Origin of the sequence: Komagataeibacter rhaeticus, assembly GCF_003207855.1 — a bacterium.
Taxonomy (GTDB): Bacteria; Pseudomonadota; Alphaproteobacteria; order Acetobacterales; family Acetobacteraceae; genus Komagataeibacter; species Komagataeibacter rhaeticus.
Genome location: NZ_NKTZ01000003.1, coordinates 229,081 through 286,751 on the forward strand (window position 1 = coordinate 229,081; position 57,671 = coordinate 286,751).

General features: G+C 63.5%; 47 protein-coding genes and 2 pseudogenes (2 of these 49 only partly in view). 24 read left to right on the forward strand and 25 right to left on the reverse strand.

Annotated elements, in window-relative coordinates; all coding sequences use genetic code 11:
* Positions 1 to 56, reverse strand: a pseudogene (pstC, locus tag CFR78_RS05235) (phosphate ABC transporter permease subunit PstC); it reaches 909 nt to the left of the window's first position.
* 261 nt (positions 57 to 317) lie between these two features.
* Here pstC and CFR78_RS05240 point away from each other — a divergent pair.
* Together CFR78_RS05240 and CFR78_RS05245 are read left to right on the forward strand one after the other, a co-directional pair.
* Positions 318 to 545, forward strand: a complete 228-nt coding sequence (locus CFR78_RS05240; RefSeq protein ID WP_110581009.1) for a hypothetical protein — start codon at positions 318 to 320, stop codon at positions 543 to 545.
* A 289-nt stretch (positions 546 to 834) separates the two neighbouring features.
* Positions 835 to 2,190, forward strand: coding sequence for an inorganic phosphate transporter (locus CFR78_RS05245; RefSeq protein WP_034926375.1), 1,356 nt, complete (start codon positions 835 to 837; stop codon positions 2,188 to 2,190).
* A gap of 326 nt (positions 2,191 to 2,516) precedes the next feature.
* Here the strand turns inward: CFR78_RS05245 and ppk2 are convergent, their stop codons facing one another.
* The 3 genes from ppk2 to CFR78_RS05255 form a co-directional block, all read right to left on the reverse strand.
* Positions 2,517 to 3,428, reverse strand: a complete 912-nt coding sequence (gene ppk2, locus CFR78_RS05250) for a polyphosphate kinase 2 (protein WP_110581031.1) — start codon at positions 3,426 to 3,428, stop codon at positions 2,517 to 2,519.
* A gap of 32 nt (positions 3,429 to 3,460) precedes the next feature.
* A complete protein-coding gene (locus CFR78_RS16215; RefSeq protein ID WP_007398141.1) occupies positions 3,461 to 3,625 on the reverse strand; it encodes a hypothetical protein in 165 nt (54 codons plus the stop codon).
* A 170-nt stretch (positions 3,626 to 3,795) separates the two neighbouring features.
* Positions 3,796 to 4,734 carry an AEC family transporter gene (locus CFR78_RS05255; RefSeq protein ID WP_034932616.1) on the reverse strand — a complete coding sequence of 313 codons (939 nt, stop codon included), beginning with the start codon at positions 4,732 to 4,734 and terminating at the stop codon, positions 3,796 to 3,798.
* 388 nt (positions 4,735 to 5,122) lie between these two features.
* Between CFR78_RS05255 and bfr the strand changes: the two genes are divergently transcribed.
* The 3 genes from bfr (at position 5,123) to CFR78_RS05270 (ending at position 7,229) form a co-directional block, all read left to right on the forward strand.
* Complete coding sequence (gene bfr, locus CFR78_RS05260; RefSeq protein WP_007398136.1) at positions 5,123 to 5,611, forward strand: bacterioferritin; 489 nt, start codon at positions 5,123 to 5,125, stop codon at positions 5,609 to 5,611.
* Between the two features lie 179 nt (positions 5,612 to 5,790).
* Complete coding sequence (locus CFR78_RS05265; RefSeq protein WP_034932618.1) at positions 5,791 to 6,216, forward strand: Fur family transcriptional regulator; 426 nt, start codon at positions 5,791 to 5,793, stop codon at positions 6,214 to 6,216.
* A 365-nt stretch (positions 6,217 to 6,581) separates the two neighbouring features.
* Positions 6,582 to 7,229, forward strand: a complete 648-nt coding sequence (locus CFR78_RS05270) for a TetR/AcrR family transcriptional regulator (RefSeq protein ID WP_034932619.1) — start codon at positions 6,582 to 6,584, stop codon at positions 7,227 to 7,229.
* 375 nt (positions 7,230 to 7,604) lie between these two features.
* On the opposite strand, the pseudogene CFR78_RS05275 reads toward CFR78_RS05270, so the two are convergent.
* Positions 7,605 to 9,379, reverse strand: a pseudogene (locus CFR78_RS05275) (alginate export family protein).
* A 450-nt stretch (positions 9,380 to 9,829) separates the two neighbouring features.
* Here CFR78_RS05275 and CFR78_RS05280 point away from each other — a divergent pair.
* The 5 genes from CFR78_RS05280 to CFR78_RS05300 are packed head-to-tail and all read left to right on the forward strand — an operon-like array spanning position 9,830 to position 14,048.
* Positions 9,830 to 10,819: a sulfate ABC transporter substrate-binding protein gene (locus CFR78_RS05280; RefSeq protein ID WP_034932666.1), complete on the forward strand. Its 990-nt coding sequence runs from the start codon at positions 9,830 to 9,832 to the stop codon at positions 10,817 to 10,819.
* Positions 10,816 to 11,682 carry a sulfate ABC transporter permease subunit CysT gene (gene cysT / locus CFR78_RS05285; RefSeq protein WP_034932622.1) on the forward strand — a complete coding sequence of 289 codons (867 nt, stop codon included), beginning with the start codon at positions 10,816 to 10,818 and terminating at the stop codon, positions 11,680 to 11,682. The genes CFR78_RS05280 and cysT overlap by 4 nt, the downstream gene beginning before the upstream one ends.
* 14 nt (positions 11,683 to 11,696) lie before the next feature.
* Positions 11,697 to 12,500 (forward strand): sulfate ABC transporter permease, encoded by an 804-nt coding sequence (locus CFR78_RS05290; RefSeq protein ID WP_034932624.1) that lies wholly within the window; start codon positions 11,697 to 11,699, stop codon positions 12,498 to 12,500.
* Positions 12,497 to 13,615 (forward strand): sulfate/molybdate ABC transporter ATP-binding protein, encoded by a 1,119-nt coding sequence (locus tag CFR78_RS05295; RefSeq protein ID WP_034932626.1) that lies wholly within the window; start codon positions 12,497 to 12,499, stop codon positions 13,613 to 13,615. The genes CFR78_RS05290 and CFR78_RS05295 overlap by 4 nt, the downstream gene beginning before the upstream one ends.
* Complete coding sequence (locus CFR78_RS05300; RefSeq protein ID WP_034932628.1) at positions 13,599 to 14,048, forward strand: RrF2 family transcriptional regulator; 450 nt, start codon at positions 13,599 to 13,601, stop codon at positions 14,046 to 14,048. Before CFR78_RS05295 ends, CFR78_RS05300 begins: the two co-directional genes overlap by 17 nt.
* A 138-nt stretch (positions 14,049 to 14,186) precedes the next feature.
* Here the strand turns inward: CFR78_RS05300 and CFR78_RS05305 are convergent, their stop codons facing one another.
* Positions 14,187 to 15,473, reverse strand: a complete 1,287-nt coding sequence (locus CFR78_RS05305) for an NAD(P)/FAD-dependent oxidoreductase (protein ID WP_034932630.1) — start codon at positions 15,471 to 15,473, stop codon at positions 14,187 to 14,189.
* 387 nt (positions 15,474 to 15,860) lie between these two features.
* Here CFR78_RS05305 and CFR78_RS05310 point away from each other — a divergent pair, with 387 nt between their 5' ends.
* Entirely contained in the window at positions 15,861 to 16,622 is a 762-nt protein-coding gene (locus CFR78_RS05310) for an SDR family NAD(P)-dependent oxidoreductase (RefSeq protein ID WP_007398121.1), read from the forward strand.
* Between the two features lie 24 nt (positions 16,623 to 16,646).
* Here the strand turns inward: CFR78_RS05310 and CFR78_RS05315 are convergent, their stop codons facing one another.
* From CFR78_RS05315 to glpD, 5 genes are all read right to left on the reverse strand, one after another.
* Positions 16,647 to 17,405 (reverse strand): DeoR/GlpR family DNA-binding transcription regulator, encoded by a 759-nt coding sequence (locus CFR78_RS05315; protein WP_007398120.1) that lies wholly within the window; start codon positions 17,403 to 17,405, stop codon positions 16,647 to 16,649.
* 32 nt (positions 17,406 to 17,437) lie between these two features.
* On the reverse strand, positions 17,438 to 18,544 hold the full coding sequence (gene fbaA / locus CFR78_RS05320) for a class II fructose-bisphosphate aldolase (RefSeq protein ID WP_034932632.1): 1,107 nt from the start codon (positions 18,542 to 18,544) through the stop codon (positions 17,438 to 17,440).
* Between the two features lie 48 nt (positions 18,545 to 18,592).
* The gene (gene glpX / locus CFR78_RS05325; RefSeq protein WP_007398118.1) at positions 18,593 to 19,579 is read right to left on the reverse strand and encodes a class II fructose-bisphosphatase; all 987 of its coding nucleotides are present in this window, start codon (positions 19,577 to 19,579) and stop codon (positions 18,593 to 18,595) included.
* A gap of 35 nt (positions 19,580 to 19,614) precedes the next feature.
* Positions 19,615 to 21,114, reverse strand: coding sequence for a glycerol kinase GlpK (glpK, locus tag CFR78_RS05330; protein WP_007398117.1), 1,500 nt, complete (start codon positions 21,112 to 21,114; stop codon positions 19,615 to 19,617).
* 90 nt (positions 21,115 to 21,204) lie between these two features.
* Positions 21,205 to 22,767: a glycerol-3-phosphate dehydrogenase gene (gene glpD, locus CFR78_RS05335; protein WP_007398116.1), complete on the reverse strand. Its 1,563-nt coding sequence runs from the start codon at positions 22,765 to 22,767 to the stop codon at positions 21,205 to 21,207.
* Positions 22,768 to 23,212: 445 nt separating this feature from the next.
* Between glpD and CFR78_RS05340 the strand changes: the two genes are divergently transcribed.
* Entirely contained in the window at positions 23,213 to 24,025 is an 813-nt protein-coding gene (locus tag CFR78_RS05340; RefSeq protein ID WP_034932633.1) for an MIP/aquaporin family protein, read from the forward strand.
* Positions 24,026 to 24,164: 139 nt separating this feature from the next.
* On the opposite strand, the gene CFR78_RS05345 is transcribed toward CFR78_RS05340, so the two are convergent.
* Positions 24,165 to 24,608: an Lrp/AsnC family transcriptional regulator gene (locus CFR78_RS05345; RefSeq protein WP_039998741.1), complete on the reverse strand. Its 444-nt coding sequence runs from the start codon at positions 24,606 to 24,608 to the stop codon at positions 24,165 to 24,167.
* 142 nt (positions 24,609 to 24,750) lie between these two features.
* On the opposite strand from CFR78_RS05345, the gene alr reads away from it, so the two are divergent.
* Together alr and CFR78_RS05355 are read left to right on the forward strand one after the other, a co-directional pair.
* A complete protein-coding gene (gene alr, locus CFR78_RS05350; protein ID WP_007398111.1) occupies positions 24,751 to 25,899 on the forward strand; it encodes an alanine racemase in 1,149 nt (382 codons plus the stop codon).
* 34 nt (positions 25,900 to 25,933) lie between these two features.
* Positions 25,934 to 27,190: a D-amino acid dehydrogenase gene (locus CFR78_RS05355; RefSeq protein ID WP_007398110.1), complete on the forward strand. Its 1,257-nt coding sequence runs from the start codon at positions 25,934 to 25,936 to the stop codon at positions 27,188 to 27,190.
* A 114-nt stretch (positions 27,191 to 27,304) separates the two neighbouring features.
* On the opposite strand, the gene CFR78_RS05360 is transcribed toward CFR78_RS05355, so the two are convergent.
* The 3 genes from CFR78_RS05360 to CFR78_RS05370 all read right to left on the reverse strand — a co-directional run bounded on the left by CFR78_RS05360 (position 27,305) and on the right by CFR78_RS05370 (position 32,325).
* On the reverse strand, positions 27,305 to 28,267 hold the full coding sequence (locus tag CFR78_RS05360; RefSeq protein WP_034932639.1) for a LysR family transcriptional regulator: 963 nt from the start codon (positions 28,265 to 28,267) through the stop codon (positions 27,305 to 27,307).
* A 171-nt stretch (positions 28,268 to 28,438) separates the two neighbouring features.
* Positions 28,439 to 30,517 carry an FUSC family protein gene (locus CFR78_RS05365; RefSeq protein WP_034932641.1) on the reverse strand — a complete coding sequence of 693 codons (2,079 nt, stop codon included), beginning with the start codon at positions 30,515 to 30,517 and terminating at the stop codon, positions 28,439 to 28,441.
* A gap of 83 nt (positions 30,518 to 30,600) precedes the next feature.
* Complete coding sequence (locus CFR78_RS05370) at positions 30,601 to 32,325, reverse strand: NAD-dependent malic enzyme (RefSeq protein WP_034932667.1); 1,725 nt, start codon at positions 32,323 to 32,325, stop codon at positions 30,601 to 30,603.
* Positions 32,326 to 32,446: 121 nt separating this feature from the next.
* On the opposite strand from CFR78_RS05370, the gene CFR78_RS05375 reads away from it, so the two are divergent.
* The gene (locus CFR78_RS05375) at positions 32,447 to 33,352 is read left to right on the forward strand and encodes a LysR family transcriptional regulator (RefSeq protein ID WP_007398106.1); all 906 of its coding nucleotides are present in this window, start codon (positions 32,447 to 32,449) and stop codon (positions 33,350 to 33,352) included.
* Positions 33,353 to 33,367: 15 nt separating this feature from the next.
* Here CFR78_RS05375 and CFR78_RS05380 read toward each other — a convergent pair whose 3' ends face one another.
* The gene (locus CFR78_RS05380) at positions 33,368 to 34,363 is read right to left on the reverse strand and encodes an isopenicillin N synthase family dioxygenase (RefSeq protein WP_034932642.1); all 996 of its coding nucleotides are present in this window, start codon (positions 34,361 to 34,363) and stop codon (positions 33,368 to 33,370) included.
* 430 nt (positions 34,364 to 34,793) lie between these two features.
* The gene (locus CFR78_RS05385; protein ID WP_034932669.1) at positions 34,794 to 35,954 is read right to left on the reverse strand and encodes a sensor histidine kinase; all 1,161 of its coding nucleotides are present in this window, start codon (positions 35,952 to 35,954) and stop codon (positions 34,794 to 34,796) included.
* A gap of 367 nt (positions 35,955 to 36,321) precedes the next feature.
* On the opposite strand from CFR78_RS05385, the gene CFR78_RS05390 reads away from it, so the two are divergent.
* The 4 genes from CFR78_RS05390 to CFR78_RS05405 all read left to right on the forward strand — a co-directional run bounded on the left by CFR78_RS05390 (position 36,322) and on the right by CFR78_RS05405 (position 41,893).
* Entirely contained in the window at positions 36,322 to 38,043 is a 1,722-nt protein-coding gene (locus tag CFR78_RS05390; RefSeq protein WP_007398102.1) for a carbohydrate porin, read from the forward strand.
* 202 nt (positions 38,044 to 38,245) lie between these two features.
* On the forward strand, positions 38,246 to 40,672 hold the full coding sequence (locus tag CFR78_RS05395; RefSeq protein WP_034932644.1) for a TonB-dependent receptor: 2,427 nt from the start codon (positions 38,246 to 38,248) through the stop codon (positions 40,670 to 40,672).
* A gap of 30 nt (positions 40,673 to 40,702) precedes the next feature.
* Positions 40,703 to 41,392 (forward strand): Fe2+-dependent dioxygenase, encoded by a 690-nt coding sequence (locus CFR78_RS05400; protein WP_007398100.1) that lies wholly within the window; start codon positions 40,703 to 40,705, stop codon positions 41,390 to 41,392.
* 294 nt (positions 41,393 to 41,686) lie between these two features.
* Complete coding sequence (locus CFR78_RS05405; protein ID WP_007398099.1) at positions 41,687 to 41,893, forward strand: cold-shock protein; 207 nt, start codon at positions 41,687 to 41,689, stop codon at positions 41,891 to 41,893.
* 82 nt (positions 41,894 to 41,975) lie between these two features.
* Here CFR78_RS05405 and CFR78_RS05410 read toward each other — a convergent pair whose 3' ends face one another.
* Positions 41,976 to 42,878 carry a LysR family transcriptional regulator gene (locus tag CFR78_RS05410; protein ID WP_034932646.1) on the reverse strand — a complete coding sequence of 301 codons (903 nt, stop codon included), beginning with the start codon at positions 42,876 to 42,878 and terminating at the stop codon, positions 41,976 to 41,978.
* A gap of 352 nt (positions 42,879 to 43,230) precedes the next feature.
* Between CFR78_RS05410 and CFR78_RS05415 the strand changes: the two genes are divergently transcribed.
* The 3 genes from CFR78_RS05415 to CFR78_RS05425 all read left to right on the forward strand — a co-directional run bounded on the left by CFR78_RS05415 (position 43,231) and on the right by CFR78_RS05425 (position 49,508).
* The gene (locus CFR78_RS05415; protein WP_034932648.1) at positions 43,231 to 44,700 is read left to right on the forward strand and encodes an NAD-dependent succinate-semialdehyde dehydrogenase; all 1,470 of its coding nucleotides are present in this window, start codon (positions 43,231 to 43,233) and stop codon (positions 44,698 to 44,700) included.
* A 64-nt stretch (positions 44,701 to 44,764) separates the two neighbouring features.
* A complete protein-coding gene (locus CFR78_RS05420) occupies positions 44,765 to 46,033 on the forward strand; it encodes a metallophosphoesterase family protein (protein ID WP_110581010.1) in 1,269 nt (422 codons plus the stop codon).
* Positions 46,017 to 49,508 (forward strand): AAA family ATPase, encoded by a 3,492-nt coding sequence (locus tag CFR78_RS05425; RefSeq protein ID WP_240471478.1) that lies wholly within the window; start codon positions 46,017 to 46,019, stop codon positions 49,506 to 49,508. Before CFR78_RS05420 ends, CFR78_RS05425 begins: the two co-directional genes overlap by 17 nt.
* Before the next feature lie 72 nt (positions 49,509 to 49,580).
* Here the strand turns inward: CFR78_RS05425 and CFR78_RS16220 are convergent, their stop codons facing one another.
* From CFR78_RS16220 to arsC, 7 genes are all read right to left on the reverse strand, one after another.
* Positions 49,581 to 50,063 carry a hypothetical protein gene (locus CFR78_RS16220; protein ID WP_034932649.1) on the reverse strand — a complete coding sequence of 161 codons (483 nt, stop codon included), beginning with the start codon at positions 50,061 to 50,063 and terminating at the stop codon, positions 49,581 to 49,583.
* Between the two features lie 39 nt (positions 50,064 to 50,102).
* Positions 50,103 to 50,957 (reverse strand): carboxylating nicotinate-nucleotide diphosphorylase, encoded by an 855-nt coding sequence (gene nadC / locus CFR78_RS05435; protein WP_034932651.1) that lies wholly within the window; start codon positions 50,955 to 50,957, stop codon positions 50,103 to 50,105.
* Complete coding sequence (locus CFR78_RS05440; protein ID WP_034932652.1) at positions 50,954 to 52,522, reverse strand: L-aspartate oxidase; 1,569 nt, start codon at positions 52,520 to 52,522, stop codon at positions 50,954 to 50,956. The genes nadC and CFR78_RS05440 overlap by 4 nt, the downstream gene beginning before the upstream one ends.
* Positions 52,519 to 53,499: a quinolinate synthase NadA gene (gene nadA, locus CFR78_RS05445; protein ID WP_034932654.1), complete on the reverse strand. Its 981-nt coding sequence runs from the start codon at positions 53,497 to 53,499 to the stop codon at positions 52,519 to 52,521. Before nadA ends, CFR78_RS05440 begins: the two co-directional genes overlap by 4 nt.
* A 143-nt stretch (positions 53,500 to 53,642) precedes the next feature.
* Positions 53,643 to 54,533, reverse strand: coding sequence for an NUDIX hydrolase (locus CFR78_RS05450; protein WP_034932656.1), 891 nt, complete (start codon positions 54,531 to 54,533; stop codon positions 53,643 to 53,645).
* Between the two features lie 39 nt (positions 54,534 to 54,572).
* On the reverse strand, positions 54,573 to 55,520 hold the full coding sequence (locus CFR78_RS05455; protein WP_034932658.1) for a diacylglycerol/lipid kinase family protein: 948 nt from the start codon (positions 55,518 to 55,520) through the stop codon (positions 54,573 to 54,575).
* Positions 55,517 to 55,888 carry an arsenate reductase (glutaredoxin) gene (gene arsC / locus CFR78_RS05460; protein WP_050800650.1) on the reverse strand — a complete coding sequence of 124 codons (372 nt, stop codon included), beginning with the start codon at positions 55,886 to 55,888 and terminating at the stop codon, positions 55,517 to 55,519. Before arsC ends, CFR78_RS05455 begins: the two co-directional genes overlap by 4 nt.
* Before the next feature lie 219 nt (positions 55,889 to 56,107).
* Here arsC and trhO point away from each other — a divergent pair, with 219 nt between their 5' ends.
* Both trhO and CFR78_RS05470 read left to right on the forward strand, forming a co-directional pair.
* Positions 56,108 to 57,121, forward strand: coding sequence for an oxygen-dependent tRNA uridine(34) hydroxylase TrhO (trhO, locus tag CFR78_RS05465; RefSeq protein ID WP_034932659.1), 1,014 nt, complete (start codon positions 56,108 to 56,110; stop codon positions 57,119 to 57,121).
* 73 nt (positions 57,122 to 57,194) lie between these two features.
* Positions 57,195 to 57,671, forward strand: partial view of an autoinducer binding domain-containing protein gene (locus CFR78_RS05470; RefSeq protein WP_240471479.1) — the 5' portion only. It continues 240 nt past the right edge of the window; 477 of the gene's 717 nt are visible here — the first part of the coding sequence; it begins with the start codon at positions 57,195 to 57,197; its stop codon lies off the right edge, out of view.

Genomic DNA, 57,671 nt, shown 5'->3' on the forward strand with positions numbered 1-57,671 from the left:
TTCTTGTCCGATACGGCCCCGTCATGGGCCGCAAGGGAAGATGGAAGTTCCATCATGCAATTCCTGACATGTATGACACAGCCGCAGGATTAGGCCGCACGGCTGAGACATGGCAATAATTACTTCCAGTATTTTATATGAAGTTTTTATGAAGCACCTGTGTTCTGCCGTGCATGACACGAATCTGTTCTTGTCATGTCATATAAACTTCATCTATTTTCTATTGCATGACTGCTGGTCCCTGCTGCATAGCACCCGCATCGGGAGTGGCCCGGACGGTGTCCGCCCTTCATGGTAACATGGCAGGAAGCAGCCTTATGTTTGAATCCAGTGTAATCGAAGTGGATGGCGTCTTTGTTGGCGTCGTTTTACACGATGGTCCGCTTGAACCCTACAGGTTCCGCGCCATGCATGAACGTGTAACCCAGATGGATGGCGATACACTGCCAACATTTGAAGCCGCCGTATCCAGGGCACGCGCCCGCTTCCGCATGGGGCATTACAGGGCACCGCGCGCGCTGGATATCACCCGATGCCGTGCCTGAACGGATTGCCTTACATGACCGGATATTTGAAATTTCCTGTTGATATGAAATAAAACCATCTGAATACTCTTCCCCTTTCCTAAAAGGGGCGGCATTCCCTGTATCGTCCCGTACGGTGCTTGACCGCAGGCATTCTGACCGCAGGCCGTTTCAGTCCATGCCATTAAAAGCAGGATACAGGTATTTTCAGAATTTATGAATATTATATTAAACAAAAATCCGGTAACTTATATTAATAATAAAAATCATTTAAAGTGAGCATAACAATAACTCATCGGTGTATTGTTTCATGCTCCATTTTGCACCCTATTCCACCTTCTCCATAATCGCGCTGGTCATATGCTTTGCGCTTGTGTGTATATTTGAATTTGTAAACGGTTTTCATGATACCGCCAATGCGGTGGCAACCGTCATCTATACCAATTCACTCAAACCACGCACGGCCGTCATCTGGTCGGGGTTCATGAATTTCGTGGGCGTCATCCTCGGCGGCATCAGCGTGGCCTACGGGCTGGTCGAACTGCTGCCTGCCGATGTGCTCTCTCCCCCCAATGGCGACCCCGCCGTGCCCATGCTGATTTCCCTGTTCGGCACAGCGCTGGCGTGGAACCTGTTCACATGGTGGTTCGGCATTCCCAATTCCAGTTCGCACTGCGTGATTGGTGCCCTGATCGGAATTGCCATTGGTGATGCGCTTCTGCACACCCGCAGCCTGGGCAACAGCGTTGACTGGTCACAGATCTGGAAGATCCTGCGCGCGCTGGCCATCTCCCCCCTTCTGGGCCTGATCGGGGCGGGCGGGCTGTATTTCGTGGTCAGACACCTGGTAAAGGACCCGGAACTCTACCAGCCGCCACAGGGTGACAAGCCGACCCATGGCTGGATACGCGGCCTGCTGATCCTGACCTGCACCGGCGTCAGTTTTTCGCACGGCAGCAATGACGGGCAGAAAAGCATCGGCCTGATCATGCTGACCATTATCGGCATCCTGCCCGCCACCTTTGCACTAGCGCCCGACAGCGCGACCCAGATTACCCATATCGCACAGAACGCCACCATCGCCGCCCCGCTGATCACACAGTACGACCATGATGGCCTGCGTGATGAAGCCATTGCCTCGGTCACCCGCCTGACCCAGACCAGCCCGGACACGGTTGTCGCATCGGCCCTGCGTGCCGACATCTATGAAGTCGTGGCGGGACTGAAGGCGGTTGCCGCCAATACGGGGGCCTCCGCCCATGACCGGGCAACCGCCAGGAACCTGAGCAACCAGATCCGTCCCGTGGTGGAATATGCGCCGTGGTGGGTACGCCTGCTCAGCGCGCTGTGCCTGGGCATTGGCACCATGATTGGCTACAGGCGGATTGTCCATACGCTGGGCGAGAAGATTGGCAATACCCACCTGACCCCCGCGCAGGGCGCATCGGCCGAACTGGTTGGCGCGGGCCTGATTGCCACGGCGGGCTATACCGGGCTGCCGGTCAGCACGACGCACATCATTACCGCCGGTATTGCGGGCACCATGCTGGGATCGGGTTCGGGTATCAACCGTGGCATGCTGGTCAGGATTGCGCTGGCATGGATCTGCACCCTGCCGGTTACCATTACACTTGCCGCCGCCCTGTTCTATATCCTGAACAGCTGAGGCCCATGACACCAAAGGGTCGGGCAGGTACCATGTACCTGCCTGGCTTTTTTGATATCCATATTCCTGCAGGATAAACCTGATCAGATCAATAATTCACAAAAAACTGACAAAAATTACTTTCGTTATTATGAAATAAAATTTTTCAAAAGAAGTCATTGTTACTTTAATATTTTTGAAAAATCTTCACCTGAAGCTTTTTTAAATACCCCCCCTGAAAATTCAGATATCCCGATATCTTACAAAAAAACCGGAAAGGCTTTGCCCTTCCGGTCGGTAATAGGGGTGCTCAGCGCCGTATCTGATAAAAACGGCCTAGTACTGGCCTAGTATTGCTGGGGCACGATCATGCTGTCTGGCACCGGCTGGCGCAGATAATCGGGGCTGAAGACCCGCTCGGGCAGCCTGACTTCCGGCTTCTGGATTTCCTGATAAGGCACCTGCGAAAGCAGATGGCTTATACAGTTCAGCCGCGCCTTTTTCTTGTCGTCCGCCGGCACGATCCACCAGGGTGCTTCCCTGATATTGGAACGTTCCAGCATGATTTCCTTGGCCAGCGTATAGGATTCCCAACGCCTGCGGCTTTCCAGATCCATGGGGCTGAGCTTCCACTGCTTCAGCGGGTCTTCCATCCGGGCACGGAAACGCATTTCCTGCTCATCATCGGAAATGGAAAACCAGTATTTGATGATCTGTATGCCACTGCGCACAAGCATGCGCTCGAATTCGGGAACGGAGCGGAAGAATTCCTCGTATTCCGCATCCGTACAGAAATTCATGACCCGTTCCACCCCGGCACGGTTATACCAGCTGCGGTCAAACAGCACGATTTCCCCCGCTGCGGGCAGATGACTGACATAACGCTGGAAATACCACTGCGTGCGCTCCCGGTCATTGGGGGCCGGCAGGGCCGCCACGCGGCATATGCGCGGATTGAGGCGCTGGGTAATGCGCTTGATCACGCCCCCCTTGCCCGCGGCATCCCGCCCTTCACAGATCACGACCAGCCGGTGCCCGGTATCCTTGATCCAGTCCTGCAGCTTGACCAGTTCACCCTGCAGCCGCAACAGTTCACGAAAGTAGGTACGGCGGGAATCAGGGGTGCCACGGTCCTTGTCCGCCCCCAGGCGGCTGTCATCCAGTTCCAGTTCGATTTCTTCGTCAATATCATCCAGCACGTCTTCGCGCAGGCGGTTTCTTTCCCACATCTCTCTGGTACTGCCAGGGACTTCGGTCATGGCGGGGTACGTCTCCATCAATGTTCAGGCGATCAGAATTCATCCTGGATGTACACGTCATCATCGGCGGACGGATCAACTTCCGGCAGGGCGGGCCTGCATCCCGTCCGCCCCCGTGTATCCTTCCAGACCAGGACAACGGCAGGCCGCCATTCTTCCTCAATGGCGGGCGGCGTGTGTTTGCAATCCTTTTTCATGGCAGCATTCCCAATCCAGATACCTATCCGATCATAGGTCCCGAAAGATATACTGGCGCATTCCCCTTAATAATATGAATATTTGATGAATTTAACAAATAAAGATCAAGTTTTATAAATAACTATGGTATTTCCATTAATACTTTAAATCATGAATCCATTCCATGCACTCAGCCTGTAATGGCAATAAAGAACGCCATGGTCAGCACCGATACAACGGCACTCAGGAACAGGGTGGAGGCGGCTTCCTGCTCATCCGTCCCGAACCGGACCGCAAGGATGACAACAACCGTCCCGACCGGAATGGACAGCGCCAGCACCGCCGCGCGCACGACCTCATGCGGGAGACCTGTCATGCCTAGTCCAAGCCACGACAGTCCAGGCACCACGACATTGCGGACCGCAACCGTAACCAGAACCGGCAGGGTAATGGAAACCCGCTGCAGGAACAGTACGATACCCGAAGCAAACAGGGCAACCCCCGCGGCCGTACCGCCCAGCAGGGCAAACGCATCCAGCACGGCCACGGGAAAGCGGATATCGCAGGCAACCAGAAGCGTGGCCAGGATCGGGGCCCAGACAATCGGTTCCCGCAGCGAGACAAGGATCTGGTGCCCCAGATGCAGGCGGGGGTCCGCCCTGTCCATGGTAGCATGCCTGGCCAGCATGACCATGCAGACCGGGGTCTGCACAAGCACCATGGCGAAGACGGAGGCGGAAATGACAACGGCCGTCGTACTCGGCCCGATCAGCACCGGCAGCATGGCAGACCCGATGAACGGCACGGACGGTGCGCCCATGGCCAGTCCCTGCAGGGTGGCCACGCCCGCATCACGATGGAAAACATGGCGCGACAGGATATAGGACACCCCGAAGCTTACGCACATGATTCCAAACACCGATGCCGCCAGCGGCAACTGGCCCGCCAGGATGGTGCGCGGCATGCGGGCAATTCCCACAAACAGGCTGAGCGGAAAAGCATACAGCATGACCATCCGGTTAAGGATGCCGACCTGCTCACCATTGAAATCCCGCCGCCATCCCGCCGCGTAGCCCAGAACAAAAACCACAACAAGCGGCAGCATCGCGGCAATGATGGTGGAAAGCATGGGCCTTTAGTCCTGTGGCTTGCGTGTAAGGGCACGCGGGGCACGCATGGCCTGATGGGTCAGCAGGCCGCTACCATGCCGCGTATGAATGACGGGGGGCAACCACCCCCGGGCGGATCGGGAACGTTGCACAGGCATGGACCGGATGCAAAACGAAAGCAGCCCCGGCAGTGCGGCCACCAGTCTGGACGACCGGCGGGACAGGGCGCCTGGCCGATGAAAACCGTTTGATAACAAGGGGTGGCCAATTAATAGCTCCCTCTATTTGCGAATGATAATTATCATTATTAATGCGTTGATATATAATGTTTTTTTGTTTGATAATGAAGGCCGTTTGCGATATATGACATGAACGATTCTCATTTACCGAAATGAAAAGAACAGCACCATGCCAGTCAAGGACCCCAAGGTCATCGAGTTCCTGAACACTCAGCTGACCAATGAACTGACAGCCATCAACCAGTATTACCTGCATGCCCGCACCCTGCGCCACTGGGGCGTGACCCTGCTGGGCAAGAAGGAATACGAGGAATCCATCGAGGAAATGCGCCACGCCGACTGGCTGATCGAGCGTATCCTGTACCTGGGTGGCCTGCCCAACGTGCAGCGCTACAACCAGATCCTGGTGGGACAGGACGTGGAGGAAATCCTTAAATGCGACCTGAAGCTGGAAGAAAAGGCCATCGGTGACCTGCGTGAAGGCATCGCCTATTGCGAAAGCGTGCGCGATTTCGTATCGCGTGACCTGCTGCTCAAGATCCTGGTGAACGAGGAAGAGCACGAGGACTTCCTTGACCGCCAGTTCGACCTGATCCGCCAGGTCGGTATCGAGCGTTACATCCAGCTCAACTCCGCCCCTGCCCCCGATCAGGAATAAGGCAGTTGCGCCCGGCAGGTACATAGTACCTGCCACCTGGCAGCCGGAGACCGGACCGGCTGCGGAACATTCCCGTATTTTACCAATACAGATATAAGCAATTGTAATTGATGCGGCTGCATGGTTGCTTACATGCAGAATCATATCCAGTCCTGCCCCGGTTCCAGTCAGAGCATACCATGCCACAAGATGATATTCCCCCATCACCCATTGCAGATCTATGCCGTGACAAGGGGCTGAAACTGACTGACCAGCGTCGCGTTATTGCCCATGTCCTGTCGGAATCCGATGATCACCCGGATGTGGAAGAACTCTACCGTCGCGCCTTGGCCATTGATCCGCGCATCTCCATCGCCACCGTCTACCGTACCGTCCGCCTGTTTGAAGAAAAGGGCATCCTGTTGCGGCGCGATTTTGGTGGCAACCGGGCACGATATGAAAAAACGGACCACGGCAATCACTATCACCTGATTGACGCCAAGACGGGGTCCGTCATTGAATTCGAGGATGAAGTGCTGGAGGTCATGCTGCGGCAGATCGCCAGCCGCATGGGGTTCGACCTTGTCACGACACGCCTTGAACTGTTTGGCAAAAAGTTGAAATAGCCCGGGCCTGCCCGGCAGGAATACCGGCATCCACAAAACTGTAACCCAAAAATAAATATAAATATATTCCTGCAGGCATAACCAGCGAACTGTACCCTGTCGCCCTGCCGTAAAACCCCGCGCCGGCGGGCCTGTTGCTTCGACCTGCATGAAACATGCGGCATGTGCTGCCGCCCTGTATAATACAGTCCTGTCCCGGTGGCCGGTCTCGACATCCTGCCTGGCATGTGACAAACCGCTTTATGTTTTAATAATATCGGTTTTATGTATAAAAAGGCTGTCTGTTGGCGTGAGCCCCCGTTTTCTCGCGTCCTGAAGGCCCGTCCTGCCCCGCTACAGGATGGACCTGCACGAGAGGATACTGAATGAAGCCCATCGCCACGCCCGATACCCCTTCCCGCCCCGGACTGCGTGAACGCAAGCAGGCCCGCGTGCGCGATACCCTGATTGCAGAGGCGATGCGCCTGTTTTCCGCCCAGGGGTATGACCAGACCACGGTGGATGAAATCGCGGACGCAGCCGAGGTTTCACGCCGCACGCTATTCCGCATGTTCGCAACCAAGGCCGATATCGTGCTGGCTTGGACACGCGGCATGACACAGGCCCTGACCGAGGCCCTGGCCGACTGCCCGGCCGACATGCCCCCCGCCGATGCGATGATGCATGCCTTTACGGCCCTTGTACCCCATATTGCCGCCAACCGGCATGATACCTATGCCTTTGTCTACCTGATCGAAAAGACCCCTTCCCTGCAGAGCGTCAGCCTGCAGAAATACGGCAAGTGGGAAGACTGCCTGGCCGAAGGGCTGGCAAAGCGGATAACCGAACGCAAGAGCCGCAGGACCGCAGCGCGCCTTATGGCACGCGGTGGCATTGCGATTTTCCGCACGGCGCTGGATGAATGGATCAGGCTGCGCGGGCGGCCCGCGCTGGTGCCGCTGTTGCAGAAAACCTACGCGCTGCAGTCAACACTCTGGCCCCGGCCGGAACCGGTTGATGACATGGCGGATTGATTCAGCCCCTGACCGCGCAGACCGGCCATGCCGGGAATGGCCCGGCTACGCGGACAGTCCGCAGGGGCCGCGCCGTGTTCAGTAACGGAAGATGGACGCTGTTGCCTCTGACAGATCCGCCCATGACATGCCACAGCCATAGGCCGTGCAGGCACAGCCGGACATGACAGTCAGGCCAAGCACTGCCAGCCCTATTTCATATCCCCTTGACCGAGCGTAAGTCCTGCCTGTCCAGAGCATAATTTTCCCCTGCTGGAACCGGTTAAAAGATTTTCTGGAACGGGCGCCGCCAAGAACGCCGTACAGGCTGAAGAACACCGTAATTGCAGAAAGGACGCTGTCCCCGGGTCCGTGTTTTCAGCCCGCCGGCTTCTGTCAGAAGCGGAACACGAAATTGGACTGGTAATAGGTCCCGCCTGATCCACCCGCCTCATTCAGGGCGCGCGAGGTCATGAAGCGTGAGACGTACTGTGTCCACGAGACATGGGTATTGATCTGCCACGCCACGGAAGCCTGTGGTGCCATACCAATGAATTTACCCCGGAAATTGCCTGCGAATTTGTAGAACCCGGAGGATTTGTAAACCGGATCATTCACACTGTCGCGCCAGAACAGCGGATACTTGATCTGTATGCTCACGGATTTGAACGGCGTAATACGGACCAGCGGCGCAAAGCTGATCAGGTTCGAGCCCGTCATGTAGGTCGTGGTATCAAGATAGTTGGTCTGCGGATTGAAGGGCGAGACATAGGTACCGATTGTCCCGCTCCGGTCCGACGCATTACCACCGGAATAGACATCTGTCTGGATACCGGCAAAGGCATTGAGCGCATTTTTGGGCAGGCGTGCCCCGACTACGGAGTTGATGGCATAGGCACTGACATTGCGCGCCGCATTGTTGCTGGCCTGGCGGAAGACCCCGCCCTGCCAGATTCCGCCCACCGAGAACTCGATCGGACCCGCAACACCATGCCAGCGCATGCCGAAGTTGTTACGTGTGTTCGACCCCTTGACGGACGTGCCATTCGGACCCGCAATGGCCCCGGCGGAGCCATTGAGCTTATAGCCGATATAGAACGCATCAAGAAACGAGTACCCCTTCTGCCCCATGAAGGTGAAGTCCGGCGGCGCCCAGGTGGTATTGAAGCCATACAGGCGCGTGGCGTAGTTTTCGGTATCGTGAAACATCTTGTTTTCACTGTCGTATGTCTGCACGAAATCCCAGCCATCCACGCGGATGCGCTTCCAGACCATATAGGCCCGGAAACCGTCCCATGAGAGTGGCACGTTGGGGGTCTCACGATTGTACAGCATGTATGATGGCGCATCGAGAAACTGCTGCCGGCCGAAGATGAAGCCGCTTTTGGCACCCAGCATGGTCCACCGCGTCTCGACGAAGGCCTGCTGCGCATCCAGCCGCTTGCGGTAGGTCGAACCATAGCCATACCCCCCCCAGCCTGCGGCATCGGCATTGATCAGCTGCCCGAAAAAACGCAGGTGCGAGCCGATATGCAGGTCCGCCCCATACAGGTTGCGCACACCGAAGCGACCGGAATCATTAGGCTTCTGCGTGCCCAGCTGTGGCCTGCTTTCAAACCAGTTCCGCAGCCGCGTCTCACCAGAGAAACTGATCCATACATTGCCGCTTCGGGTCAGGGGAATGTATTTCAGCACGTCAAACGGGTCATCGGACTTCTTCGTGTGCCGTAGCCGGCTCCAGTCCTCTGCCCAGGGGCCACGCCATAGGTCCCGACCGGGCCAAAGCCCGCTGCCTCGCCATTGCCCCGGTTGAACACGCCCCAGTCATACTGATGGCCATTCTTGCGGTTTTCCGCGCCACTCATGCGCAGCGGCTGGCCGATCGGGTTGGCATGCGGATAGATCTGGATAGGGGGCTGGATATGGACAACCATGCTTTCCGGCTGTGATGTCGCCTGGATTCCCACCTGACCGGACTGACGCGCGGGTGTCAGCTCAGCCGCATGCGCGCCCTGCCCCAGCATGGCCGCCCCCGATGGCAGGCTGAGCAACATGGCCAGAACGGGAAAGTCGGCGGCCTTCCTGCCCGTCCGCACGACGTGGGCGCACAGGGCAAGCCTGCGGGAATTCCGGATGTTCGCGGTCGTGGCCGGGGTCAGGGAAGGCACCATAGTTACGCACCAGTTCGTCATATACGGATTTTATCCGCCGTTAAGCACTAAACATTTTCGTATTATACAGATAAGTTCGCGTCAATCGTGTATTATCATCGGCTTTCGGAAAGTTATCAAAAAAACTTCCCCCGCGGGTCGTTATTTTACTAACGTGCTGTTATTTAATGTTTTTGTTCAGATTCACCGAAAAGACAATGTGTCATAAAAATTACAGGACCATTTTTTTGACGATTTAAAACGTGTTATTGACAGATCCACAAAGCCATCATACAGAATATATAGCGTATTTTTACAGTGATTTTTTAATAGGACGAATCACTGGCATTAAATATCGTCTCCTCCCTTCGGCACACCCGATGCAAACCGCTTCATATTCTCCATACTTCCTTATATAAAAAAGGAATATAAAAAGTGGCCAAACCATCATTCCCGACCCGGCGCAGCCTGATGCAGGCCACCTTCGCAGCCGCCGCCACCCTTGCCTTCCGCCCCCCGCAGGCCCGGGCGGCGACAGGGCTGCTGAATGTATCATACGACCCGACGCGTGAATTATATCAGGACATTGATACCGGGTTCACCCGCCTGTGGGCCAGCCAGCATGGCGGCGCGACCGTGCAGGTCCGTACGTCCCATGGCGGGTCCGGGGCACAGGCGCGCTCTGTGCTGGAAGGGGCGCCTGCGGATATCGTCACGCTGGCCCTGGCCTATGACATCGATGCCCTGGCCCATGCCGGCCTGCTGGCCACCGACTGGCAGAGCCGCCTGCCCCATAACGCCACACCCTATACCAGCACCATCGTGTTCCTGGTACGCAAGGGAAATCCCAAGAACATCCATGACTGGCCGGACCTGATCCGTGAGGGGGTGCAGGTCATCACCCCCAACCCCAAGACATCGGGCGGCGCGCGGTGGAACTACCTTGCCGCATGGGGCTGGGCACTGCGCCAGCCGGGCGGTACGCCAGAGACTGCGCGCGCCTATCTCAAATCCCTGTTTGCCCATGTGCCGGTACTGGACACCGGGGCACGCGGCGCCACCAACAGCTTTGTCCAGCGCGGCCTGGGTGACGTGCTGGTGGCATGGGAAGCCGAGGCCCTGCTGGCCACGCGCGAGATCGGGCCGGACCAGTTCGACATGATCGTCCCCCCCCTGACCATCCTGGCCGAACCGCCAGTGGCCGTGGTGGACCGCAACGCGCAGGCCCATGGCACGACGGAACTGGCGCGGGCCTATGTGGACTACCTGTTCAGCGATGCAGGGCAGAAAACGGGAGCGAAACATTATTTCCGTCCCGTCAACGCCGCCATCCTGGCGGAAAATCAGGACCGTTTTACCCCCACGACCACCTTTGACATCGCAAGCCTTGGCGGCTGGGCCAAAGTGCAGGCCACGCATTTCGCCGATGGCGGCCTTTTTGATGGCGTCTACACGAAATGAATCCGTCCCGTCCGTCCTCTTTCCCCGGCCTGCGGTGGCAGCGCGACCCGCTGCCCGGCTTCGGGCTGGGGCTGGGCATGACGCTGTTCTGGCTGGGCACGATCGTGATCCTGCCCATGGTGGCGCTGGTTGTCCGGCCATGGGGCGAAGGGCTGCTCAGCGGTCTGCGCGCCTTCGCCCACGCGGCGCATGACGGGCGCATGCTCGCGGCAATACGGGTCAGTTTTACATCGGCACTGCTCGCGGCGGTGGCCGACCTTGTACCCGGCCTGCTGATTGCATGGGCGCTGGTACGCAGTGACATTCCGGCGCGGCGGCTTATCGACATGCTGGTGGAACTGCCCTTTGCCCTGCCCACGGCTGTGGTGGGCATTACCATGGCAACGCTCTATGGCCCCAATGGCTGGATTGGCGGCCCGCTGGCGCGGTGGGGGGGGCATGTCGCCTTTACACAGGCCGGTATCGTGCTGGCGCTGATGTTCATCGGCCTGCCCTTCGTGGTGCGCACCATCGCCCCCGTCCTGCGCCACCTGCCGCGTGATGTGGAGGAAGCCGCTGGAATACTGGGGGCCAGCCGCCTGCAGGTGATCACGCGCGTCATCCTGCCCGCCCTGTACCCCGCACTGGTCACGGCGGCGGGCATGGCCTTCGCACGTGGCATTGGTGAATACGGATCGGTCATCTTCATTGCCGGCAACCAGCCCTACCATACCGAAATCGCGCCGCTGCTGATCGTCATCCGCCTGCAGGAATACGACACCCAGGGGGCGACACTGATCGGGTTCGTGCTGGTGGGGATATCGCTCCTGTCGCTTGCGGGCATCGGCCTGCTGCGCCGCCACCTGTCATACGGCACGGACTGAGGGACTGGAACACGATGTCACGCCTGCTGTTTGCCCTCGTGGTCTACCTGCTGGTGGCCGTAATGGTGGTGCTGCCACCCGTAATGGTGTTCGCGGCCGCGCTTTCACACGGGTTACGGGTTGCCATGGCCACGCTGGCCGAACCCGATGCCCTGTCCGCCATCCGCCTGACCATGATCGTGACGGGTATCAGTGTGGCCATCAATACCGTGTTCGGCACCATGGCGGCGTGGACACTGGCGCATTTCCGCTTTCCCGGCCGCAACCTGCTGGTCGTGCTGATCGAACTGCCGCTCAGTGTCTCGCCCGTGGTGGGGGGGCTGGTCTGGCTGCTGGTCTTTGGCACACAGGGATGGTGGGGGGCGGCGCTGGAACGCTGGGGCCATCCCGTTCTGTTCGCACCACCGGGCATTGTGCTGGCCACCGTGTTCGTCACCTTCCCCTATGTCACGCGCACGCTCATGCCCATGCTCGCGCATAACGGGCGCGAGGCGGAAGAAGCCGCCGTGATGCTGGGTGCGAACCTGTGGCAGGTATTGTGGCATGTCACGCTGCCGGGCGCGCGGCTGGCGCTGCTTTCGGGCGTGCTGCTGACCACGGCGCGCGCCATGGGGGAATTTGGCGCGGTATCGGTCGTATCGGGCCATATTCCGGGCCTGACCGAAACCATGCCGCTGCATATCGAGACCCTGTACAACGGCTACCAGACGGTGGCCGCCTTTACCATGGCAGCCCTGCTTGCCCTTATGGCGATGGGTGTGGTCATGGCCCGCAACCTGACCGAACGCCGCCACGGGCGGACGGAGAATACGGCATGAGCGTTCAGCTGGAGCAGATCACCCGCCGCAACCCGCGCAACGGGCGACCCATTGTCGATAATGTCTCGCTTGCGGTGGCCAGTGGCAGTTTTACCGCCCTTGTCGGCCCATCGGGTGCCGGCAAGACCTCGCTGCTGCGGATCATTGCCGGGCTTGACCCGCATCAGGCAGGCCATGTCTCGATTGACGGAACACGGGTGGATACGCTGGATGCCCGGGCGCGCAATATCGGTTTTGTGTTCCAGCACTATGCGCTGTTCGCGCATATGAGTGTGGCGGCCAATATCGGTTTTGGCCTGTCCGTCCGCCCCCGTGGCCAGCGCCCGCGGCGTGACGTGATTGCCCGGCGGGTGGAGGACCTGCTCGATCTCATGCAGCTTTCCGGGCTGGGGGGGCGCTATCCACATGAACTCTCCGGCGGGCAGCGCCAGCGCGTGGCCCTGGCCCGCACGCTGGCCACCGGCCCGCGCGTGCTGCTGCTGGACGAGCCGTTTGGCGCGCTGGACCCGCTGGTGCGCAGGCAGATCCGCGGCTGGCTGCGCAGCCTGCATGAACGGCTGGGGCTGACCACCATCCTTGTCACCCATGACCGGCAGGAAGCGGCCGAACTGGCCGATACGGTGGTGCTGATGCGCCATGGCCGCATCGTGCAGGCCGGCACACCCCAGGCACTGGAAGACACACCGGCCGATCCCTTCACCATGGCCTTCACCGGCGATCTGGTCCGCCTGGGTGGCCGGGTGGAAAACCATGTCTTCACGCCCGACCTGCCTGACATCCTGCCCGTTACCGCCCCGATTGCCGCCGGCCCGGCCGAACTGCTGGTCCGGCCTGTCGATATCGCCCTGCGCCCCGGGCAGGGACAGGCCACCGCCGTACTGCGTCAGGCACGTGGCCCGCTGGGACTGTATGACGTGCGTCTGGGCACGGACACGCTGCAGGTGGAAACGCTCATGCCCCCTGACCGTCCCCGCATCCTGCCGCACTGCGCGCTGGATGTTACGGCCGGGCGGCTGGCGCGCGACAATGCGTGGGCCAGCGTCGAGACCCCGCCATTCCCCGGCCCGCCGTCCATCCACCCGACAGGAGAGCGTATCCATGCACAGCATTCGTGAGCGCACCGCCATCGCCCTTGTCATCATGCTGGACGTGGCGTTCTACGGAACGGCGGAGCGGCCCGTCAGCACCATCGAAATCGCGGAACGCTCCAGTCTGGCGCGCCGGGGACTGGAGCCCATATTGCAAGGCCTGGCCCGCGCCGGGCTGCTGAAGGGCGTGCGCGGCCCGCATGGCGGCTACCGGCTGGCCCTGCCCGCGCGCGAAATCCTGCTGTCCGATATCTGCCGGATTGCACTGCATGATGGTGCCCATGCGGCGGACAGGCGCCAGGGCGCGCTGTTCAATACCGTGATCCGGCCCTTCCTGGACCAGATGGACGGATTGCTGGCACATGAATACAGCAAGCTGACATTGCAGGATTTTGTGCGGCAGGCCGAAATGCGTGGCCTGACCCGCCCTGCGGCAGGCACCTCCGCCTTCCATATCTGATGGCGGCGGCGCGGCGGTTTGTAGAAAATTGTCGGGTGCCGCCTTTTTTCCGGAAGGCGGCATTCCCTGAAGCTTTTTGAAAAAAGCTTCACCAAAAACTTTTGTTTTTCATCAATGCCCTGCTGGTGAAAAAACCGCTCAGTCCAGCCGGACAGAGGGGCGTACGAATACATCCAGCCAGTCCACCAGACACGAAATCGTGCCCCGCACCGGCCCGTACAGTTCAAACTGGTGCTGACGATACAGCATGAGATGGACCAGCCGCGCCGACAGGCCATGCAGCCAGCCACCACCAAAAACCGTGCCACCAGGGAAGGTGCCCCAGCCATTATAGTCACCCAGTGCGACAACCGCGCCCTTGTTATGGAAGGTAAAGGGGGGCAGCGGATTGCCGCTTTTCATCCATCCCGGCAGCACACGGGCCAGATGATGGGCCTGCTGGCGGGCGGCCTGCGCCGTGGGGGCCACGGGTTTCTCGGCAATGAAGGCACAGTCACCCATGGCGAAGATGTTGTCGTCCTCCATCACCTGCAGGCTTGGCCGGACCTCCAGCTGACCTGAGCGCGAGAGTTTGAGGCCGCCGAATTTACTGGTCACGTCCGGTGCCTTCACACCCGCAGCCCACACCCGCAGCGTGGCGGGCACGCGGCTGCCATCTTTCAGGATAAAGCCGTTCCCATCCGCCCCGCTTACCATGGCCCCCGCGCGCACGCTGACGCCAATCGCCTCAAGCTGCCTGACCGCCGCCGCCGAGACCGCCTCGGGGAAAGCGGGCAGGATACGGGGACCGGCTTCAAGCAGGGTGATGCGCAGCCTGGGCGGCTTGCGGCCAAAACTGTAGAGCGAGGCGAGATCAAGCGCCTTGTGCAGTTCCGCCGCAAGCTGGGTGCCGGTGGCCCCGCCCCCCACAATGGCGATATCCAGTTCCTGCCCGTTGGCGAACGCCCGCAGCAGTTCCATGCGGAAGCGGTCGTTAAAGCCGTTTGCATCGACCAGGTTGTCAATGAACAGGCAGTGCTCGGCCACACCCGGGGTCCCGAAATCATTGGCCCGGCTGCCGATGGACAGTACCACCGCGTCATAATCCAGCGTGCGGGCCTCGACCACCACTTCCCCACTCAGCCGGTCCCGGATCGGGGCAAGGGAAATGGTCCGGGCCGTGCGGTCCAGCGCCGTGATCTCACCAGGCCAGAATTCAAAATGGTGGCGGCTGGCCTGTGACATGAAGCTTATGCGGTCATTCTCGTTGGCGGCCGTGCCGGCGGCAAAGCAGTGCAGCATCGGCTTCCACACATGGGCGAAGCTTTTATCCACCAGCGTGATTTCGGCCTGCCCCGACCGCCCGACCGAATTGCCCAGCCGCGTGGCAAGGGCCAGCCCCGCCACACCGCCGCCCACAATCACGATCCGAAACTTCTGTGCCATCTCGATAATGCTCCAAACCCGCTGGCCGGTGTTGCCGCACGCTGGCAGAACCCCCGGCCCGCTCCAGCCATGTAAACCACTCTGGGCGTGAGCATAGGCCATCGCCCCCCGGCCTGAAACACGCGGCCGGGCAATTTCATGCACGAATATGTAATGACACGGTGCAATGGCATGTCCCGTCCCGCGCCGGAATGCGGAAAACCCACGCATGCGGCGGGCTGATCAAAAGAACCCGATCAGCCCTTGCCGCCCATGCCCACACCTGCCATGCCAGGCCCCGGACGGGCAACGCCCCTGCCCCCACCGCGTTAACCGGCCTGATGCGCCGTAACAGCCAACCGCGCGCAAGGGACCTTTACCCCGCTGTCACCTGCAACAGGAGAAACCATGACTGCCACCCCGAACGGACGTATCCAGGGCAAGGTTGCCGTCATTACCGGTGCCGCCAGCGGCATCGGCCGGGCCACGGCCGAGCGTTTTGCCGCCGAGGGCGCGAAACTGACCCTGACCGATCTCAATACCGACGCGCTTGATGAGCTGGTCAGCCAGTTTGAAAAAAGTGGCGTATCCGTCATCGCGGTACCCGCCGATGTCACGAGCGAAGCGGACATCCAGCGCGTCATGCACGAAACCATGAAGCAGTTTGGCCGGATTGACATCCTGGTTGCCAATGCGGGCGTGATCCCCGAAGCCGACCTGGCATCCGCCACGGCGGAACTGTGGGATCATACCATGGCGGTTGACGCACGCGGCATGTTCCTGTCGTGCAAATATGCCGCGGCCGAGATGGTCCATGCCGGACAGGGGGCGATTGTCTGCCTGTCCTCCATTTCCGCCTTTGCGGGGCAGAAGGGCCAGGCGGTCTATGGCCCGGCCAAATTCGTGGCCTCCGGCCTGACCAAGCACCTTGCCATCGACCTGGCGGACAAGGGGGTGCGCGTCAATGCCGTGGCCCCCGGCACCATCGATACGCCAGCCGTGGCCGGAATGGATGCGGAGGGAATCCGCAAGGTGGTGGAGATGCACCCGATGGGCCGCATGGGCAGGCCGGCCGAAGTGGCCAGCGCCATCCTGTTCCTGGCATCGGACGATGCCTCCTTCATCACCGGCGCGGTCCTGCCGGTCGATGGCGGCTATCTGGCCCAGTAGGGCCAGCCCCGGCCGGGCCGCCCTTCAGGCGATATGCACTTCCACATCATGCTCACGCAGCATTTCGGATATCCGTTCGGAGGGCTGGCGGTCGGTAAAGAAACCATGGACGTGGGACAGGTGGCCCAGCCGGCCCATCGGCCTGCGGCCGAACTTGGTCTGGTCCGCCAGCAGGTAGACACGCCGGGCATTGCGCATCATTGCCTGCGCCACGCTGATCTCATCGGCATCGAAGTCGAGCAGCGTGCCGTCCTCCTCTATCCCGCTTATGCCGATCACGGCAAAATCTGTGCGGTACTGTTCAATGAAGGTACTGGCGGTGGAGCCGGTAATGCCCCCATCGTAAAAGCGTACCTGCCCGCCCGTCACGATGACCTGAAAATCAGTCTGGGCCGAAAGCGGGGTGGCCACATGCAGGTTGTTGGTAATGATCCGCAGTGCCTTGTGCCGCCGCAGCGCCTTGGCAAAGGCCTCGGTTGTGGTGCCGATGCTGACGAACAGCGATGAATTGTCGGGGATATGCCGGGCGGCAAGGTGGCCGATGGCCTCCTTGGCCCGACGGTTGAGCACCTGCCGCTCGGAATAGGCGATGTTCTCGACCGACGAGGCCAGCCCCGCCCCGCCATGATGCCGCGCCACCAGCCCGCGACGGGCCAGGTGGTTGACGTCACGCCGTATGGTCTGGACGGCAACGTTCAGCCTCTGGGCCAGTTCCTCATTCGAGACATAACCCTGCGTACGCACCAGTGCGGTAATTTCGTGGTGACGTTCTTCTGCCGACACGTTGCCTTTTTCCCCTTACGCCGGTTACTTGCTCAGACCACGCGCGCAACGGTGCGCCCGGTGGCACCCAGATCGGCAAAGGAGCGTTCCAGCCGCTCCACGATGCCCATCTCCCCCACGCGCAGCCACTTGCGCGGGTCATACAGCTTCTTGGTCGGCTTGCCGGTGCTGGGCGCGATCTGGTGGCTGAAGGCCTCGGCATGTTCATGCACGTAGCGGCCGACGCTGCTGGCGAACGCGAACTGGATGTCGGTATCGATGTTCATCTTGAACACGCCATACGACACGGCCTCGGTAATCTTGGCCTGTTCGGACCCCGAACCACCGTGGAAGACCAGCGCCAGCGGCTTGTCGCCCCGCCCCGTGGCCGCGGCCACCGCCGCCTGCGAGTTGCGCAGGATCTCGGGCCGCAGCCTGACATTGCCCGGCGCGTACACGCCATGCACATTGCCAAAGGAGGCGGCAATGGTCACGAACCCCAGCGGGGACAGGGCCTCATAAGCCTTCAGCACATCCTCGGGCTGGGTGTAGAGATGCGCGTTGTCGGCCCCGTCATCCAGATCGTGGCCAATACCGTCTTCCTCGCCGCCGGTCACACCCAGCTCGATTTCCAGACCGATGCCAAGCGGGGCCATGCGGCGCAGGAAGGCCGCGCATTCTGCGATATTGTCTTCCAGCGGTTCAGCCGAAAGGTCGATCATGTGCGAGGAGAACAGCGGCTGGCCGGTTTCCTTCACCGCCTCCTCGCTGGCGTCGATCAGGCCGGATATCCACGGCAGCAGCTTGCGGTCGGCATGATCGGTATGCAGGATCACACACACGCCGTAAGCCGCCGCCACGGTATGGACATGACGGGCCGCGGCCACCGCCCCCAGCACGCGGGCCCGTGCCGCATCCTCCATGCCTTCGCCCGCATAGAACCGCGCGCCACCGTTGGAAAGCTGGATGATCACATCCGCCCGGTTGCGCGCCGCCGCTTCCAGCACGGCGTTGATGCTGTCCGTGCCCACCACGTTCACCGCCGGCAGGGCATAGCCCTCGTCACGGCAGGTTTCCACCAGACGGCGGTAGTCGGCACCGGTCACCACGCCGGGCCTCAGGCCCAGGCGGGCGGAGGCAGTGGTCGCTGTGTCAGTCATGTCGTTCCTCTATTGCGTGTTATTGTTGTTATGCAACGGATGAAATGTTCACCAGGTCTTGGTCTGGTAATCGTGATGGCCCTCGACAAAGCGGATGGTGCCGGACTTCGAGCGCATGACCAGCGAATGCGTGACCGTGCGCACGCCCGAACGGCGGATGCCGTGCAGCAGCGCCCCACCCGTAACACCCGTGGCGGAGAACAGGACATCACCACGGGCCATGTCCTCCAGCGCCAGCTTGCGCGAGGGATCGGCGCCGGGATTCATCCTGCGCGCACGTTCGATCTGGCCATCGTCCTCGAACATGAGGCGGCCCTGCATCTGCCCGTGCACACAGCGCACGGCGGCGGCGGCCAGTACGCCTTCCGGCGCGCCGCCGGAGCCGACATACAGATCGATTTCACTGTCCTCGAGGCAGGCCGCGATGGCGGCCGCCACATCCCCGTCACTGAGCAGTGTCACACGCGCGCCGACCGCGCGGGCGCGGGCAATCAGTTCCTCGTGACGTTCACGATCCAGCGTGCAGACCATAAGTTCGGACACGTCACGCTTCTTGGCCTTGGCCAGGGACTTCAGGTTGGCCTCGATGCTGCTGTCCAGATCCACCACGCCTTCGGGCAGGTAGGGGCCGACCACGATCTTGTCCATGTAGATGTCGGGGGCATGCAGGAAGTTGCCGCTTTCCGCCAGCGCCACGACAGTCAGGGCGTTGGGCAGGTTCTTGGCGCACAGGTTGGTGCCTTCCAGCGGGTCCACGGCAATGTCCATGCCGGGGCCGCCCGCGCCCACCTTTTCCCCGATGAACAGCATCGGGGCTTCGTCCATCTCGCCTTCGCCGATGACAACGGTGCCGTTGATGGCAACCGTATCGAAGGCACGTCGCATGGCCTCCACTGCCGCGCCATCGGCTTCGTTCTTCAGGCCCCGGCCCGTCCAGGCGGAGGCGGCGACAGCGGCCGCTTCCGTCACGCGGACAAGTTCAAGCGCAAGATTGCGATCCGTAACCTGATAGGGATTATGCCGTGTGGAGGTCATGAAGCACTCTTTTCCTATGTTCTGGTATTCGTGGGTCAGGCGGCTACGGTGGAGCTGAGCGTGCGGCGCACCGCCAGATGCCAGCCCGCCACCATACTGTCGCGCTGGGCCTTGTCCATTGTCGGGCGGAACAGGTGCCCGCGCGTCCAGGTGCCCTCCAGTTCGGGGATGCTGCTCCATACGCCCGTGGCCAGCCCCGCCAGGAAGGCCGCCCCCAGCGCGGTCGTCTCGACCTGCCGGGGACGTTCCACCGGGGTCTGGAGCATATCGGCCAGGAACTGGCAGAACCAGTCATTGACCGACATCCCGCCATCAACACGCAGTGCGTTCAGCTTTCCGCCGCCGTCCTCGCGCATCGCCTCCATCAGGTCCAGCGTCTGGTAGGCCACCGATTCCAGGGCCGCGCGCGCGATATGGGCCGCGGTCGAACCCAGCGTCATGCCGCAGATCAGGCCACGGGCGTCGGGGTCCCAGTGCGGCGCGCCAAGGCCCACGAAGCCGGGCACCATGTACACGCCATGGCTGTGCGGCACGCGGGTTGCCATGTCATCGGTCTGGGAGGCATGGGTGATCAGGCCCAGCCCGTCACGCAGCCAGCGGATGGCCGCACCGGCCACGAAAATCGAGCCTTCCAGCGCATAGACCGTCTCGTCACCAATACGGTAGGCGATGGTGGTCAGCATCCGGTTTTCGGAATTGACAGGCGTGGTGCCGGTGTTGAGCAGCGCGAAGCAGCCGGTGCCATAGGTTGCCTTGGCGGTGCCGGGCTTGAAACAGGCCTGGCCGACCATGGCGGCGTTCTGGTCGCCTGCCATGCCGGCCACTTTCAGCGGTTCACCAAACAGGTCGGCTTCCGTCTCACCAAAGATCTCGCTGTTGGTGCGGACTTCGGGCAGGATGGCGCGCGGCACGTTGAACAGGGCCAGAAGCTCGTCATCCCACGCGCAGGTATGGATGTTGAACAGAAGCGTGCGCGAGGCATTGGTCGTGTCGGTCGCGTGCACGCGGCCGCCGGTCAGCCGCCACAGAAGAAAACTGTCGATGGTGCCGCAGGCCAGTTCACCACGCTCGGCGCGCGCGCGCGCACCTTCCACATTGTCCAGTATCCACGCAATCTTGGTGGCGGAAAAATAGGGGTCGAGCAGCAGGCCCGTGCGCTCGCGCACCAGGGGTTCGTAACCCTGCTCGTGCATGCGCATGCAGACCGGTGTCGTGCGGCGGTCCTGCCAGACGATGGCGCGATGGACGGGGCTGCCGGTCTTGCGGTCCCATACCACGATCGTCTCGCGCTGGTTGGTGATGCCGATACCCGCGATGGTGGCGGGACCGCCCACCTTCGCTATGGCCTCGCGTGCGGTGGACAGCACGTTGGACCAGATTTCCTCCGCATCGTGCTCCACCCAGCCCTGATTGGGGTAATGCTGGGCGAATTCGACACGGGCAACGGACAGCGCCGCGATATCGCGGTCGAACACGATGCTGCGGGTGGACGTTGTTCCCTGGTCAATAGCGAGAATTCTGTTCTTCTTGTTCATTATTTTCTCCTGCCCATGCGGGCGGATTCTGGTTTGTGGCCACGGGCGGCAGACTGCCACCCGCGACCGTCATGCCGCCGCAGCCGCCCGTTACGGGGCCGCCTTTGCCGCAACCGGCTGGCGGCCACGCAGATAGGCATCCAGCCGGCCCGCGTCCTCATCCGTCACATGCAGGCCAAGGCGGGAACGGCGCCACAGGATATCCTCGGTGGTCTGGGCCCATTCATGCGCGATCAGGTATTCCACCTCACGCGCCGTAAGCCCGCCGCCAAACTGCTCGCCCATATCCGCCATGCTGCGCGCATCGCCCACGATCACATCGGCACGCGAGCCATAGTTGCGCACCAGCCGCCAGCACAGCTGCTGGTCAAGGAAGGGGGCCTTTGCCGCCAGACGGGCAAGCGCGCCTTCGAACCCGCCCTCACCCAGGTCACCGCCGGGCAGCACCTTGTCCGCCGTCCAGCCCGGCGCGGACAGGACCGGCAGGAAAGGCTGAAGCTTCTCGATCGCATGTTCGGCCAGCCGGCGGAACGTCGTGATCTTGCCACCGAAGATGGAAAGCATGGGCGCCTGGTTGCCCTGCGTGTCCACGTCCAGCACGTAATCACGCGTCACGGCCGACGCGTTCTTGGCCGCGTCATCATAGAGCGGACGCACGCCGGCGTAGCTCCACACCACATCATCGGGGGTGACGGGCTTGGTGAAATAGCGGCTGACGCTTTCACACAGGTAGCTGATTTCCTCGGGCGAGATCTCGACGCGGCCGGGCGCCTGCGTCCATGGCACGTCGGTCGTGCCGATCAGGGTGAATTTCTGCTCGTAGGGAATGGCGAAGACAATGCGCTTGTCCGGGTTCTGCAGGATATAGGCCTGTGGCCCGTCAAACAGGCGCGGCACCACGATGTGGCTGCCCTTGACCAGACGCACGTTCTTGGTGGAATCCACCTGCGCGCGCTCGCGCAGCACTTCGCTCACCCACGGGCCACCGGCATTGACCACGATCCTGGCCCGCACGGTCTGCTGGCTGCCATCGCGCGTGTTCTCGATCACGGCTTCCCACAGGCCATCAACACGCCGGGCCTGTACCAGGCGGGTGCGCGTGCGGATATCGGCCCCGCGCGCCTTTGCATCCATGGCGTTGAGCACGACAAGCCGGCTGTCCTGCACCCAGCCATCGGAATAGGCGAAACCGCGCGCCAGCTTGCCATTGAGCGGCTTGCCCGCCGAGCTTGTGCGGAAATCGAGCGACTTGCATTTGGGCAGCGTCATGTTGGGGGCAAGGTGATCATACAGGAACAGGCCAAGGCGCAGCATCCATGCAGGCCGGGCCTGTGGCGTGTAGGGCAGCACGAAGCGCATGGGCCAGATGATGTGCGGCGCGATGCGCAGCAGGCGTTCGCGTTCGATCAGCGCCTCGCGCACCAGGCGGAATTCATAGTATTCCAGATAGCGCAGGCCGCCATGGATCAGCTTGGTGCTGGCCGATGAGGTGTAGCTGGCCAGATCGTCCTGCTCGACCAGCAGGACGGAGGCACCCCGCCCTGCGGCATCACGCGCGATACCGGTGCCGTTGACGCCCCCGCCCACGATCAGCAGATCGAACGGGCTGCCCTGTGTGGGGGGGGAGCGGAATGTTTCGTCCATGGACGCCATAATGGGTGTTCCTCCTGATACGGATGTTCGTAAACGAACATGATGCGCGCTTCAAGGGGGAAAGCGCACATGCCGCCTGTCGTTCCTTAAAATATTTTCTATTCTGTTTATTAATAAGCCAGCCATAAATTCGCCATTACCTGCATTTCATATGAATCTGTATTTTTGTGCATGTGCGAAATCGCGCATGCCGCATGATACCCATGCCCCCATCAATGGCCGTTCCCGAACAGACCGGCCCGCCACCCCGAATCCGCAAGGTTGGAGAGGTTGAATGAAATATATTGAAATACATGGAAAAAGGAGATCCGCCTACCCGACCTGTCGCAGCACCCTCTTCCCCCACCCGCCATGTTCGTTTAAGAACATCCGGGGACTGGAAAAAGGCCAGAAGGCACACAGCCCCTTCCCATCAAATGATAATAAAAGAATAAAGTGGGCTAATATGTTGAAAAACAGACAATTCCTGGGGGAACTGATCGCGGAATGCATCGCGGTGGCCATCATTGTCATGATTGGCGATTCCGTGGCCGCGATGTATGCGCTGTATGACCCGAGCCCCTACAAGCTGGCCTACTGGGGCGTATGCATTGTATGGGGGCTTTCCGTCACCATTGCCATTTACATTACCGGCAGCGTATCGGGCACGCATGCCAACCCGGCCGTATCGGTGGCGCTGGCGCTGTACCGCGGTTTTCCGTGGCGCAAGGTACCGGCCTATTGCGCGGCCCAGATCCTGGGGGGCGTGATCGGCGCGGCGCTGGTCTATACACTCTACCAGCCCGTGATCGACCATTACAACCAGCTGCATGCCCTGACCCGTGCCGATGGGGGGGCCGCGGGCGTGTTCTTTACCCATCCGGGCGAATTCATAACCCCGTTCCACGCCTTTGTGGACGAGACGATCCTGACCGGGCTGCTGGTCTTTGGCATCTTTGCCGTCACATGCGAATACAATACCGTCGCCCCGCAGGCGAATTCGGGCGCGCTGATCATCGGGCTGCTGGTGGCCAGCATCGGTGCGTGCTCGGGCTATCTGGAAGCATGGGCCATCAATCCCGCGCGTGACTTCGGCCCGCGCCTGTTCTGCTTCCTGGCCGGGTGGGGAGACTCCGCCCTTCCCGGGCCGGACCACTTCTGGTGGGTGCCGGTTGCCGGGCCGGTACTGGGGGGCGTGCTGGGGGCGGGCTGCTACCAGTTCCTCATCCGGCCCTTCATCCCCCGCCAGGCCAGCCCGGCCGTCCCGCCCGTGTCCTGACGCGCGGGAACTTCCCCATCTGCCGGCCCCGTGCCGGCAGGCGACCCGGATGCGCCCGCGCACCGCAGGCCCACGCTGCCCTGACAGAGGGAACCACCCGGCCCCGTCTTCCGGTCATGACGGGGCCTGGTACGCCGGTTCAGCGCTGGACGACGGTGCGGATGGCAAAGTTGCTCTGTATGCGGGCCACGCCGGGCATGCGGGAGAGTTCTTCCTTGTGGATGCGTTCGTAATCGGCCGCGTCGCGGGCCTCGACCCGCACAAGATAATCCGCATCCCCCGTCATGAGATAGCATTCCCGCACATCGGCGCATTCACGCACGCGGGCCTCAAAGCGGCGCAGGCATTCCTCGGTCTGGCGCTCAAGCGTGATCTGCACGATCACGGTCGTCATGCCGTGGATCGAGCGCTCATCCACCAGGGCGCGATACCCCCGGATCACACCCTCCTTTTCCAGCATGCGCACCCGCCGCAGGCACGCGGAGGGCGACAGGCCCACCCGCTGCGCCAGTTCGGCATTGCTCATCCGCCCGTCATGGCGGAGGTTTCGCAGTATGGCATCGGTCATCCGGTCGAACGGCATGGTGAATTTTCCGCTTCTTGTCGCATATCATTGCGTACCAGAGACCATGAATTGCATGATATTGCATTGAACGACAGGACATTTCATTAACCAACGCATACGATCAATCCTGTTCCGCCTTGGACGATGGAGTTCGCCGCGCATGACCGACCTGCCTTTTCCCATACCCGCCACCGGGTGGGCGGCCCCCGGCGCCGGGGCCATGCTGGAAATCAGCCTGGGCGCGGTGGCGGCCAATTACCGCCTGCTTCGCGCGCGTACGGGACAGGCCACCTGTGCCGCCGTGGTCAAGGCGGATGCCTACGGTCTGGGGGCGCATCAGGTCGCACCCGTGCTGGAACAGGCCGGGGCGAAGGTCTTTTTTGTCGCCCATCTGGAAGAGGGCATACGCCTGCGGCCCCATGTCAGCCCCACGGCGCAGATTTTTGTCCTTCACGGTCCCATGCCCGGCACGGAGCGGGCGTTCACCCATCATGCCCTGCTGCCCGTGCTTAACAGCATGGAGCAGATCGCGGGCTGGCGGGCGCATGCGTCAAAGGCGCAGCACGCGCTGCCCGCCGCCCTGCAGGTTGATACCGGCATGTCCCGTTTCGGCCTGTCGGATGCGGATGTCACGGCGCTGGCCGATACCCCGGCCCTGCTGGACGGGATCGAGACCCGGCTGGTCATGAGCCACCTTGCCTGTGCCGATACGCCCGCCAGCCCCGCCAACGCCCTGCAGCGCGACAGGCTGCGCGCCATGGCCGCGCGCCTGCCGGCCGCCCCGCTGGCGCTTTCGGCCTCATCAGGCATCTTCCTGGGGCCGGATTACCATTTTGACCTGGTACGGCCCGGTGCCGCGCTGTATGGACTGGCCCCCAACGCGGACGCCCCGAACCCGCTCCAGCCCACCGTGCGGCTGCAGGCGCGCATTGTCCAGCGCCGCACCATCAAGGCGGGCGATGGCGTGGGCTATGGCCTGACATGGCACGCCAGCGGCCCGCGACGCATTGCAACACTGGGCATCGGCTATGCGGATGGCTTCCTGCGCCAGGGCGCCAGCAATGGCGGCTGCGCATGGCTGGACAGTTACCGCCTGCCGATCCTGGGCCGGATTTCCATGGATTCCACAACGGTGGACGTAACCGGCGTGCCGGAAAGCGTGCTGGACCAGGCCACCCATGTCGACATGATCGGTCCCCGCCGCAGTGTGGATGACGTCGCGCACGCGGCCGGCACCATTGGCTACGAGGTACTGACCGCTCTCGGCTCCCGTTTCCATCGCGTCTACCTGCCGGCGCAGGCGGCGTGATACGTTTCCACCCGCCACAGAAGGCACGTTTGCAATGAAGATCATCGTTCTGGGTAGCGGTGTCGTTGGTGTGACATCGGCATGGTATCTGGCACAGGCAGGCCATGAGGTCACGGTTGTCGACCGCCAGCCCGAAGCCGGGCTGGAAACCAGTTTCGCCAATGCGGGACAGGTCTCGCCGGGTTATTCCTCACCATGGGCGGGGCCGGGCGTGCCGTTCAAGGCGCTCAAGTGGCTGCTGATGAAATACCGCCCCTTCGTGTTCTGGCCCATGCCCGATCCGCATCTGTGGAAGTGGCTGGTACAGATGCTGGAAAACTGCAACACCCCGGCCTATGACCGTAACAAGGGCCGCATGGTCCGCATTGCCGAATACAGCCGCGACGTGATGCGCGACCTGCGCGCCAGCACCGGCATCACCTATGATGACCGCCAGCAGGGCACGCTGCAGGTCTTTCGCACGCAAAAGCAGATGGACGGCATTGCAGGCGATATCCGCGTGCTGGAACAGTACAACGTGCCCTATGAACTGCTGGGCCGCGCCGACTGCGTAAAGGCTGAGCCGGGACTGGGCGTATCCGCGCACAAGATCGTGGGTGGCCTGCGCCTGCCGGGCGATGAGACGGGGGATGCCTTCCTGTTCACCCAGCGCCTTGCGGCCAAGGCGGCGGAAGCAGGCGTGACCTTCCATTATGATACACGCATCCGCACCATGACGGCCGAGGGTGGCCGCATCACCGGCGTGGAAACCAGCCGGGGCCGGATGGTGGCGGATGCCTATGTCGTATCGCTGGGCAGCTATTCACCGGCCATGGTACGCAGCCTGGGGCTGGACCTGCCCATCTACCCGGTAAAAGGCTATTCGCTGACGGCCGACATCATCAACGAAAAGCAGGCCCCGGTTTCCACCATCATGGACGAGACGTTCAAGATCGGGATCACCCGCCTGGGCAACCGGGTCCGTATTGGCGGCACGGCGGAACTGGCCGGGTTCAGCACATCGCTGCGCGCCCCACGACGCGAGACGCTGGAGCATTCCGTGACCGACCTGTTCCCCGGTGGCGGAGACATTGCCGGGGCAAGGTTCTGGACCGGCCTGCGCCCCATGACACCGGACGGCACCCCCATCATCGGCCGCACGCGCTACGACAACCTGTTCCTCAACACCGGCCATGGCACGCTGGGATGGACCATGGCGTGTGGTTCGGGCAAGGTGCTGGCCGATATCATGTCCGGCCGCATGCCCGACATCCCGCATGAAGACCTGGGTATCGTGCGCTACGGCCAGTAAGATACCATTAAAAAACGACAGGCCTTTCCGGGTGCCGCCTTTTTAAAAAAAGGCGGCGTTCCCTGAAGCTTTTTTTCAAAAAGCTCCACCAGAAACTTCTTTACGGCTCTACGGCTACACGCCTGCAATACCCGTCGTCGCGGGGGAGAAGCCTTCGGGCGGTCCCTCCCCCCGCTGGCGCACCACACGGTACACCGTGCCACGCAGCCAGCGGTGCACGGGGTCACTGTCGCGCCGGGGATGCCAGGCCTGGAACGAACGCACGGGCGGCAGTTCGAAAGGGAATTCGAACTCGGCCAGATGCATCGAGCGGATGGGCAGGTAGTCAATGGCAATGCCCGGCAGCGGCAGGATCATGTCCATCATGCGCAGGGTCTCGACCATGGCGTAATAGGTGGGCACGACCATCACCACGCGGCGCTTCAGCCCGTAACGGTCCTTCAGCACCGTATCGATCGGGCCATACAGCCGCCCCCGGCGTGATACGCTTATATGCTCGTATCGCACGATGGAGGCGGGCGTGATGCCTTCGCTCAGGATGGGGTGGTCAGCACGCACCAGCGCGCGGAAGGATGTGGGGAACAGGCTCTGCCGGCGGATTTCGGGGCGCATGTCATCACTGGCGCCCAGATACAGGTCCACCCGGCCTTCGCGCAGGTCATCACTGGGTTCCTCATCCGTTTCGGGGGCGAAGGTAATGGTGCATCCGGGACAGTCCTGACGCAGCGCGGTCAGGATGGCCGCACCGAACGCCCCCACGATCAGGTCATTCGCCCGCAGGGTGAAATGCGGCGCAAGCCCGGCCAGGTCCGGCGTCTCCTGCTCTTCCAGCAGGGCGTCCGCCCCCTTTACCAGCGCCTGCACCCGCTCGCGCAGGCCCAGCGCAAAGGATGTGGCCACCATCCGCCGCCCTGATGCCACCAGGATCGGGTCACCAAACACCACGCGCAGCTTGGCCAGGCTGCGGCTCATCGCCGCCTCGCTTGTATGCAGCCTGCGCGCGGCATGCGAGACCCCTTCCTCCTCGATCAGGACCTGGAGGCTGCGCAGCAGGTCAAGATCGTAGCCTTTTCTCATGCGCCCCGCGTTTTCATCCCTTCCGGACCGGCACGCAGCCGGCCCGGCCATTACAAAAAATGCCGTCTCCCTGCCCTAACATGGGTCTGGCCGCCTGCCTACCGCCACGGCCACCGTGGCCTGCCGGGTCCGGGACAGATAAATGTGAGGGCACCGACATGGGCCCGGGCTTCATTCCACCCCGGCCGCCATGGCCGCGACACAGGCCGAGGCCGTGCGGCCAATGCCATCAAGGCAGGCCAGTACCTCCAGCAGCCTGCCGTTGCCGGGATCGGCCCGTTCCATGCGCGCCAGCCGCCTGCGCGCCGCGCGCACGACGGCAATGCCGCGCGGGCTTGCCACCCTGTAGCGCACCAGCGCGCGCAGCAGCGCGGTTATGACCGCCGACACCGCATCACGCCGCTGGCGCTTGAGCTGGCGCAGAAGCAGGATGTTCAGCCCGACGGAAGAGAACATGAGCATGAGCCGGATATCCCCCGCCGCCCCATGATCCCCCGCCTGGGCCGCATGCCGCACCATGCGCCCGATCCGGTCCACGCTGGTCCCGATCCACCACTGGGGCGAAGGCGGCAGCGGCACAAGGCACAGCCGCCGCAGTTCACCACGCATGTGCCGGCCAAAGCGCAGCCGCTCATCGCGGGCGCGAAACGGCAGCACAAGGCGGAACACCAGGACACTCAGCCCCACCGCCAGCACCGTATGCCATGCGCCGTTCAGGAACGTTACCTCGTCCACCCGGCTCTGGTTGCCGGGCATGAGCAGGTTGGGCATGAGCAGCCCGTAGGCGGCCGCCGCCCCCGCCGTGCCCCGGCTGCATTTGGCCAGCCCCCCCACGAACAGGAAAATGCCCAGCACGAAGGCGAATTCCTCATAATCACTCAGGTAAGGCAGCACGCCAAGGTCAAGGAAGCCCGCCGCCACGGCCGACCACACCGCCCCCGACAGGAAGCGCGTGGTGCCCACCACCGGGTTCTCCCGCGTGGCGAACAGCCCGCAGACCAGCGTGGTAATGGCAATGAACCCCATGCCGCCGGGCCAGGCCGTGACTTCGTACACCAGGGCCGCAAGCATGATGGCCACGGCCCCGCGCAGGCCGTTATGGAACGCAAGGCGGATATCGCGGTGCCCGCCCAGATGGAAGCGGAAATGGTCATGCGGGGGCGGGCGGTAAATGGCGTGGCAATGTGCCAGCGCCTCCTCCATATCCCCCATCGCGGCCGCCAGTACGCCATGGGTGATACGCCCCATCTCCTGCGTGCCTGTTGCCGCCCGCTGCTCGAACAGGGTGCGCAGGTGTGCGGCCTGTGCGTGCAGGTCGTCCAGCGCCCCTGCCTTCAGCCGGGCGGTGGCCAGCCGGTCGCACAGATGCAGCAGCTGGCCGCGTGTATCGGCCAGTATCCCGTCATCACTCAGCATGGCCCGTTCCGCCCCGCCGGACAGGCCGACAAGACGGGTGACAAGAATGGAAACCTCCGCCAGCACGGCGCGGGCATGATCACCCGCATGCACCTGCCGCCCCATCTCGATGGCCGGGAACTCCAGCCCCTGATGCACGGAGACCAGCATGTTCGAGAACTCACCGGCATGGACCAGCGTGTCACGGTCATGCAGCACGATCTCACGCAGCAGGGTGGCCAGCCGGTGCAGCACGTCCTCCACCTGCGCCACCATGGTCGCCCGCGCCCGGGTGGACAGGTTGAGCGTGAACAGCGTGGCGATCGCCGCCTCGCACACCACCCCCAGCACGATATAGGTGGCGCGCGAGACGCCGATGAAGAACACGTCATCCGGCGCGGACGCCGCCGCCACCGCAATGATGGAACATGTATAGCCCGACAGCACGAAGGCATAGGAGCGGAAGTTCAGGCAGAAGGTGGCCAGGAAGCTGCACAGCCCGATCCACGCCGCCACGGCCGGAAAGAACAGCCATGACTGCTGCGGGAAGGCCGCGATGAACACCACCGCCGCCACGGCCCCCACCAGCGTGCCCACGATGCGCCAGCGTGCCTTGGACATGCTTTCGCCCCGCCGTACCTGGGCCACCGACCACACCGTGGCCACGGCCCATTGCGGGCTGTCCAGTTCCATCCACAATGCAATGGCCAAGGCGATGAGGGAGGCCAGCGTGTTGCGCAGCGCGAAGCCCACGGCCTGTGGCGTGGGGCAGAACAGCCAGCGCGGCATGAAAGGACTGGCCGCCGGCCAGCGCAGGCGCGCAACCGGACCGGCTACAAAGCGGGATATTTCCATATGCTCCTGTCCGTCGTATCAGCATGGCGGACATGGTCCACTTCCCGTGGGGGAATGCGGTCGGTCAAAGGGCTACTGGTGGATCAGGGACGGGCGGGTGGCGTTTTTTCATACGGGCGGTAGCGCGGCGACCACATGGCCGCCGCCAGCATCGCCTCGATTCCTGTTTCGGGCATGGCGGGGGCGACCCCTTCCGCCTGTCCCTGACGGATCACGGCGCGCGCGACCGCCATGGCCACAGGGCGCAGCGCGGAGACCGGCGGCAGCAGGGCTGCATCATGTCCCCCACCGGCCCCCACGGCGGGAGACAGCCCGGCCAGCGCATCCGCCGCAGCCAGGAACATGCCATCGGTCATGCGCGTAATGCCACCCGCCATGACCGCCAGCCCCACGCCGGGAAAGACATAGGAATTGTTGATCTGGTCCACCGGCCGGGTCCGGCCCGCATGGGTTACGGGCGCGAACGGACCGCCGGTACCGATAATGGCGCGGCCATCGGTCCATTCCAGCAGGTCGGCGGGCAGGGCCTCGATATTGGCGGTAGGGTTGGACAGGGCAAAAACGACCGGGCGTGCGGCCTGCCGGGCCATGGGGGCCACGATCTGGCGCGTGAAGGCCCCGCCCTGCCCCGATGTCCCGATAAGCGTGGTGGGGCATACATGGGCCATCACTTCGGCCAGGGTGACATGCGCCGGGTCCGCCACCTGCCAGTCCGCCGCCACGTCGGCAGGCTGGGCACAGGGCATCTGCCCCTCGGTCACGCCTTCCATGCCGTGGCACACAAGCCCGTTGATGTCGACCATGAAGAAGCGGCTGCGGGCTTCATGTGCCGCCATGCCCGCGCGCATCATCATCTGCGCCAGCAGGTCGGCAATGCCGCAGCCCGCGCCACCCGCGCCAAAGATGACGATGCGCTGGTCGGCCAGTGGCGCGGCCCCTGCCCGGATCGCGGCCAGCAACGCGCCCGCGGTTACGCCGGCGGTGCCCTGTATGTCATCATTATAGGTGCACAGGCTCCCCCGGTAGCGGCGCAGGATGCGCAGCGCGTCGGCGCCCGACAGGTCCTCCCAATGCAGGGCGATATCGGGCCAGCGCGCGGCCACGGCGGTGACGAACTCGGCAATGAAGGCATCGTATTCCGCGCCACGCACCCGTGCGTGCCGCCAGCCGATATAGTCCGGGTCGGCCAGCAGGGCCGCGTTGTCCGTGCCCACATCCAGCAGGACCGGCAGCGCGCATGCCGGGTCCAGCCCGCCACAGGCGGTATAGAGCGACAGCTTGCCAATGGGGATGGCCATGCCGTTGGCCCCCTGGTCACCTATGCCCAGAATGCTGCCGCCGTCGCTTGCCACGATCACGCGCACGCCATCCCATTGCGGGCTGGCCAGGATTTCGGCAATACGGCCCCGATCGGTGTAATTCAGGAACAGGCCGCGCGGGCGGGTCCAGATCTGGCTGAACTGCTGGCAGGCGCGGCCGATGGCGGGCGTGTAGATGATGGGCAGCCAGGATTCGGGCGCCTGGTCGATAATGGCGTAGAAAAGGGTTTCATTCCTGTCCTGGATTTCGCGCAGCGCAATATGTCGCGCAAAATTGTCCGGCAGTGCCGCCAGCCGCATACAGGCCAGATCGACCTGTTCGGCCAGGGTTGCGATGCGGGCGGGCAACAGGCCATGCAGCCCGAACAGGTCACGCTCGCGCCGGTCAAATGCATTTCCCTTGTTCAGAACAGGACAGTCCAGGAGTTCCCTGCCGGACAGGGCGGTATGAAGGGGGACCTGCCCCGGGAAGTGTGCTGTATCCGACATGAACGATCCGACGTTGCGAGAACCCGAAAGAATGCGCAGGATACGGTTCTGCACATATTCGTGTAGGGCACGCGGCCGCATGCCAACCGTACGCCCCACGCAATCATGGAACAGCCGCCCCATGCGCGACGAGATCAGTGACCTGAAGTTTTTCTGCATCCTGGCCGCAGCCGGCAGCATTGCGGGCTGCGCGCGGGCCATGGGCATGTCACCCGCCGCCATGAGCCGCAGGCTGAGTGCGATGGAGGCCCGGCTTGGCACGCGGCTTGTCACCCGCACCTCGCGCCATTTTGCCCTTACGGCGGAAGGCCAGCGCCTTCATGAGCACGCCGTGCGCATCATGCATGACGTGGAGGAAGCCGAGGCCGAACTGACCGCGCGCGCCGACAGGCCGCACGGCCTGCTGCGCGTGGGCGTGCCATCGGAACTGGGGCGCAAGATGCTGGCGGGCGTGGTCGCCACATTCGTGGAGCAGTACCCCGAGGTGACCGTGCACCTTATCCTGTCCGATGCCGGGCTGGACGTGATTGACGACGGGCTGGACATTGCCATCCGCCCCGGCATGCCCACCGATCAGGAGGTCATGACCACCAGCCTGCTCAACAGCCGCCGCGTGGTCTGTGCCTCCCCCGAATACTGCGCGCGCAAGGGCCTGCCCGCCACCCCGCACGACCTGCTCAAGCATGACTGCATCTGCCTGATCCGACGCCAGCGCATATTCAATGAATGGGTCTATCTGGATGGGCGGGTGCGCAAGGAGGTCCATGTCACCCCCCGGCTGGCCACATCCAGCAGCGAGGTGGTGCATGACTGGGCGGTCAGCGGGCGGGGCATTGCACTGAAGGTGCTGTGGGACATTGCCGATGACCTGAAATGCGGCAGGCTGATCGAATGCCTGAGCGCCTATGCGTGGGAGGACGTGACGCTGCACGCTGTCTACCCCTCCCGCACGCATATGCCGCCACGCACGCGCTTCTTCCTTGATTTCGTGCGCAGGGAACTGCGCCGCAACTACTTCGGCATCTGACCCGCCCCTGCCGGGTCAGGGGCGCGGCGTGTAGTTGGCACGGATGCGTTCATCCAGATAATCGCGCGCGGTGATGGGGGCATATTTCTTCAATGGTCCCTGGATGACCGCATCGCGGTTGGCCTGGCAGAAGAACGGCAGCGACAGCCTTGGCCCCAGATATTCATCGCGCCGGGGCATGCGCACCCGGTGCAGGGTGGAACGCAGGCGGTCATCGCTCCAGCGCATCAGCATATCGCCAATATTGCAGGTGACCGCCCCGCGCAGCGGCGGCACGTCGGTCCAGGCCGGGGCATCGGCTTCCATGCCGGGACAGACCTGCAGCCCCCCCTGCCCCGGCCGCTGGTGCAGCAGGGTCAGGCAGTCAAAATCGGAATGCGCCCCCGCGCGCCACAGGTCGAAATCCGCATCCGTGGCGTTTTCCATGCTCATGTAATGGATCAGCCGCAGCGTGCTCTGGTAATAAGGCGATGCGGGGTCATGGTTATGGGTAAAGAAATCGGAATCAAACCCCAGCCGGATGGCAAAACAGGACAGGATCTTCATGCCCAGTGCCCAGTTCTGCCGCTCGAAACGGCACATCCGTGCCTGAAAGCCGGGCAGTTCCGTGGCGGTGGGCCACAGGCCCGCCATGTCTGGCAGGGTGATCTGGTAGGATTCCTTGTTGTCCGGCGTGCCGGTGGAAGGGCGGACCTGCGCGCGGTATTCCCACCCCGCATTGGAACCCGGCCTGCGCGCATGCCGCGCCTTTTCCGCCATGGGCAGGTCAAAGAATTCCCCTGCAACGGCGAAGGCGGCGTCAATATCCTCCTCGGGGATACCGTGATTGAACACCTGGAAAAAACCGACCTGCGTTGCCGCCTGCCACAACGCATCGGCAATGGCTTCCTTGCGGTTGGCATAATCGGACAGGTCGATGCGGGGAATGTCACGCGCGACACTGGTGCCAGCCCCCCCGATCCGGGTTTCACGCTGGAGTTCGGCCAGTTCATATTCAGGGAAAGCAGACATGCGATATTCTCCGGGCAGAAAGTTTTTCCTGCGGGACGGGCATGGCAGATACAGGGCGGGAACCGGCACGGGCGGCATGCACACCGCCGGTCACGGAACGATCATATGTTGAAAAAAGATATGCCCTGCATGACAGCGGTCCACTAATCAGGAACGGATTGGTGTGGAGCAATGTCCAGGACCCATGTCCAGACCGCTTCTACTCGCCCCATGAGCACAGCACGCACGCACGCCTGCCGTCAAGCATGAAATCACGGGCTGCGGGCCGACCGGACATGCCCTGCTGTATTTTTGAAAGCAGTTCACTGATGGGAACATAAAAGTTTTCGGGTGTCGCTTTTTTTAAAGGCGATGTTCCCTGAAGCTTTTTGGAAAAAGCTTTACCAAAAACTTTTACCAGTTTTTCCAAATGTTTATTTTGAAATGGTCTCTAGGTTACAGGGGGCTGGCCGGGTAGCCAGACCGTGCAGCGGGTCCCCTCCCCCGGTACGCTGGTTATATCCAGCCGCCCGCCATGACGGTCAACGATATGGCGCACGATGGCAAGGCCCAGCCCGGTGCCCTGATCCCCCGTATTGCGCCCGGCGGGCTGGGTTATGCGGTAGAAGCGCTCGGTCAGGCGTGGCAGGTGCTGTGGTTCGATACCCGGCCCGTTATCACGCACGGACAGCAGCAGCCCCCCTGTGTCCAGCCATTGCGCCCCCACTTCAATACGCGCCACCGCGGGCGCTTGCGGCCTGCCATACCGCAGGGCGTTCTCGCACAGGTTGACCAGCACCTGTAAAATCTGGTCCGCATCGCCACGCAGGCTGCCCGGCGGGGCATCATGAACCACCAGCGCCGCCCGCTCCCCGGCGGGCTTGCCCTGCAGTTCATCACGGAAGCGGCCCAGCAGTTCGGCCACCACCACCTGTCCCTGCGGGCGCTGGTGCTCAAGCATCTGCACGCGCGACAGATAGAGCAGCCGGTCAATCAGGCGCTGCATCCGGCTTGCCTGCCGTGCCATGATAGCCAGGAATTTCTGCCGCGCTACCGCATCATTGGCGGCAGGCCCCTGCAGGGTTTCGATAAAACCGATCAGGGCGGCAAGCGGCGTGCGCAGTTCATGGCTGGCATGGGCCACGAAATCGCTGCGCGCACGGTCCAGCGCGTCACGCGCCGTGGCATCCAGCAGGACAACCACGCAGGCAGGCTGCCCGTGCCACCGCGCGGCCTTTACAAAAGCCTGCACCACCCGGCGCACCGGCACATCCGCCTCGATACGGACCTCGGTCACGTTGCCGGGCTGCAATTCGCTCACGGCGCGCTGCAGGGCGGGGTGACGGATCATGGTGCCCAGGCCTTCGGCAAATTCATTCTGCGCACGGGCACCGGCATGCAGCAGGCGACCGTTACGTGCCAGCACCAGCAGGGCCACGGGCAGGTCATCCACGGCAATCGTGTCCTCATCCGTGCCCTGCACGGGGTCCGCCGCCCCACGGGCCACAGGGTAATAGGGCAGCCGCCCGGCCATGTCATGTCGGCTCAGGACAAACCAGGCCCCGCCGCCCCCCACAACCAGGCCAACCACCAGCAGCACAAGCGCTGTCACACCGTCCTCCCCTTCCCGACCTGCCGCATGGCCCGGAAAACGGGCGATACCATGCTGGGGAAACAACTAAAAGAAGAATGATTTCTGAAATAAAATTACAATTTGTGCGGTGCAAAATTAATATAATTATAAATCGTTTGACGTTTCGATAATTTTACCCTACACCTTCTCCAATCATAAAAAATAAGAACAATGGCCCAACAAATCATGACCGATCCGGTTCCACCCGCCAGGACGCCCGTCGTCCCCGCCCGTTCCGCATTCCCCCGGCCACACGGCTGAAAAGACGCGCGTCGCTTCACCCGGCATCCCCGCCGCGTACCCATGCCCCGTCGCTGACGACCGGGCCACGAGAAAACCAACAGACATGACAAGACAGATCCGGCATGCCCGCAGCGGGCGCGCACGCCATCCGTTTTCCCATACCTGTAAATGGCTGCTGGCCGTCAGCACGGCCGCCACGGCGCTGCCGGTGGCACATGCCCAGGTTGCCCCCACGACGGGGGTGCCCTCGCTCGTTTCCGTCAATGCGGTCCCGGCCGTACCCGCGACCCCCGCGTCACAGGCCAGCCAGATCAGCCTGAACACGCTTGATGCCGAACGCCTTGGCCCCACGCCCCAGGCCATCCGCCGGCCGCCCAACACGCCCATCCCGCCCAGCGGGGTGCCGGCCTATCCTTCGGCGGGGCTTGCTACCATAAGCGTGGCCCCCGTCAGCAGCCCCGGTGACAGCAAGGCCTTCCACAAGATCGAGCTGGATGCCCTGACCCGCCATGAAGGCCCGTCGGGCTTCCTGCCCGCGTGGATCGACGCGCAGCATGATACCGACCTGGAGGACCCGTACTACGTGCCAACCGCGGGCAGCGGGCACCTGGTGCCGCAGCTCAACCCGCTGCGTAACCGGCTGCGGGACCATGGGGTAAGCTTTGCCTTCACCTACAAGGGCGAGGCCATGGGCGTGATCAGTGGCGGGGTGGAACGTGGCATGAGCTACGTGCACGAACTGACCGCGCAGGTGAACTTCGACCTGGAAAAGATGGCCGGCATAAAGGGCTGGTCCGTCCATACCCTGGTGATGGAACGCGCGGGGCACGCCGTAAGCCACGACCGGGTGGGGGAATATTATGTCAACCTGCAGGAAGTCTATGGCCTGTCAGGCAACGTGGTGGCGCATCTGGTTGATTTCTATGCGGAAAAGAAGCTGCTGGACAACCGGCTGGATGTAACGTTCGGCCGTATGGCGCTGACGCATGTGTTCGCCACATCCCCGCTGCTGTGCTCGTTCATGGTCACCTGCTCGGCGCCCGTGGCGCTCAAGCTTGATCCCGGCTTCAGCGTGTACCCCAAGGCCACATGGGGCAGCCGCATCCGCATGCGCCCCACGCGTGATACCGCCATCCAGCTTGGCGCCTATTCGGTCAGCGCCCTGTCCGACAACCCCAGTGGCTGGGCATGGGGGGCGGAGAACACGACCGGCCTGATGCTGCCCGTCGAGTTCACATGGCAGCCCTACCTGACCCGCAACCGCCTGCCGGGCCACTACGTGCTGGGATATGCGCATGACACCACCCGCTACCCCGACGAAATCGGGATCGGCCTGCCCGCCGCGCTGAAAACCGCCGCCGGCCACCAGCGCTCGGCCCCCATGGACATGTTCTGGTTTGAAGGCGACCAGATGGTCTACCGTCGCGGCGGGCGCAACCAGATGGCCGGCGGCTACCTGATGGCGGGCTATATCCACAATACACCGCATGTCACCTCCATTTCCGATCAGGCCTATGGCGGCCTGTCCTTCGCGGGCGTCATCCCCTCACGCGTGACGGACCGGCTGGGCATCATGTATTCGTGGTACCATGTCAGCCACCGCAAGGAGGAAGGACAGATCCTGCGGTATGAGGCCGGTTATTCGCTGGGGACATCGGTGCGCGCGCCCCAGACGGATTCCCACATCATCGAAGCCTATTACGCGATCGACGCCATGCCCGGCATACTGGTGCAGCCGGAATTCGAGTACATGATCCGGCCGGGCGAGACCAGACACATTCCCAATGCGGCACTGGTGGGGCTGAAGGTCATCGCCAATCTCTGATACCCCGACCGGGTATTGCACAAATTGCATGACGGCCCTGCATACGGAAATATGCAGGGCTTTTTTCGCTGTTTTCCTTGATAATGATAATAAGAATTTGTTGCAATTATGAGACAGGAGACGGCGAAACACAGCCATCGTGTTGCGAATAATTATTACAATATGTATTGCAACATTCTGCAATTAAGAGGCTGTTGCAATTATGACAGACAAGACCCCCCGCCCCGGCATCCGCCCCAGGCTACGGCCCTTCTCCCTGCTGACCGCCAGCATGGCGCTGGCCTGTGCCGCAACCGGCGCCCGGGCCGCCCCCGATGCGGTAACGTCCCCGCCCCGGGCCAGCGATACGGCAGGCACGCCGGACAGGAAATCCCCAGCGCCCCCCGCGCAGGACCAGTACAACCACGCATCCGACAGCAGGTACGACCAGACCCGCGTCACGGCCTCGCCGATGAACGTGCTGCATGAATCCATCGGCCTGAGCCGCATGCCACAGGACGCCATGCACACGCCCCAGAACGTGAACGTGGTGCCCCAGATCCTGATGCAGCAGCAGAATGTCAAATCCCTTGATGAGGCCCTGAAGAACGTGCCCGGCATTACCGCATCGGTTGGCGAGGGCGAGGGCGGCATGGCGGGGGACCAGTTCCTGATCCGCGGTTTTGCCGCACAGAACGATATTTATGAAAACGGCCTGCGTGACTTTGGCGTCTATACGCGCGACAGTTTCTATTACGACCATGTCTCGGTCATAAAAGGCCCGTCATCGGAAGTGTTCGGCAATGGCACCACGGGTGGCGCGATCAACATCGTGACCAAGACCCCGCATCTGGGCAACAGCTACCAGGCCAGTTTTTCGGGGGGCAGCGGGTCGTATTACCGGGGCACGCTGGATGTGAATTACCAGATTGGCAGTTCCACCGCCTTCCGCCTGACCGGCATGGGCAACGAAAACAACGTGGTGGGGCGTGACTACATCTATTCCCACCGCTGGGGCATTGCGCCTTCCATCGCATTCGGGCTGGGCAAGAAAGTGTCCTTCGTGCTGGAATACTTCCACCAGAACGACAACCGCATCCCCGATTACGGCGTGCCGGTGGTCTATTCATCCGCCAGTGCCATTGGCCGCCCGGTGACCGAATATGGCGTCAGGCGCACCAACTGGTATGGCACCACCTATGATCAGGACGATTCCAGCACCGACATGATCACCGGCCGCCTGACGGCCAGGGTCAGCCCCATCCTGACACTGTATAACGACATGCGGGGCGGGATATTCCACCGCTATTTCTCGGCATCGCAGGAAGCGTGCTCGAACTTCTCCAGCGGCGCCACCCTGACCAACAACACGATCAATGGCGTGGCCGCTTCCTCCACCTGCCAGTCGGATTTCTTCTCATCCAACCCCGGTTCCGCCGTAGTGGCGCGCAATGGCGGTGTGGGGGGCCCCGAACCCTACCGGCAGAGCGACTGGTCGATACAGGATGTGTTCTCCGGTGTGGCACACCTTAAGACGGGACATATCCGTCACGAGATCATCGGCGGGTTTGACATCGAATACGTGACCGACCACCGCCAGAACTACGCCTATGGCTCCAACCGCCCCGGCACCAGCCTGCTTGACCCCTCGCCCTATGTGCCCGGCCTGACGCTGGGCGACTGCGCCCAGTATCCCAACCGTCTGGTCAATATCGGCAATGGCGTGGGCCGCAAGTGCTACAAGGACAGCGATGCGCTGGATGTGGGCTTCTTCCTGTCCGATCAGGTGTGGCTGACGGATTACCTGTCGGTCAAGGCGGGCTTTAGGTGGGATAACTGGAACAGCCATTACAGCGCCACCGGCGGCAGCACCGCCACGCCGGATGTGCATTACGGGCAGAACGAAACCACCATCAACCCTTCCGTCAGCATCATGTACACCCCGCGCAGCAACCTGATGGTGTATTTCAACTGGTCGGAATCCACCACGCCGCTCAGCCTGTATGTCACCAACAGTTCCGAACCCATGACACGTTCCAGCCAGACCGCCGCGCCCGAGCGCAGCAGGCTTTATGAGGTGGGCGCCAAATACAGCGCCTTCCATGACCGGATCGGCTTTACCGCAGCCCTGTTCCGGCTGGAAAAGAACAACGCCGTCCAGACCGACCCCAGCACGGGCGACGTAAGCGCGACCAGTGACCAGGAACGTAACCAGGGGCTGGAACTCAGCGTATCGGGCACGCTCATGCGCAACTGGATGTTCTATGGCACCTATGCGCTGTATGACCCCACCATAACCAAGGCCGGTTCCACCACATCCAAGCAGGGAGGCCAGATCCAGTACGTGCCCCACAATCAGGCCACGGCATGGACCAGTTACGAAATCGCGCCGCGCAAGCCGTGGAACATGACGGTCGGCGGCGGCATTACCTGGCGGCAGGGCGTGTGGCTGGACCAGGCCAACACGGCACGCGTGCCCGCCACGGTGGAGTTCGACGCCATGGTCTCGCATCATTTCGACAACCACTGGAAAGTGGCGATGAACGCCTATAACCTTGATAACCGGCTGAACTACGGCAGCCTGTTCTCCAACCGGGTCACCCCCTCCATCGGGCGGTCGTTCCTGTTCAACATCTCGGCGCAGTACTGATCCACCGCGCGACATGCCCAAGGCCCTGCCATGCTGCTGCACATTCCCGCCCTGCTTACCGCCGATGAACTGGCCCATTGCCGCGCAGTGCTTGAAAGCGCGCCATGGACCGATGGCCGCGAGACGGCGGGCGTACAGTCAGCCAGGGCCAAGAACAACCTGCAGCTTGGGCGTGATACCCCGGCCTGCCGCGAACTGGGGGAAATCGTGCTGCGCGCGCTGGGCCGCAACGCGCTGTTCAACAGCGCGGTGCTGCCCTACCGGGTCAGCCCGCCCCTGTTCAACCGCTATGAAAACGGCATGAGCTTCGGCGCGCATGTGGACAATGCCATCCGTGGCATCCTGGCGGGTGGCATCCACACGCGCATCCGCACCGATGTGTCCTCCACCCTGTTCTTTTCCGACCCCGATGACTATGAGGGCGGCGAACTGACCATGCATGCCAATGGCAACGAACAGGCGATCAAGCTGCCGGCGGGCGACATGATCCTCTACCCCACCACCGTACTGCACAGCGTGACGCCGGTTACGCGCGGCAGCAGGCTTGCGGCGTTTTTCTGGTCACAATCCATGATTGCGGAGGAAAGCCGCAGGCAGATCCTGTTCGATCTGGACATGCAGGTCACGGCGCTGCGCGAACGGCTGGGCGATGGCGACCCGGCCGTGCTGTCCCTGACCAATATCTACCACAACATGATGCGCCAGTGGTGCATCCTGTAAAAAAGTCATCATGCTGAACGATATCGGGAGAACCATACGGGTTTTTCCACAACGGTTACGTCTGTCTCAAAATCAGGATGGCGTGCCACGGGCGAAATATTTCCGGCTCTTGCAATATTTCCCGTGCTATTTGCGCGTCACCCCTATACAAGGATCGCACGGCTGGACTTTTCAGCTACGGACAAGATTTCAAATGCAGCCACGATACGCGGCCTTCTGGCATCCCCGATAAAACGAAAAGTCTCGATTCCGCGCATGTTCGCGTGGGTGCCGGTTACGCAAGGAGGCCAACACATGGCCGCAGGAACAGTTAAATGGTTCAACGCCCAGAAGGGCTTTGGATTTATCCAGCCTGATGATGGAAGCGCTGACGCTTTCGTTCACATCTCCGCCGTCGAGCAGGCTGGCCAGCAGACCCTGAACGAGGGACAGGCCGTGACGTATGACCTCGAAAGGGGCCGTAACGGCAAGTCTTCCGCAGTCAATCTGAAGATTGGCTGACAATTGCGGCAGGAACTTCGGTTCCTGCCGTTTTTGTTTCTACCCTTCTGCCCACAGGGCGGGGCTGACACCCCGCGCCCCTTCAGCCCACCACGAAGATATCACGCATCCGCAGCGTGGCCGCGACATCCCATACCCGCGTGGCCAGCGCCGTAGGCTGGGCCGGGACCAGACGCACAAGCCCCACTTCGGGCGTGGCACAGGGACCAAGCGGGCGGATCTGCAGCCGGTTGCGCCCGGTATGGGTGGGCAATGCGGCCACCGGCAGGATACTGGCCAGCCTGCCACCCAGCACTTCGCCATACAGCACCTCGAGTGAATTCGTCTCCAGCATTACGGTCGGGGTCACGCTCGCGTTACGAAAGGCGCCATCCACGATCTGCCGCGTCCGCATTTCCGCGCTGAGCAGGCACAGCGGCAGGTCGGCAAGGCTGTCCCATTCCTGCCGCCCGGCTGGAAGCGTCAACGGTTCGACCGCCACCAGCACATGCTGTTCGGTATAGAGCGGCAGGATTTCAAAAGGCCCGTCGGCCGGGATCTGGTCCAGATAGACCAGCCCCAGATCAAGCTGCTGCAGGCGCAGGCCATGGATGGTATCCGCGCTGGACCCCAGCCTTGCATGCAGGTGCAGGCCGGGTATGGCGGTGCGGAAGCCTTCCAGCAATGGCGGCATGGCCTGGAGTGCCGGTGGCATCACGCCAATGGACAGCGTGCCGCCCGCCACCTGCTGGGCAAAGGCCGCTTCCTGCCGCAGCCCATCCAGTGCCGCCAGCGTCTGCCGTGCCCAGTCCAGCACGCGCCGGCCTTCATCGGTCAGGCCGTTGAAGCGGCGCGTACGGCGGATGATGGTAATGCCCAGTTCGGATTCAAGCTGGCGTATCGCCGCCGAAAGCGCGGGCTGGGATACACCGCAGCTTTCCGCCGCGCGGGAAAAATGCCGGTAGCGGTCCAGCGCTATGAGATATGTCAACTGCCGCAAGAACATACCCTGCCCCTTTATTCATGCCGGTCAACCACGCCTTCCGCCAGCGCGCCCCACCATGTGCCACGGACGGCCCCCACCGTCCATCCGGGCCCGCCCGGCCAGCCGCATCCGGCATTCCCGTGGCACATGACGGGTCCGGCCCGGCGGCGGCATGCCAGACCGTGGGAAAGGAAGCGTTCCGCCGGTTGCGGGATGCAAGGCGGAACCCTTCACATTGCTTGCTGTACCATTGACGCTGACCGGGATAATCCCCGATGAAAGGACAACCATCATCCAACAGATTCTGGCGGCATCACGCGGTCCGCCCCGCCGGTCCTGCCAGCCATCCCCATTATCCATACCGGAGACCGCCATGGCCCTGAACCTTGCCAATACATCCCTTTTCCGCCAGGACGCATTCATCGACGGTACGTGGCGCCCCGCGCTGGATGGCGCGCGCCGGCCGGTGCACAACCCGGCCACCGGCGTGCTGGTGGCACAGGTTGCCGAATGTGGCCCCCCCGACGTGACCCACGCCATCGCGGCGGCCATAACGGCACAGGCGGAATGGCGCAACCGCACCGGCGCCCAGCGGCAGGTCATCCTGACACGCTGGCATGATCTGGTCATGGACAGCCTGGATGACCTGACCACCCTGATCGTGACCGAACAGGGCAAGCCACGGGCGGAAGCGGCCGGTGAGATCCGCTACGCCGCAAGCTTCCTGCTGTGGTTCGCGGCCGAGGCCATGCGGGCCTATGGCGATATCATTCCGCCCACCAATCCCGCCACCCGGCTGAGTGTCATCCGCCAGCCGGTGGGTGTGTGCGCGGCCATCACGCCCTGGAACTTTCCGGCCGCCATGATCACCCGCAAGGCCGGGCCGGCGCTGGCCGCGGGGTGCGCGATGATTGTCAAGCCATCGGAAGAGACCCCGCTGACGGCGCTGGCGCTGGCGGAACTGGCACGGCAGGCCGGTGTACCCGCAGGGCTGCTGCAGGTCCTGCCGGGCGATGGCGTGACGCTGGGCAAGGCCCTGTGCGCCAGCCCCGATATCCGCAAGCTGTCCTTTACCGGCTCCACACAGGTCGGGCGTATCCTCATGGCGCAGTCCGCCCCCACGCTCAAGCGGCTGTCACTGGAACTGGGTGGCAATGCCCCCCTGATCGTGTTTGACGACGCGCATATCGAACAGGCGATCAAAAGCACCATCGCCGCCAAATTCCGCAATGCGGGCCAGACCTGTGTCTGCGCCAACCGCATTCTGGTGCAGGATGGCATTTATGATGAATTCGCCACCCGCTTCGCCCGCGTGGTGGCAAAGCTGCGGGTCGGGCCGGGCAGCAACCCGGATGCCGCCATCGGGCCACTGATCAGCACGCAGGCGCGCGACAAGGTGGAGGAACACGTCCGTGATGCCGTGGCCCACGGCGCGGGCATACTGTGCGGCGGGGCCCGTGACGCGGCGGGCGACCTGTTCTACCAGCCCACGGTATTGCAGGACGTAACCCCGGCCATGCGCGTGGCGCGGGAGGAAACCTTCGGCCCCGTGGCCCCGCTGCTGCGCTTTCACACCGAAGCCGAGGCCATTGCCATGGCCAATGACACGGAATATGGCCTGGCCGCCTATTTCTTCACCCGCGACCATGCGCGCGCCCACCGCGTGGCCGAAGCGCTGGAATACGGCATGGTCGGGCACAATACCGGCCTGATCTCCAACGAGGTCGCACCCTTTGGCGGCATCAAGCAGTCCGGCATGGGGCGGGAGGGATCACGCTACGGCATGGATGAATACCTGAACATGAAATACATCTGCACCGACATTACCGACCCCGGTGCCTGACCGGCCACCGGCCCGTCACGGGGCGCTCCTGGCGCGCATTTACATCCGCCAACAATGAAGTACGATGGCGCGCATGGACGAATTCCGCTTCCTTCATGCCGCCGACCTTCATCTTGACAGCCCGCTACGCGGGCTTACGGAAAAATCCGGCGAATATGCCCGCCTTGTGGCCGATGCCTCACGCCGGGCCTTCAGTGACATGGTCAGCCTGGCCATAGAAAGTGCATGCCGCTTCGTGGTGCTGGCAGGCGACGTGTTTGACGGTGACCTGCGCGATACGCAGTGCGGGCTGTTCTTCATCAGCGGCATGGCCAGGCTGCGGGCGGCGGGTATCCGCGTTTTCATGATCCTGGGCAACCATGATGCTGAAAACCGCTTTGCAAGGCATCTGCGGGTGACGGACAACGTCCACCTCTTCGCCACGACCGGAGCCGAGACCTGCATCATGGAGGATCTGGGCGTTGCCGTGCACGGCCACAGCTTTGGCCGCCGCGACGTGCGCACCAATATTGCCCGCCAGTATCCCCCGCCGGTAGCGGGGCTGTTCAACATCGGCATCCTGCACACCGCCTGCCAGGGGCGTGAAGGGCACGAGACCTATGCCCCCTGCACGGTCGAGCAGCTGGTCAACCATGGCTACCAGTACTGGGCGCTGGGCCATGTCCACACCCGCGAGATCCTGCACCGGGACCCGTATGTGGTGTATGCGGGCAACCTGCAGGGGCGGCATGCGCGTGAAGCCGGGCCGAAGGGGGCATCCCTGGTCACCGTGCGCGGCGGCGCGGTGGCCACGGTCGAACACAGGGTGCTCGATGCCGTGCGCTGGGCGTGCGAGAGCGTGGACCTGACGCAGGTCGCCACGCACGAGGAGATGGACGCACGCATCCGCAACGCGGCAAAGGACATCATGGCGCAGGCACAGGGACGCCCGGTGGCGCTGCGGCTGGAACTGGCGGGGACCACGCCGCTGCATGCCGCCCTGCTGCGTGACAGGCAGGCGGTGCAGGAGGAAGTCGAGGCCGTACTGGCCGGCATATCGGACCAGATATGGCTTGAGCGCCTGCAGCTGCGGACCGGCGCGCCGGCCCGCCCCGCAGTCATGGACCCCTCTACCGGCGGCCGGATTGCCGCCGACATACGCGCTGCGGCAACACCCGAGGCACTGCAGGCGGAACTGGACGCTATCCTGACCGCCGTCATCGAACGCATGCCCGCCCATACCCGCAGGGAGGAAATGCGCGCCGCCATCCTGCATGATGTCCCGGCCCGCGCGCGTGACCTCGCCCTCTCGCTGGTGCAGGACCCCGAAGGGCGCGATGATGCGCATCAGTGAACTCAGGATCACCCGATATGGCGCGATCCCCGGCCTGGACCTGGATCTGGGGGACGGGAGCGGGTTGCATGTCATCCATGGCCCGAACGAGGCGGGCAAGAGCACCTGCCTTGCCGCCATTGGCGACTTCCTGTTCGGTATCCCGGCCAGAACGCGCGCCGGGGCGGTTTTCGGCAACGGCCAGATCTGCCTTGGCGCCCGTATCGTGCTGGAAAACGGGCAGGTACATGACCTGAACCGCTACAAGCGCACCAACCGTTCCCTTGTCACCACCGAGGGTACCGCCGTAGCGGAGAGCCTGCTGATACCCGAGACCATGACACGCGCCCGCTTTGCCGCGCTGTTTGGCCTGAATGACGAGACATTGCGCACGGGCGGTGCCGAACTGCTGCATGCGAACGGCGATATCGGCCGCCTGATCGTGGAAGCGGGCGGGGGCCTGCGTGCCCTTATGGTCAGGCTGGACGAGATTGATGCGAAACGCGCCTCCCTGTTCACGCTCCGCCGGGCGGGGGGGCGTGCGTTCTACAGGGAACTGGATGTCTTTACCGCCGCGCAGCAGAGCCTCAGGGCCGCGTCGCTGGAACATGATGCCTATGACCGCCATTGCCGTGACCGTGACGAAGCCCGCAGCCGCAGGGCCGCCATAAGTGCCGAGCAGACGGAACTGCGCCGCCAGCACAGCCATTACGAACAGCTGGAAAAGGCCCTGCCCCAACTGCACGAGATTGCCCGTCTGGCCGCCGCACTGGCCGCACAGGCCGACCTGGAACCGCTGCCCCCCGGCATGGCCGCCACCATAACCACCGCGCTGGAAACCTGTGCCGCCGCCCGTGCGCGCCATGCGGCGGCACAGGCCCAGGTGACCCAGCTGGTCCGGCAGACCACATCCCCCCCTGCCGAAGCCGTGCTGGATACCCTGCACGAAGCCGTCGCCCGCGCACGCAGCCTGGGCCAGAGCGTGCGCCGCAACCGTGACCTGCATGCCGGGCATGAGGAAAAACGGCGCGCCATGAACGAAAGCCTGTCCAGCCTGCGCCAGCGGCTGGGCCGGGGGGCGGATGCGGATCTGCGGCAGGCCATGCCCGACCGCGCAACCCTGGATGCCATACGCCATCTGGCCGACGCACAGGCCGACTGGCACAACCGGCATACGGGGCTGGCACGGCAGATCAGCCAGGCCGACATGGCCATTGCGCGCAGGCGGCAGCGCATGGCCAGCCTGCGCGCGGCAGGTCATGACGTGGCGCTGCATGCCGATTCCGCGCCGTTTTCCGGGCTGGTGGCGGAAATGAAGCGGCTGGAGATGCGCGCGGCCACCCTTGACCGGCGGCAGGCCGACCTCGCCGCCCGGCTGCGCGCGCTGGGAGCGGCCACGGTGGAAGACCTGCGCGCCATGCCCTGCCCCCCGCCGGAGGGCGCGCGCATGGCCGCCGAACGCCAGCACCACCTGCGCACCGAATATGACCGGCTTGACGCGGCCTGCACGGCGGAACGCGCACGACAGGCCAGACTGGCCGCCGAGCTTGCCCGGCTGGAACAGACCGGCAGTCCGCTGGCCCCCCGCATGCTGGATGAAGCCTGCCGGCAACGTGACGCGGTGTGGCAGGATATCCGCGCAGCCTACCTCGACCCCGAAAATCCGCCCGCGGGTCCCGCCGCCTCCACCCGCCACGCCCGGGCCGCGGCGCTGGATGCCGCGATTGCCCGGGCGGATTCCCTGTCCGCCCAGCTGCTGGCGCAGGCTGACCGCATCGCCCGCATGGAAGGGCTGCGGCACGACATCACGCATTGCGCGGACACGCTCACGCTGCATGAACGCACCAAGGCGGACATACAGGCCCGGATGGCCGATGACTGGCGGGCCTTCATCGCACCATTCCGTGTACCGGCCCCGCACGCCACCACCCCCGATGCGCTGGTCGCCTTTGTATCCGCCCGGATGCAGCTGCTATCCGATGCCACGCAGGTCGCGACCGAACTGGCCCAGCTGGCGGAAGACCGCATAAAACCCGACACGCTGCACGAAGGCCTGCGCGCACTGGCCGAGCGCCTTGGCATCGCGCCCACCCTGTCACCGGGGCCTTGCGTGGAAGCGGTGACCACCGCCCTGCGCCAGCATGCCAGCGGGCATGAGGAATATGGCCGGCTGCATCGTGAACTGGATGACCTGCTGCCCGAACAGGCTGACCTGCAACGGCAGGCCGCCGCCCTGCAGGCGGAACGACAGGACTGGACGGCACAATGGGCCACCGCCATGCAGGCCATCGGGCTGGAGGCCGATGCACCGCCTCCCGCCGCCTGTGCGCTGGCAACCGACTGGGCCGCCGCCCCGGCACAGCTGGAACGACTGTCCGAACTGCATGAAACCTGTGTTCAGGCCCGGCAGGCCGAGCAGGACCTGACACGGGTCATGGATGAAATCCGCCCCCACCTGCCCGCCCCCCTGCCCGCCGATGGCGTGGCGGCGGCCCAGGCGCTGGAGCAGTTGTGGCAGGCGGCGCAGAAAAGCCAGCACCAGCGCGAGGCCCTGCTGCCCACGCTGGCCAGGGCACGTCAGGACCTGGCGGAAAGCGGGGCCAGCCTGTCCCACGCCCATGCCATGATTGACCAGTTGCTGGCGCGCACCCATGCCGAAAGCCCCGAGGCACTTGAACAGCTTGCCGGCCGTCTTGCCCGGCGTGACAGGCTGGCACAGGAACACACCCGGGCACTGGACACCCTTGCCCGCATGACAGGGGGCCAGTCCCCTGCCGCACTGGAACGCGCCATTGACGGCCGCGACCTGCCCGAACTGCGGGCCGAGACCGCACGCATGCACGACCGGCTGAAGGATCTTGACCTGCAACGTGACGACGCCGTGCGCGCCGAGCAGCATGAGGAAACGGCGCTGCGCGCCTTCGAGCATAATACCGATGCCCCGCAGGCGGCCGCCCGGCGCGAGTCAGCCATTGCCAGCCTGCACCAGATTGTGGAGGAATATGCGCAACTGACCCTGGCGCGGAACCTGATTGCCAATGCCATAGACCATGTCCGCTCCGCGGAGCAGGACCCGCTGGTCACACGCGCGGGGCAGTTCTTCTCCCTTGCCACGCTGGGCGCGTTTGACGCCATCCGCACGGACCTGGATGCACAGGGCAACCCGGTGGTACTGGGCCAGCGCCACGACGGAAGCCATGTGCCGGTGGCGGACATGAGTGCCGGCACGCGTGACCAGCTTTTCCTGGCGTTCCGCCTTGCCAGCGTGGAAACCTACTGCCGCGCGGCCGAACCCCTGCCCTTTGTCGCCGATGACCTGCTGGTGCAGTTTGATGACGCGCGCAGCGAATGCACGCTACGGGTACTGGCGGATTTTGCCCGCACCACGCAGGTGCTGCTGTTTACCCACCATGACAGCATACGCGACATGGCCCGCAGCCTGCAGGCGCAGGGGGTGGCCATAAATCTTGTGGAACTGCCCCGCATTGCGGCGTGACAGCCCGCCCGAACGGGCGGGCATGCCACCGCATTGGGCGCAACCGCCACAGACAGGCTTCCCGCTCCCGCCTTACCAGTTCTGCTGATAGGGAATCGTCTGGCCGAACTGCTGCATCTGCTGTTGCTGCTGCTGCTGGTCCATCTGCATGCGCTGCTGGCGCATCTGCTCGTCCTGCTGGGCAAACTGTTGGTGCATCTGCTGCATCTGCTGGGCCTGCTGCTGGCGCATCTGTTCGCGCTGGCGCTCGATCTGTTCGCGGCCGCCGGGCTGGTTGCCCATCTGCCGGGCCTGCTGGTCAAGCTGCATCTGCTGCTGGTCGAACTGCTGGCGCATCTGCTGCATCTGCTGGTCACGCTGCATGTGCATCTGCTCCTGCTGCTGGCGGAACTGCATCTGCTGCTGCTGGAACTGCTGCTGCATCTGTTGCATCTGCTGGGCACGCTGGGCGGCCTGCTGCATGTCCGGCTGGGCATGCGCGGCCCCCGCCATGACCAGGATGCCGGACAATGCAGCGGCAAGGCAGGCCGCATGGCTGGTAATGGCACGCGCCATGATGGTTCTCCCTGTAATAACCAGCCCTTTATTACAGCATCATGGCTGGTAATCCAGCCCGATATCCATGACGCGCACGGTATGGGTCAGCCACCCCAGTGAAATCAGGTCCACACCCGCCTGCGCCACCGCCGTGACCGTATGCGGGGTGATGCCGCCCGAAGCCTCGGTTACCGCGCGCCCGCCCACCAGCCGGACCGCTTCGCGCAGCATGTCGGGCTGCATGTTATCCAGCAGGAAAACATCCACGCATCCGGTCTCCAGCCCTTCGCGCAGCTGTTCCAGCGTGTCCACCTCCAGTTCGATCCGCACAAGATGCCCGGCTGCGGCACGGGCACGCGTGACGGCCGGGGTAATGCCCCCGGCAAAGGCGATGTGGTTGTCCTTGATCAGGATCGCATCATCCAGGCCAAAGCGGTGGTTGCTGCCGCCCCCTGCCCGCACGGCGTATTTCTGGATGGCGCGCAGTCCGGGCATCGTCTTGCGGGTGCAGGTAATGGCGGCCTTGTACGGGCGCACCAGTTCCACCAGTTGCGCCGTGGCGGTGGCGATGCCGCTCATATGCGACAGGAAATTGAGCCCGACCCGCTCCCCCGACAGGATGCCCCGCGCGGGACCGCGTACGGTGGCAAGGCGCGCGCCCTTCGTCACCGCATCGCCATCATGCGCATGGGGCCGGAATTCGATACGCGCGTCCATGAGCGCAAAGGACAGGCGCGCCATGTCCAGCCCCGCAATCACCCCGTCCTGCCGCGCGGCCAGAACGGCGTGGACAGGTGTGTCTCCATCCACGATCACCGCATCGGTCGTAAGATCGCCCGCCCGGCCCAGGTCCTCCAGCAGGCCAGCGCGCACTAGCGGTTCAAGCATGATGTCCGGCAGGGGATGGATCATGAGGGCATTCTTTCATTCATTGACAGGGGCGCCATGGACGGCCCGGCCTGCGCCACAACCCGGGCAAGGCCCGTCCGCAGTTCGGCCAGGCCAAGACGGGAGGGAATGCCCGCGGTATCCGCGTCGGGGCAGTCACTGCGGAAATGGCCACCCCGACTTTCCCGCCGGTGCAGCGCCGCCAGCATGACGGCCGCGCAGACAAGCCCCGCATCGGTATGCAGCCTGTCCGCCACCTGCAGCAGGCCGGTGCGCAGCCCTGCCTCCGTGCGGATGACACCCGCATGCCGGCTCATGACATGCCGCAGGGAAAGCGGGGGCTGGGGCGCGGGCGCCGCCTGCCGCGCGGCGGCCGCCTGTACCTGGCCAGCGGAGTTCATGGTCAGGCCATCCAGTTCGTGGCCGGTCCATGTGCCGCACACCACGGCTTCAAGCAGGGAATTGCTGGCCAGCCTGTTGGCGCCATGCAGGCCGGTACAGGCCGCCTCGCCCACCGCCCACAGACCGGGCACGTCACTGCGGCCCTGCTGGTCCACCATGATGCCGCCCATATGGTAATGGGCGGCGGGACGGACCGGGACCGGCTGCGTTACGGGATTGATGCCATGGGCCGCGCACAGGGCGGATATGGCTGGAAAACGGTTGGGAAAATCCGCGCCCACGCTGGCCCGTGCATCCAGGTACACCGTATGCCCCGCCAGCATGTGCCGCCACACCGCGCGTGATACGCTGTCACGCGTGGCAAGTTCACTGGTGAAACGTGCACCGGCCTCATCCACCAGCACGGCCCCTTCACCGCGTACCGCCTCGCTGATCAGGGAAAGGCGCTGGCCCCGCGCGCCAGCGGAAAGGGCGGTGGGATGGAACTGCACGAACTCCATGTTGCCCAGAACCGCACCGGCCCGCACGGCCATGGCCAGACCACTGCCCGTGGCGGCGGGCGGGTTGGTCGTATCGGCAAACAGCCCCCCCATGCCGCCCGTGGCCAGTATGACGGCGGTAGTGGGCAGCATGACTTCCTGTCCGCCAATGTCCAGTTCCACCCCGGCGACCGCGCCGTCATGCAGCACGAGATCACGCGCGCGGGCATGCTCCACCACCGTTATGCGCCCGGTCCGCCGCACCCGCGCAACCAGCGCGCGCATGATGGTGGCGCCCGTGGCGTCCTCCCCCGCATGGGCAATGCGGCGGTGGCCATGGGCGGCCTCCAGCCCCAGTTGCAGGGTGCCATCGGCATGCCGGTCCCACGCCACGCCCAGCCCGGCCAGGCGGGCCACCGCCGCCGGGCCTTCCGCCGTGATGCGGGCGACCATGCGCGGGTCGCACAATCCCGCGCCCGCAGCCAGCGTGTCAGCCGCGTGCAGGGCCGGGCTGTCACCCGCGCCCACGGCCGCGGCCATGCCCCCCTGGGCCAGCATGCTGGCGGCAGATGGCGGCTGCATGGCCTCCAGCGTTCCGGCACAGGCCAGCACGCAGGGCCGCGTGGTGGACAGCGCCGTCATGACCCCCGCCAGCCCCGCGCCGATAATGACCGGCTGGCCGGCGGGCAACGGGACCTGCCCGGTCATATGGCCAGCATGCGCTCGACCGCCCGGCGGCCACGGCTGGCCAGTTCGGGGTCCAGCGTGACCTCATGCGTCATGGTTTCCAGCGCGTGGCGGATATTGGACAGGGTGATGCGTTTCATGTGCGGGCACATGTTGCACGGACGCACGAACGCCGTCCGCGGATACTGGATCGCGAGGTTGTCGCTCATGGAGCACTCGGTCACCAGCAGGATCGGGTCACTGGCATGCCCGCGCACGAAATCGGCCATCATGGCGGTCGAACCGCTGAAATCGGATGCAGCCACCACTTCGGGCGGGCATTCGGGATGGGCCAGCACGACCAGGCCGGGATTGTCGGCGCGCATGCGGTCGATTTCCTCGGGTGTGAAGCGTTCATGCACCTCGCAGTGGCCGGGCCATGTAATCATCCTGATGCCGGTCTCGGCCCCGATATTGCGGGCCAGGAATTCATCGGGGATCATGATGACACTGTCGGTGCCAAGGCTTTCCACCACGCGCTTCGCATTGCCCGAGGTGCAGCAGATATCGCTCTCCGCCTTTACCTCGGCCGAGGTGTTGACATAGGTGACCACCGGCACGCCGGGGTGGCGGGCGCGCAGGGCGCGGACATCGGCCCCCGTGATGGAATCGGCCAGCGAACAGCCCGCCTTCCTGTCCGGGATGAGGACGGTGCCGTGCGGGTTGAGCATCTTGGCGGTCTCCGCCATGAAATGCACCCCGGCCATGACAATCACGTCCGCATCCGTTTCCTGTGCCTCCCGCGCTAGGGCAAGGCTGTCACCACGGATATCGGCCACGCAGTGAAAGATTTCCGGCGTCTGGTAATTATGCGCAAGGATGACGGCGTTGCGTTCCCGCTTCAGGGTTTCGATCGCCCGGATATCGGCGAGAAACGTCTCCCACTCCATTGCCGGGACCAGATGGCGCACCCGTTCATAAAGCGCATCCGTCCCGCCCTGTGGCGTAATCTGGTTCATGCCTTGCTCTCCCTTCCCACTCCGGCCATGTCCTTTATGCTCATATTGAGCATAAGCCAAGTGGCAGGAACCGGGTGGCTGATTGCAAAGAGAAACGCCATTACTGTCAATCCGGTTTTCCACGCCGGCACATTATGCCCGACCTAGGGCTGCGCCAGGGGAATGCTGGTTCCCGCCAGATGCCGCGCCTGGCGTACCTCGCCACAGAAGCGGTAGAGCCTGGCGGGGCGGCCGCCGGTCTGTTCGTCAATTTCGCCTGTTTCTTCAACAAGTTGCTGCTGCATGATCAGACGGCGGAAATTCTGTTTGTGAATATGCATGCCCGACAGGCTTTCCATCACGCGCTGCAGCTGCAGCAGGGTGAAGGCCCCGGGCATCAGTTCGAACACCACCGGGCGGTAACGTACCTTTGCACGCAGCCGGGCCATGGCGGTGGCCAGGATGCGCCGGTGGTCGTGGTCCATGGCCTGTCCCGGCACGGCCTGTTCGGGCGGGCAGCCCGCTTCGGGCACCAGCCCGGCCTCATACAGCAGTTCGTAGCGCTGCAGGACCAGTTCATCATTCCACACCCCCATGTCCCCTATGGCAAACAGGGTAACGCAGCGCTGCCACTGCCGCACGCGGATGGCGGGGTTGCCCATGCCCGCCACCCACTGGCACAGGCGGCGTTCGATTCCGGCCAGGCTGGTCCTGCCGGCCTCGGTCTTGCTGTCTTCCCACGGAAAATAGTCATACCAGTCCCGCCATCCGGTCTCGCCCGCATGGCTGCGGGTCAGGGCCAGGTAGGAAATGGCGACCATCCGTTCCTGGGCGCTGGAAAGGATGCGGTCATGGTCGGCAAAGGTATACAGCTGTTCGACATGACCGATGGGGTGACCGGTCTGGCGCTCCACCCATGCCCTCACCCCGGCCTGCAGGGAGCGGTGCATGGTCTCCAGCGGGCCGGAGGGCAGCAGCCTGCCATGCCCGATGGTCATGACCTGGGGCACGTCATCCCTTACCGCCGTCAGCACGGCGATCAGCTCGATCATCATCTGCGTTGTCATGGCGGCCAAGGATGTATCACGCAAACGCTATGACGGGGAGGGCTTTCCCGCCACATGGCGTGGCGCGCAGGCCACGCGCAGCGCGTGATCCGGCTGGTCGATACGCAGCGGGGTGTAACCACACGCATCCCCGTCAGCCTGCACCGGCAGGCCAGCGGGGGTGATGATCTCGACCATGCGCGCGTCCAGCACCATGACATCGCGCTGCCCGGCCAGCGTGCCGCGCAGCAGGGCCAGGCTGTAGCGCAGGCTGGCCCGCACCCCCGCCGTGCCGAACAGCACGACGGCAAAGCCTGCCCGTTCATGCATGGCGTGCGGCACCAGCACATACCGCCCGCCATACAGCTGCCCCTTGGAAATGATGACCGAAACCGCCGGATGGGCCACCCCATCCACCACCACATTCATGGAATGGAAGGGATAGGCCCACAGCGCGCCCAGGGTATTGAGTACGTAGGCCATGCGTCCGAACACCTTTTTCAGCCGCGCCGACACCGCATGCACCACATGCGCGTCAAACCCCACCCCCACCATCTGCACGAACAGACAGTCCCCGGTACCGGAACGCAGCCTGCCGGGCCGGATGACCGTATATCCCCCCGCCGCGATGATCCGGGCATTGCCGGCGGCATCGGCCGGGATGCCAAGCTCGCTGGCCAGTACATTGGCCGTACCTACGGGCAGGATGCCCAATATGATATCCGAACCCGCCATGCCATCGGCCACTTCGGCCACGGTGCCATCGCCACCCGCCGCAACGATATGGGTACACCGCCCGGCACATGCGGCATCGCGCGCCAGCACGCGCGCATGCCCCCTGGCCGCCGTGTACAGCACGACAGGCCGCATGCCCTCCCGCCGCAGGCAGTGGACAAACCGCGCAATGCATCCGTTATCGCCCCGTCCCCTGCCCCCACGCCCGGCAACGGGGTTGGCGATGATGATGACCGTCCGGTCGCGTGCGGGCAGGGTCACGGCGTGGCGGGACGGGCCTGCGGCAGGATTTCGAACAGTATCTCCTTTGGGCGGCAGGGGCGCGCCGCCTGATCGGTCATGACAACGGGACGGTTGAGCAGGACGGGATGGGCGGCAATGGCGTCGAGTATCTGCCCATCGGTCAGCGCCGGATCATCCAGCCCCAGTTCCGCATAGGGCGTGCCCCTTACACGCAGCAGGTCACGCACCGGCACCACCAGCCGGGCGGCCAGCCCATCCAGTTCGGCACGGGTGGGCGGCGTCTTGAGGTATTCCACCACCACCGGCTCGATTCCGGCGGCGCGGATCATGGCCAGCACATTGCGTGACGTGCCGCAGGCAGGGTTATGGTAAAGTGTGACGCTCACGCGCAGAAGCCCCCAGTGGTTCGGACGGATATGGGCACGATATAAACACGTCCCGCCGCCAAATGCAGTACCCGGCCCCGTACGGACATCGGACCGCGTGCAATCTGCCCGAAATGCCGTTATGAGTGCCCCGGCCCGCCCGGACCGGCGGGCCTGTTCCATCCGCGTGCGGGCACCGGGCCTGCCGCCGGGTGGCCGGTATGCGGTCTTCTTTCTTGCATGGTTGCCATTGTGACAGATCCTGTTTCCCCCCCGGCCACGGGCGCGCTGCCCATCCGTGTCGCGGCCCTGTATCACTTCACGCCGTTCGCGGATTGCGCGGGAGTGCGTACCCGGCTGCTTGAAGCCTGCCACGCCCTTGGCATACGCGGCATCCTGCTTGTGGCGCATGAGGGCATAAATGGCACCATTGCGGGCACGGACGAGGCGATCGAGCAGATTGTGGGCATCATCCGTGCCCTGCCCGGCTGCACGGATCTGGAGGTCAAGTTCTCCCGCGCGCCGACCCTGCCCTTTCACCGCATGAAGGTCCGCATCAAGCGTGAGATCGTGACCATGGGCGTGCCGGGGCTGGACCCACGGCGCGACGTGGGCCGCTACGTGCCCCCGGAGGCATGGAACGCCCTGATTGCCGACCCCGATACCATCGTGATCGACACCCGCAATGACTACGAGGTGGCGATCGGCACGTTTCGCGGCGCGATTGACCCGGGCACGCGCAGCTTCCGCGAATTCCCGCAATGGTTCCGTGACCGGCGCGAAGCCCTGCTTGAAAAGGGCCGCACACCAAAAATCGCCATGTTCTGCACCGGCGGCATACGGTGTGAAAAGGCCACCGCCTTTGTCCGCGCCGAAGGGGTGGAGGACGTGTTCCACCTGCAGGGCGGTATCCTGAAATATCTGGAAACCGTGCCCGAGGCCGACAGCCTGTGGGAAGGGGAGTGCTTCGTATTCGACCAGCGCGTCAGCGTGGGCCATGGACTGAAACCCGGCACGTTCGACATCTGCCATGCCTGCCGCGCGCCCCTCAGCCCCGCGGACCGCGCCGCCCCGGACTACGAGGAAGGCGTAAGCTGCCCCCACTGCAGGGACGCGCGCACCGAGGCCCAGCGCAGGCGCTATGCCGAACGCGAACGCCAGATCCGGCTGGCCGACCGCAGGGGCACGCACCATCTGGGCCTGCCACTTCCCTCCCGCCCGGATGCGCCCCCGGGCGACGGGACGGAGCCATAGGAAAACCCGCCCTGCCATCACCACACGCAGGCACAGACGTCATTCCCCGAAGCCATGCCGGAACCCGCCAGCCATGATGGCCCGTCTTTACACCGATATTTTCGATCTGGCGGCGGACATACGCGGCGCGCCGGACCATCAGGCGCTGGCCGAGGCATTTGGCGCGCTGGTCTCCCGGCTTGGCCCCCATGCCTACAGCATGGGCACGATCCATAAAACCGACCCCGTCCAGCGCCACCTGATTGCCACCACATATCCGGACCACTGGATGGCGCATTACGTGGCGCGCAACTACCACCATATCGACCCGGTCATCGATCCCCTGCGCCATGGGCTGCATCCCTATGACTGGAAGGACATCCATATCGAAAACAGGCGGCAGGACACCATGCTGCGTGAATTCGGGGAAATGGGTTTCAGAAGCGGCCATGCCGTGCCCCTTGCCCTTGCGCCCGGCACATTGCTGCTGGTCAGCATTGCATCATACGACCCGCATATCGACACCCGCCAGCAGATGGCCATCCAGCTTGCCGCCAGCCAGTTCCATTAC

Excerpts from the sequence above, each read along its gene's own strand:
- CFR78_RS05240 (WP_110581009.1), top strand. The coding sequence starts at position 318 with ATGTTTGAATCCAGTGTAATCGAAGTGGATGGCGTCTTTGTTGGCGTC.
- CFR78_RS05245 (WP_034926375.1), top strand. The coding sequence starts at position 835 with ATGCTCCATTTTGCACCCTATTCCACCTTCTCCATAATCGCGCTGGTC.
- ppk2 (WP_110581031.1), bottom strand. The coding sequence starts at position 3,428 with ATGACCGAAGTCCCTGGCAGTACCAGAGAGATGTGGGAAAGAAACCGC.
- CFR78_RS16215 (WP_007398141.1), bottom strand. The coding sequence starts at position 3,625 with ATGAAAAAGGATTGCAAACACACGCCGCCCGCCATTGAGGAAGAATGG.
- CFR78_RS05255 (WP_034932616.1), bottom strand. The coding sequence starts at position 4,734 with ATGCTTTCCACCATCATTGCCGCGATGCTGCCGCTTGTTGTGGTTTTT.
- bfr (WP_007398136.1), top strand. The coding sequence starts at position 5,123 with ATGCCAGTCAAGGACCCCAAGGTCATCGAGTTCCTGAACACTCAGCTG.
- CFR78_RS05265 (WP_034932618.1), top strand. The coding sequence starts at position 5,791 with ATGCCACAAGATGATATTCCCCCATCACCCATTGCAGATCTATGCCGT.
- CFR78_RS05270 (WP_034932619.1), top strand. The coding sequence starts at position 6,582 with ATGAAGCCCATCGCCACGCCCGATACCCCTTCCCGCCCCGGACTGCGT.
- CFR78_RS05280 (WP_034932666.1), top strand. The coding sequence starts at position 9,830 with ATGCAGGCCACCTTCGCAGCCGCCGCCACCCTTGCCTTCCGCCCCCCG.
- cysT (WP_034932622.1), top strand. The coding sequence starts at position 10,816 with ATGAATCCGTCCCGTCCGTCCTCTTTCCCCGGCCTGCGGTGGCAGCGC.
- CFR78_RS05290 (WP_034932624.1), top strand. The coding sequence starts at position 11,697 with ATGTCACGCCTGCTGTTTGCCCTCGTGGTCTACCTGCTGGTGGCCGTA.
- CFR78_RS05295 (WP_034932626.1), top strand. The coding sequence starts at position 12,497 with ATGAGCGTTCAGCTGGAGCAGATCACCCGCCGCAACCCGCGCAACGGG.
- CFR78_RS05300 (WP_034932628.1), top strand. The coding sequence starts at position 13,599 with ATGCACAGCATTCGTGAGCGCACCGCCATCGCCCTTGTCATCATGCTG.
- CFR78_RS05305 (WP_034932630.1), bottom strand. The coding sequence starts at position 15,473 with ATGGCACAGAAGTTTCGGATCGTGATTGTGGGCGGCGGTGTGGCGGGG.
- CFR78_RS05310 (WP_007398121.1), top strand. The coding sequence starts at position 15,861 with ATGACTGCCACCCCGAACGGACGTATCCAGGGCAAGGTTGCCGTCATT.
- fbaA (WP_034932632.1), bottom strand. The coding sequence starts at position 18,544 with ATGACTGACACAGCGACCACTGCCTCCGCCCGCCTGGGCCTGAGGCCC.
- glpX (WP_007398118.1), bottom strand. The coding sequence starts at position 19,579 with ATGACCTCCACACGGCATAATCCCTATCAGGTTACGGATCGCAATCTT.
- glpK (WP_007398117.1), bottom strand. The coding sequence starts at position 21,114 with ATGAACAAGAAGAACAGAATTCTCGCTATTGACCAGGGAACAACGTCC.
- glpD (WP_007398116.1), bottom strand. The coding sequence starts at position 22,767 with ATGGCGTCCATGGACGAAACATTCCGCTCCCCCCCCACACAGGGCAGC.
- CFR78_RS05340 (WP_034932633.1), top strand. The coding sequence starts at position 23,213 with ATGTTGAAAAACAGACAATTCCTGGGGGAACTGATCGCGGAATGCATC.
- CFR78_RS05345 (WP_039998741.1), bottom strand. The coding sequence starts at position 24,608 with ATGCCGTTCGACCGGATGACCGATGCCATACTGCGAAACCTCCGCCAT.
- alr (WP_007398111.1), top strand. The coding sequence starts at position 24,751 with ATGACCGACCTGCCTTTTCCCATACCCGCCACCGGGTGGGCGGCCCCC.
- CFR78_RS05355 (WP_007398110.1), top strand. The coding sequence starts at position 25,934 with ATGAAGATCATCGTTCTGGGTAGCGGTGTCGTTGGTGTGACATCGGCA.
- CFR78_RS05360 (WP_034932639.1), bottom strand. The coding sequence starts at position 28,267 with ATGAGAAAAGGCTACGATCTTGACCTGCTGCGCAGCCTCCAGGTCCTG.
- CFR78_RS05365 (WP_034932641.1), bottom strand. The coding sequence starts at position 30,517 with ATGGAAATATCCCGCTTTGTAGCCGGTCCGGTTGCGCGCCTGCGCTGG.
- CFR78_RS05370 (WP_034932667.1), bottom strand. The coding sequence starts at position 32,325 with ATGTCGGATACAGCACACTTCCCGGGGCAGGTCCCCCTTCATACCGCC.
- CFR78_RS05375 (WP_007398106.1), top strand. The coding sequence starts at position 32,447 with ATGCGCGACGAGATCAGTGACCTGAAGTTTTTCTGCATCCTGGCCGCA.
- CFR78_RS05380 (WP_034932642.1), bottom strand. The coding sequence starts at position 34,363 with ATGTCTGCTTTCCCTGAATATGAACTGGCCGAACTCCAGCGTGAAACC.
- CFR78_RS05390 (WP_007398102.1), top strand. The coding sequence starts at position 36,322 with ATGACAAGACAGATCCGGCATGCCCGCAGCGGGCGCGCACGCCATCCG.
- CFR78_RS05395 (WP_034932644.1), top strand. The coding sequence starts at position 38,246 with ATGACAGACAAGACCCCCCGCCCCGGCATCCGCCCCAGGCTACGGCCC.
- CFR78_RS05400 (WP_007398100.1), top strand. The coding sequence starts at position 40,703 with ATGCTGCTGCACATTCCCGCCCTGCTTACCGCCGATGAACTGGCCCAT.
- CFR78_RS05405 (WP_007398099.1), top strand. The coding sequence starts at position 41,687 with ATGGCCGCAGGAACAGTTAAATGGTTCAACGCCCAGAAGGGCTTTGGA.
- CFR78_RS05410 (WP_034932646.1), bottom strand. The coding sequence starts at position 42,878 with ATGTTCTTGCGGCAGTTGACATATCTCATAGCGCTGGACCGCTACCGG.
- CFR78_RS05415 (WP_034932648.1), top strand. The coding sequence starts at position 43,231 with ATGGCCCTGAACCTTGCCAATACATCCCTTTTCCGCCAGGACGCATTC.
- CFR78_RS05420 (WP_110581010.1), top strand. The coding sequence starts at position 44,765 with ATGGCGCGCATGGACGAATTCCGCTTCCTTCATGCCGCCGACCTTCAT.
- CFR78_RS05425 (WP_240471478.1), top strand. The coding sequence starts at position 46,017 with ATGATGCGCATCAGTGAACTCAGGATCACCCGATATGGCGCGATCCCC.
- CFR78_RS16220 (WP_034932649.1), bottom strand. The coding sequence starts at position 50,063 with ATGGCGCGTGCCATTACCAGCCATGCGGCCTGCCTTGCCGCTGCATTG.
- nadC (WP_034932651.1), bottom strand. The coding sequence starts at position 50,957 with ATGATCCATCCCCTGCCGGACATCATGCTTGAACCGCTAGTGCGCGCT.
- CFR78_RS05440 (WP_034932652.1), bottom strand. The coding sequence starts at position 52,522 with ATGACCGGGCAGGTCCCGTTGCCCGCCGGCCAGCCGGTCATTATCGGC.
- nadA (WP_034932654.1), bottom strand. The coding sequence starts at position 53,499 with ATGAACCAGATTACGCCACAGGGCGGGACGGATGCGCTTTATGAACGG.
- CFR78_RS05450 (WP_034932656.1), bottom strand. The coding sequence starts at position 54,533 with ATGATGATCGAGCTGATCGCCGTGCTGACGGCGGTAAGGGATGACGTG.
- trhO (WP_034932659.1), top strand. The coding sequence starts at position 56,108 with ATGGTTGCCATTGTGACAGATCCTGTTTCCCCCCCGGCCACGGGCGCG.